The 57671-nt window shown below is 68.6% G+C and carries 37 protein-coding genes and 1 pseudogene (2 of these 38 only partly in view); 13 read left to right on the forward strand and 25 right to left on the reverse strand.

Going from position 1 to position 57671, the window contains the following annotated elements; translation table 11 throughout:
• Window positions 1–2255, reverse strand: partial view of a family 43 glycosylhydrolase gene (locus AB0J95_RS15515; RefSeq protein ID WP_364757500.1) — the 5' portion only. Its footprint begins 2062 nt before the window's first position; only the first 2255 of its 4317 coding nucleotides appear in the window; the start codon lies at window positions 2253–2255; its stop codon lies off the left edge, out of view.
• 289 nt (window positions 2256–2544) lie between these two features.
• Window positions 2545–3369, reverse strand: coding sequence for an SAM-dependent methyltransferase (locus AB0J95_RS15520; RefSeq protein WP_364757502.1), 825 nt, complete (start codon window positions 3367–3369; stop codon window positions 2545–2547).
• A 166-nt stretch (window positions 3370–3535) separates the two neighbouring features.
• Between AB0J95_RS15520 and AB0J95_RS15525 the strand changes: the two genes are divergently transcribed.
• Both AB0J95_RS15525 and AB0J95_RS15530 read left to right on the forward strand, forming a co-directional pair.
• Window positions 3536–4714, forward strand: a complete 1179-nt coding sequence (locus tag AB0J95_RS15525) for a TerC family protein (RefSeq protein ID WP_364757503.1) — start codon at window positions 3536–3538, stop codon at window positions 4712–4714.
• A gap of 187 nt (window positions 4715–4901) precedes the next feature.
• Window positions 4902–8942 carry a beta-galactosidase gene (locus AB0J95_RS15530; protein WP_364757505.1) on the forward strand — a complete coding sequence of 1347 codons (4041 nt, stop codon included), beginning with the start codon at window positions 4902–4904 and terminating at the stop codon, window positions 8940–8942.
• A 101-nt stretch (window positions 8943–9043) separates the two neighbouring features.
• On the opposite strand, the gene AB0J95_RS15535 is transcribed toward AB0J95_RS15530, so the two are convergent.
• From AB0J95_RS15535 to AB0J95_RS15585, 11 genes are all read right to left on the reverse strand, one after another.
• On the reverse strand, window positions 9044–10399 hold the full coding sequence (locus AB0J95_RS15535; protein WP_364757507.1) for an RICIN domain-containing protein: 1356 nt from the start codon (window positions 10397–10399) through the stop codon (window positions 9044–9046).
• A 12-nt stretch (window positions 10400–10411) separates the two neighbouring features.
• A complete protein-coding gene (locus AB0J95_RS15540; protein ID WP_364757509.1) occupies window positions 10412–11857 on the reverse strand; it encodes an endo-1,4-beta-xylanase in 1446 nt (481 codons plus the stop codon).
• A gap of 85 nt (window positions 11858–11942) precedes the next feature.
• Window positions 11943–14798: a PQQ-dependent sugar dehydrogenase gene (locus AB0J95_RS15545; RefSeq protein WP_364757511.1), complete on the reverse strand. Its 2856-nt coding sequence runs from the start codon at window positions 14796–14798 to the stop codon at window positions 11943–11945.
• Window positions 14799–14921: 123 nt separating this feature from the next.
• Window positions 14922–16100, reverse strand: coding sequence for a ThuA domain-containing protein (locus tag AB0J95_RS15550; RefSeq protein ID WP_364757512.1), 1179 nt, complete (start codon window positions 16098–16100; stop codon window positions 14922–14924).
• Between the two features lie 333 nt (window positions 16101–16433).
• Window positions 16434–17231 (reverse strand): FadR/GntR family transcriptional regulator, encoded by a 798-nt coding sequence (locus AB0J95_RS15555; protein WP_364757513.1) that lies wholly within the window; start codon window positions 17229–17231, stop codon window positions 16434–16436.
• A gap of 114 nt (window positions 17232–17345) precedes the next feature.
• Entirely contained in the window at window positions 17346–17909 is a 564-nt protein-coding gene (locus AB0J95_RS15560; RefSeq protein WP_364757514.1) for a DJ-1/PfpI family protein, read from the reverse strand.
• 15 nt (window positions 17910–17924) lie between these two features.
• Window positions 17925–19019 (reverse strand): ricin-type beta-trefoil lectin domain protein, encoded by a 1095-nt coding sequence (locus AB0J95_RS15565; RefSeq protein WP_364757516.1) that lies wholly within the window; start codon window positions 19017–19019, stop codon window positions 17925–17927.
• A gap of 68 nt (window positions 19020–19087) precedes the next feature.
• On the reverse strand, window positions 19088–20413 hold the full coding sequence (locus AB0J95_RS15570) for a GH1 family beta-glucosidase (protein WP_364757518.1): 1326 nt from the start codon (window positions 20411–20413) through the stop codon (window positions 19088–19090).
• Window positions 20410–21225 (reverse strand): carbohydrate ABC transporter permease, encoded by an 816-nt coding sequence (locus tag AB0J95_RS15575; protein WP_364757520.1) that lies wholly within the window; start codon window positions 21223–21225, stop codon window positions 20410–20412. The genes AB0J95_RS15570 and AB0J95_RS15575 overlap by 4 nt, the downstream gene beginning before the upstream one ends.
• The gene (locus tag AB0J95_RS15580) at window positions 21222–22190 is read right to left on the reverse strand and encodes a sugar ABC transporter permease (protein ID WP_364757979.1); all 969 of its coding nucleotides are present in this window, start codon (window positions 22188–22190) and stop codon (window positions 21222–21224) included. Before AB0J95_RS15580 ends, AB0J95_RS15575 begins: the two co-directional genes overlap by 4 nt.
• A 2-nt stretch (window positions 22191–22192) precedes the next feature.
• Window positions 22193–23488, reverse strand: coding sequence for an extracellular solute-binding protein (locus AB0J95_RS15585; protein WP_364757522.1), 1296 nt, complete (start codon window positions 23486–23488; stop codon window positions 22193–22195).
• 145 nt (window positions 23489–23633) lie between these two features.
• On the opposite strand from AB0J95_RS15585, the gene AB0J95_RS15590 reads away from it, so the two are divergent.
• Window positions 23634–24662, forward strand: a complete 1029-nt coding sequence (locus AB0J95_RS15590; protein WP_364757524.1) for a LacI family DNA-binding transcriptional regulator — start codon at window positions 23634–23636, stop codon at window positions 24660–24662.
• 78 nt (window positions 24663–24740) lie between these two features.
• Here AB0J95_RS15590 and AB0J95_RS15595 read toward each other — a convergent pair whose 3' ends face one another.
• The 4 genes from AB0J95_RS15595 to AB0J95_RS15610 all read right to left on the reverse strand — a co-directional run bounded on the left by AB0J95_RS15595 (window position 24741) and on the right by AB0J95_RS15610 (window position 30215).
• Window positions 24741–25421, reverse strand: coding sequence for a hypothetical protein (locus AB0J95_RS15595; RefSeq protein ID WP_364757525.1), 681 nt, complete (start codon window positions 25419–25421; stop codon window positions 24741–24743).
• A gap of 50 nt (window positions 25422–25471) precedes the next feature.
• A complete protein-coding gene (locus AB0J95_RS15600) occupies window positions 25472–26845 on the reverse strand; it encodes an ATP-binding cassette domain-containing protein (RefSeq protein ID WP_364757527.1) in 1374 nt (457 codons plus the stop codon).
• Window positions 26846–27147: 302 nt separating this feature from the next.
• Window positions 27148–28854, reverse strand: a complete 1707-nt coding sequence (locus tag AB0J95_RS15605) for a cellulase family glycosylhydrolase (protein WP_364757529.1) — start codon at window positions 28852–28854, stop codon at window positions 27148–27150.
• Window positions 28855–28859: 5 nt separating this feature from the next.
• Window positions 28860–30215 (reverse strand): endo-1,4-beta-xylanase, encoded by a 1356-nt coding sequence (locus tag AB0J95_RS15610; protein WP_364757531.1) that lies wholly within the window; start codon window positions 30213–30215, stop codon window positions 28860–28862.
• A gap of 519 nt (window positions 30216–30734) precedes the next feature.
• Between AB0J95_RS15610 and AB0J95_RS15615 the strand changes: the two genes are divergently transcribed.
• Complete coding sequence (locus AB0J95_RS15615; RefSeq protein ID WP_364757532.1) at window positions 30735–32210, forward strand: arabinofuranosidase catalytic domain-containing protein; 1476 nt, start codon at window positions 30735–30737, stop codon at window positions 32208–32210.
• Window positions 32211–32345: 135 nt separating this feature from the next.
• Window positions 32346–33308 (forward strand): pyridoxal-phosphate dependent enzyme, encoded by a 963-nt coding sequence (locus AB0J95_RS15620; RefSeq protein WP_364757533.1) that lies wholly within the window; start codon window positions 32346–32348, stop codon window positions 33306–33308.
• A gap of 11 nt (window positions 33309–33319) precedes the next feature.
• Here the strand turns inward: AB0J95_RS15620 and AB0J95_RS15625 are convergent, their stop codons facing one another.
• The gene (locus tag AB0J95_RS15625; protein WP_364757535.1) at window positions 33320–34927 is read right to left on the reverse strand and encodes a ricin-type beta-trefoil lectin domain protein; all 1608 of its coding nucleotides are present in this window, start codon (window positions 34925–34927) and stop codon (window positions 33320–33322) included.
• A 40-nt stretch (window positions 34928–34967) separates the two neighbouring features.
• The gene (locus AB0J95_RS15630; RefSeq protein WP_364757537.1) at window positions 34968–36464 is read right to left on the reverse strand and encodes an arabinofuranosidase catalytic domain-containing protein; all 1497 of its coding nucleotides are present in this window, start codon (window positions 36462–36464) and stop codon (window positions 34968–34970) included.
• A 508-nt stretch (window positions 36465–36972) separates the two neighbouring features.
• Between AB0J95_RS15630 and AB0J95_RS15635 the strand changes: the two genes are divergently transcribed.
• From AB0J95_RS15635 to AB0J95_RS15660, 6 genes are all read left to right on the forward strand, one after another.
• The gene (locus AB0J95_RS15635) at window positions 36973–38331 is read left to right on the forward strand and encodes an extracellular solute-binding protein (protein ID WP_364757539.1); all 1359 of its coding nucleotides are present in this window, start codon (window positions 36973–36975) and stop codon (window positions 38329–38331) included.
• Entirely contained in the window at window positions 38328–39236 is a 909-nt protein-coding gene (locus AB0J95_RS15640; protein ID WP_364757541.1) for a sugar ABC transporter permease, read from the forward strand. Before AB0J95_RS15635 ends, AB0J95_RS15640 begins: the two co-directional genes overlap by 4 nt.
• The gene (locus tag AB0J95_RS15645; RefSeq protein ID WP_364757542.1) at window positions 39226–40170 is read left to right on the forward strand and encodes a carbohydrate ABC transporter permease; all 945 of its coding nucleotides are present in this window, start codon (window positions 39226–39228) and stop codon (window positions 40168–40170) included. Before AB0J95_RS15640 ends, AB0J95_RS15645 begins: the two co-directional genes overlap by 11 nt.
• Before the next feature lie 39 nt (window positions 40171–40209).
• Window positions 40210–42123: a hypothetical protein gene (locus AB0J95_RS15650; protein ID WP_364757544.1), complete on the forward strand. Its 1914-nt coding sequence runs from the start codon at window positions 40210–40212 to the stop codon at window positions 42121–42123.
• A gap of 28 nt (window positions 42124–42151) precedes the next feature.
• Window positions 42152–44536 (forward strand): ricin-type beta-trefoil lectin domain protein, encoded by a 2385-nt coding sequence (locus AB0J95_RS15655; protein ID WP_364757546.1) that lies wholly within the window; start codon window positions 42152–42154, stop codon window positions 44534–44536.
• Window positions 44537–44630: 94 nt separating this feature from the next.
• A complete protein-coding gene (locus AB0J95_RS15660; RefSeq protein WP_364757548.1) occupies window positions 44631–47033 on the forward strand; it encodes a ricin-type beta-trefoil lectin domain protein in 2403 nt (800 codons plus the stop codon).
• A 107-nt stretch (window positions 47034–47140) separates the two neighbouring features.
• On the opposite strand, the gene AB0J95_RS15665 is transcribed toward AB0J95_RS15660, so the two are convergent.
• The 3 genes from AB0J95_RS15665 to AB0J95_RS15675 form a co-directional block, all read right to left on the reverse strand.
• The gene (locus AB0J95_RS15665) at window positions 47141–48163 is read right to left on the reverse strand and encodes a LacI family DNA-binding transcriptional regulator (RefSeq protein ID WP_364757981.1); all 1023 of its coding nucleotides are present in this window, start codon (window positions 48161–48163) and stop codon (window positions 47141–47143) included.
• A 182-nt stretch (window positions 48164–48345) separates the two neighbouring features.
• Window positions 48346–50466, reverse strand: a complete 2121-nt coding sequence (locus tag AB0J95_RS15670; protein WP_364757550.1) for a cellulose binding domain-containing protein — start codon at window positions 50464–50466, stop codon at window positions 48346–48348.
• Window positions 50466–51989 (reverse strand): cellulase family glycosylhydrolase, encoded by a 1524-nt coding sequence (locus AB0J95_RS15675; RefSeq protein WP_364757552.1) that lies wholly within the window; start codon window positions 51987–51989, stop codon window positions 50466–50468. Before AB0J95_RS15675 ends, AB0J95_RS15670 begins: the two co-directional genes overlap by 1 nt.
• A 136-nt stretch (window positions 51990–52125) precedes the next feature.
• On the opposite strand from AB0J95_RS15675, the gene AB0J95_RS15680 reads away from it, so the two are divergent.
• Window positions 52126–53847 (forward strand): glycoside hydrolase family 6 protein, encoded by a 1722-nt coding sequence (locus AB0J95_RS15680; protein ID WP_364757553.1) that lies wholly within the window; start codon window positions 52126–52128, stop codon window positions 53845–53847.
• A gap of 61 nt (window positions 53848–53908) precedes the next feature.
• On the opposite strand, the gene AB0J95_RS15685 is transcribed toward AB0J95_RS15680, so the two are convergent.
• Window positions 53909–54448 (reverse strand): TetR/AcrR family transcriptional regulator, encoded by a 540-nt coding sequence (locus AB0J95_RS15685; RefSeq protein ID WP_364757555.1) that lies wholly within the window; start codon window positions 54446–54448, stop codon window positions 53909–53911.
• A 73-nt stretch (window positions 54449–54521) separates the two neighbouring features.
• On the opposite strand from AB0J95_RS15685, the gene AB0J95_RS15690 reads away from it, so the two are divergent.
• Window positions 54522–55571: an aldo/keto reductase gene (locus tag AB0J95_RS15690; RefSeq protein WP_364757557.1), complete on the forward strand. Its 1050-nt coding sequence runs from the start codon at window positions 54522–54524 to the stop codon at window positions 55569–55571.
• A 58-nt stretch (window positions 55572–55629) separates the two neighbouring features.
• On the opposite strand, the pseudogene AB0J95_RS15695 reads toward AB0J95_RS15690, so the two are convergent.
• A pseudogene (locus tag AB0J95_RS15695) lies at window positions 55630–55837 on the reverse strand (crosslink repair DNA glycosylase YcaQ family protein); the annotation flags it as partial.
• A 98-nt stretch (window positions 55838–55935) separates the two neighbouring features.
• A protein-coding gene (locus AB0J95_RS15700; RefSeq protein WP_364757559.1) for a glycoside hydrolase family 48 protein crosses the window boundary here: on the reverse strand, window positions 55936–57671 show its 3' portion. 1165 nt of this gene lie beyond the right edge of the window; the window shows 1736 of its 2901 coding nt (coding positions 1166–2901); its start codon lies beyond the right edge, outside the window; its stop codon occupies window positions 55936–55938.

The following is a 57671-nucleotide window of genomic DNA, read 5'->3' on the forward strand; positions in this document are numbered from 1 at the left end:
CCTTGGCGCAGCGCGGCCAGTTCGCGCGCACTGACCGGCATCACCGTGCCGTGCCGAGGGCTCTTGGGCAGGCTGTAGTTCGCGGGCACGCGCCACGACGGCGTTGCCAGGCTCTGGCTGCCCAGCGGGATGTAGCCGCGGCCGCCGTACTCGTCCACGAACAGGTAGTACTTCGACCCGGAGGTGTCACCGGGGTTGGCGGCGAACACCGTCGGCCCTTCCACCGCCGACGTTCCCGCGGCCCGGCCGATACACGACGCGGTGATCTGCCATGCCGGGTTCTTCGGGTCCCAGCCGGGCTTGTTGACGTCGTCGGTCTCGGTCAGGTCGTCGTTGCGTTCCTGGATGATGTCCGAGCACCCGGTCACGCCGCCTTCGTCCTTGGTGAACCGGTAGAAGGTGCCGCTGTCGGCGATCACCGTCGAGTCGATCCGGGACGCACCGAAGTCCTGCCACACCTTGGGTTCGCTGAACGTCCGGAAGTCGCGGGTGGTGGCGTAGAGCATCCGGTTGTAGGTGTTGCCGTTGTGCTGCGGGTCGTTCGCCGCGTAAAGCTTCGACGCCCAGAACACCACGTACGCGCCCAGTTTCGGCGACCAGTACGCCTCCGGCGCCCACGTGTTGCCCGCGGTCTCCGGTGACACCAGCACATGCCGTTGATCCGACCAGGTCACCAGGTCGGTGGACTCCCACACCTCGATCGAGCGGCTGCCGTGCCGCTGCGAGTAGTCCCACGAGGTACCACCGCCGATGGACAGGTCAGTGGCGATCAGGAAGAACTTGTCCCCCTCGGGCGAGCGGATCAGGAACGGGTCGCGCAGCCCCTTCTCCCCCATCGACGAGGTGAGCACCGGCCGGCCGCCGTTGAGCTCGTCCCACTGCAGGGCGTTGTTGCCTTGGCTGGCGGCGAAGTAGACGTTCTCGCCCGCCTTGGTGTTGCCGGTGAAGTAGGCGAAGGTGTAGCCCGCCATGGGTTCCGGCTTCGGCATCGGGCGGACCGTCAGGTCGAACGACCGGGTCCGCTCCTGGGAACCCAGCTTCACCGTCGCGGTCAGGCGCACCTTCGCGGGTGCGGCCCCGGTCGCCGGGCGCTTCACCTCGCCGGTGGCCGTCACCACGGCCGGGTTGCTCGAGCGCCAGGTCACGGTCGTCGCGTTCAGGCCGGTGGTGGGCAACGTCAGGTTGCCGCGCACATCGCCCGCATCGGCCACGGTCAGTGCGGCCGCCGCCTCCGCGACGAGTTCCCTCGCCGGGCGTTGTGCCTTCACCACGATGGTGAACTCCTTGGTACCGCTAGCGGCGCCGGACTTCACCGTCGCGGTCAGTTTCACTGTCGCGTCGCGGGATCCGGGTGCCGGGCGGGTCACCGTGCCATCGGCCGCGACCACGTTCGGCGCGCTGGAGGACCAGGTGATGGCCGAACCGTTCGGGCCCGTGGTCGGCAGCTTGAGCGACTCCGTCACCGCTGACGTGTCGCCGAGCGACAGCGCCGCAACGTCCCGCGCCACGCGCGTCTCGTCGGAAACCTTGCCCAGATCGGACACTTCAGCGGCCGACAGCGCACGGCTGTAGATCCGGAAGTCCCGCACGCTGCCTTGGAGGTAGCGGTCCGCGTTGTAGACCGAGCGGCCCAGGTAGTTCGCGGTCGTCGTGCCGTTGCCGATCTGCCCGGGCGTGATGGTGATCCCGTCCTTGCGGGCCACTTCGGCGCCGTCCTGGTAGAGCACAGCGGTCCCGCCACCGAGGGTGTAGGTCGCCGTGACCCAACGGTCGCGGGGCAGCGGCGTGGTCGTCGACGCGGTCTGTTCGCCCGACCAGTTGCCGGTGGTGATCGACGCGCGGTAGGTGTCGCCAGTGCTGAACAGGTAGCCGTTGCCCGCCCCGTCCGCACCGGTGTTTCCCAGTCCCCACAGGAAGTACGGCGTGGCCTGCGCCGAGTCCAGGCGGACCTGGACGGACACCGTGATGGCGGACAGGCCGCGCATCAGGTTGTCCGGTAAGTCGAGGTACCCGCCCGTGCCGTCGAGCTTCAACCCCTCGGTGCCGTTCCAGGCCGCACCGCCCACCACCTGGGCGGTGCGGCCATTGCCGGAACTGTCCGGGGCCGTCGTGCCTGAGGTCTGGTCGAGCACGTAGTGCGCTACGAGGTCACCGGCCCCGGCGGCGGAGGGGCCGACGACCATCACCGTGCTCAACACAACGGCCAAGGCCACACCCACCCGCGCGAGCATGGTCCTCTTCGGAGTCCACGACATCGGGGCCCCACTTCCGGACTGCGTACCGGGGCACCGCACCCCAGTTGTGAGCGCTAACACTCAGACATCGATCTCCCGATGTCAATGCCAGTACCGATTCAGACAACGTTGGCCACATGTGGCGAGACCAGATCGTTAGCGCTAACAGCCCGCTAGCAGCAGACGGCACCAGGCCGGCGTCTGCCGGGACCACGACGGCGCCGCCGCCATTGTCGAGCCGGAAGACATTCGTGCGCCCGGGCCTGACGTCGAGCCGAAGTACCGCACTACCGCGTGGGCTGCTCGGGACTCAGGGTTTGCGGGCGACCGCACCGGCGATCAGCCGCTGCACCGGGGCCAGGGGCTTCATCGGCGGACCGTCCGGCCACCAGTCGACAACCGGGACGAGTCCCGGCTCGATCGGCTCCAGGCCGTCCAGAAAGGACAGGATCCGCTCGTGCGTGCGGCACTCGCCGGACCCGACCGACCGCCGCAGGTTCTCCTCCAGCCGACGGGCGAGCGAGCGGTACTCGCTGCCCTCGCCGGGATCGAGGAAATGGCTGAGCGCGACGTACGAACCCGAGGGCAGGGCATCGATGTAGGCCCGCATCAGCTCGGCCGGTCCCTCCTCGTCGAGCACGTGGTGGATCGTCGCGCACTGCATCAGCGCCAGCGGCCGGTCGAAGTCGAGGACCTTGGTGACCACCGGGTGCTGCAGGATCTCCGCCGGCCGGCGCAGATCGGCGAACAGGAAGTGCGTCGACTGGTTCTCGGCCAGCAGCGCACGGCCATGCGCAGCGACGACCGGATCGTTGTCGACGTACACGACCGTCACGTCCGGGTTGGTCCGCTGCGCGACCTGGTGCACGTTCTGCGCGGTCGGCAGCCCGGACCCGCAGTCGAGGAACTGGTCGATGCCGGCCGTCCCGGCCAGGAACCGCACCACCCGGACCAGCCAGTCCCGCAGGTCGCGCGCGGCCAGCGGCGCGTCCGGGTCGATCGCCAGCGCCTGCCGATAGACCTCCCGGTCGACCTCGTAGTTGTCCTTGCCGCCCAGGAAGGCGTCGTAGACCCGGGCGATGCTGGGCCGGGTGGGATCCACCTCCGGCAGCTCGGGTTCATCCGCTGACAGCATTCGACGCACACCCGCTCGGATCGCCGGACTGATGGGTCGCAAACTCTATCGTCCTGCCCGATCCGGGCGGCATCGTGCCGGATCGGCCCGGCGAACGGACAATCCGTGCATCCGCAGGTTCGGCTCGGGCAGGATGCAACGGGTCCGGTCCTGCAGGAGGTAGCGCGTGGGTGTGCCAGTCGTGGCCTGGTGGCTGACGATCGCCGGGATCATCGGGTTGATCCTGTTCGACTTCTTCGTCCACGTGCGCAAGGCCCACGTGCCCACGATCGGCGAGGCCGCCGTGTGGTCGACGATCTACGTCGGGATCGCGGTGCTGTTCGGCGTGGGACTGTGGCTGTTCGGTGACTCGGCGATGGCGTCGGAGTACTTCGCCGGCTACGTCACAGAGAAGGCGCTGTCGGTCGACAACCTGTTCGTGTTCCTGGTGATCATGGCGAGCTTCAAGGTGCCACGGGCCGACCAGCAGAAGGTGCTGTTGTTCGGGATCGCGTTCTCGCTGGTCGCGCGGACCGGGTTCATCGCGCTGGGCGCGGCGCTGATCGACCTGTTCTCATGGGTGTTCTACATGTTCGGGCTGATCCTGCTGGTCACAGCGGGCAACCTGGTCAAGCCGAGCGGCAGCGAGGACCGTTCGGCGGACAACTTCATGATCCGGGTGGCCCGCAAGCTGGTGCGCACCTCGGACCGCTACGACGGCGACAAGCTGTTCACCGTGCAGGACGGCAAACGGGTGATGACCCCGATGCTGCTGGTCATGGTGGCGATCGGCGGCACGGACCTGCTGTTCGCGCTGGACTCCATCCCGGCCATCTTCGGCCTCACCCAGAACGTCTTCCTGGTGTTCACGGCGACCGCGTTCTCGCTGCTCGGCCTGCGCCAGCTGTACTTCCTGATCGACGGGCTGCTCGACCGGCTGGTCTACCTGACCTACGGCCTGGCGCTGATCCTGGGCTTCATCGGCGTGAAGCTCGTGCTGCACGCCCTGCACGAGAACAACGTGCCGTTCATCAACGGCGGCGAGCCGGTCAAGGTCGCGGAGATCAGCACGGGGCTGTCGTTGCTGGTGATCTTCGGGGTCCTGCTCGTCACCGTGATCGCCTCGCTGACCAGCCGCTGGGGCCGGGCACAGAACGTGATCGCCCAGGCGCGGCGGCACGCGCGGCAGTACTGCGAGGTGGAGAACGACCCGGAGCTGCGCGCGAGGATCTTCGCCCAGCTGGTCGCCGAGGAGCAGCAGCTGCACAGGCTGCCGGAGAAGTACAAGGCGCGGATCCGCGAGGAGGAGCAGCTGATGTCGTTGCTCAAGTGGGCCCACGCGCAGCACGCCGCAGCCAGCCGATAACGGTGCATCTCGTTCGATACTGTTGATTCTCGGTGTCTTGACCCTACGCATGCGGATGATTACTGTCTCATCTTGGTGACAGGACCTGCGGAAATGGGTCAAACAAACGCAATCGAACACGGAGGGCGCAATGGCGGCGTCTCGACTGTTAGCGTTAACACCACTACTCCGGCGGAGACTCCGAACCGTGGGTGTGGTGCTGGCCCTGGTTCTCGGGATGCTCATACCCACCGCGAGCGCCCAGGCGGCTCCCGCCAAGGCGACGCACACGGTCACCTATGACGGCTACTCGTTCATGATCGACGGCCAGCGCACCTATCTCTGGTCCGGCGAGTTCCACTACTGGCGGTTACCGAGCCCGGACCTGTGGCGGGATGTGCTGGAGAAGATGAAGGCCGCCGGCTTCAACGCCACCTCGATCTACTTCGACTGGGGCTTCCACTCCCCCAAGCGCGGCGTCTACGACTTCACCGGCATCCGCGACGTGGACAAGCTGCTCGACATCGCCCAGCAGGTGGGCATCTATGTGATCGCCCGGCCCGGTCCGTACATCAACGCGGAGACCGACTCGGGCGGGTTCCCCGGCTGGCTGACCACGCAGCCCGGCCGCGCCCGCAGCACCGCCGCGGACTACCTCGCCGCGAGCGACGAGTGGCTGTCCCAGATCGACCCGATCCTCAAGCGCCACCAGCTCACCAACGGCACCGGCACGGTCATCCTCTACCAGGTGGAGAACGAGTTCTACGACTCGTCCGCCGCCGCGCGCGACTACATGACCCACCTGGAGCAGAAGGCCAAGGCCGACGGCATCACGGTTCCGTTGACCGGCAACCACAACGGCACGTTCAAGTCCGGCGCGGGCGCGGTCGACGTGGACGGCCCGGACGCCTACCCGCAGGGCTTCAACTGCTCCAACCCCACCGCGTGGCGCGGGCTCAGTGACATCACCTACGCGCGCATCGCCGGGAAACCGTTGTACTCACCGGAGTTTCAGGGCGGTTCCTTCGACCCGTGGGGCGGACCGGGCTACGACAAGTGCCGCCAGCTGACCGGCCCGGACTTCGTGAATGTGTTCTACAAGAACAACATCGCGGTGGGCGCGACCGCGCAGAGCTTCTACATGACCTACGGCGGCACGTCCTGGGGCTGGCTGGCCGACCCGAGCCAGGTGTACACGTCGTACGACTACGGCGCGGCGATCACGGAGGCGCGCCAGCTCGGCTCGAAGTACGACGCGAACAAGCGGATCGGGTACTTCACGCAGGCAGTGGCGCCGCTGACGAAGACCGACCAGCTGGCCGTGACGGCGCCGACCTCGGGGTCGGTGGTCGACGTCGCCCGGATCAACCCCGACGACCACACGCAGTTCCACACCCTGCGCCACAGCGACCCGACCTCCACCGCCACGGACGACACCCACATCGCGATCGACCTCGGCGCGCGGTCGACCTACACCTACGACGACGTGGCGCCGCAGCTGGCGTACAGCGGCGCGTGGAGCCATGTCGGGCCGGAGCAGAACTACACCAGCGGGGACTTCCAGCGCACCGAGTCCTTCAGCCAGGTCGCCGGTGACTCGATCACCGTGCCGTTCACCGGGACCGGTGTCCGGTGGGTGTCCTCAAAGGACCCGAGCCACGGCATCGCGGACGTGTACCTGGACGGCGCCAAGGTGGCCACTGTAGACGGTTACGCCCCCGGCAAGCTTTTCCAGCAGGTGCTCTACGCGGCCTCCGGTTTGGCGGACACCCAGCACACGTTGAAGATCGTGGTGACCGGTCAGCGCAACGCCAAGGCGACCTCCCCGTTCGTGGTCGTGGACGCGATCGACGTGCCGCCCACCGGATCGGTCTACTACCCTTCGGTGCCGCAGCAACCCGGCACCGCGATCACGCTGGCGGGCCGTGATTCCAAGATCCTGGTCGCCGGTTACCAGCTCGGCGCCCAGCAACTGCGGTACTCGACCTCGGAAATCCTGACGCACGCCCAGATCGGCAACCGGGACGTGGCGTTGCTCTACGGCCGCGACGGTCAGGCCGGGGAAACGGTGCTGCACTACGACTCCGCGCCCAACGTCACGGTGCTGGACGGCAACGTTCAGTCCACTTGGGACGCGCAGCGCGGCGACCTGCGGCTGAACTACACGCACAGCGGGCTGGCGCGCGTGCTGGTGAACGGTGGATCTCGGCCGTTGCTGCTCCTGCTCGGGACCGACCAGACCGCGAGCACCTTCTGGCGTCAGGACACCGCTTCCGGGCCGGTGCTGGTGCGCGGCCCGTACCTGGTCCGCGGCGCCACCGCCGACAGCCGACGGCTCGCGCTCACCGGCGACACGACCACGGCCGGTGACCTCGAAGTGTTCGCCGCCCAAGGCGGTGACCTGCGCTGGAACGGCGCAGCGGTGACCACCCGCCAGACCACGAGCGGCAGCAGGCTCGGCACGCTCGGCGGAGCCGCCGCGGTGTCCCTGCCCGCACTCAACACCTGGAAGTACTCGGCGGAGTCCCCGGAGGCGCGGGCTTCGTTCGACGACTCCACATGGCAGGTCGCCACGAAGACCAGCTCGGTCAGCACGACCGCGCCGGGCACCCTGCCGGTGTTGTTCGCCGACGACTACGGCTTCCACTATGGCGATGTCTGGTACCGCGGCCGGTTCCGGGGCACTGGCAAGGAAACCGGGATCACGTTGTCGGCGAACACCGGCCGGGCCGGGGTGTGGTCGGCGTGGCTGAACGGCACGTTCCTCGGCAGTTCGAACACCAGCCGCAAGACCTTCGAGTTCCCGGCCTCCGCCGTGCGCAAGGACGCTGACAACGTCGTGTCCGTGCTCGTGGAGAACATGGGGCACAACGAGGACTACAACTCCAACGACACCCACAAGGAGGCCCGCGGGCTCACCGGCGCTGTGCTGACCGGTGCTCCGCTGACCGCGCTGACCTGGCGGATCCAGGGCGCGCGCGGCGGCGAGGACCTGCAGGATCCGGTGCGGGGGCCGATGAACAACGGCGGCCTGTCCGGCGAGCGCAACGGCTGGTCGCTGCCCGGGTTCCCGGATTCCGCGTGGCGCGACGTGAGTCTGCCCAACGCCGACAAGGCACCCGGTGTGGCCTGGTATCGCACCACGGTCGACCTGAACCTGCCGAAGGGCCAGGACACCTCGGTGGGGATCAGGATCGACGACGACCCGGCCCGGCACTACCGCGCCCAGATCTTCGTCAACGGCTGGCAGCTCGGCCGGTATGTCAACGACGTCGGCCCGCAGCACAGCTTCCCCATCCCGAACGGCATCCTGAAACCCAACGGCGCCAACACCATCGCCATCGCCGTGTGGAACACCGACGCCACCACGGGCGGGCTGGGCAAGGTCAGCCTGGAGTCCTACGGCACGCACACCAGTGCGCTGACCGTGGCCCCTGTGGACAGTCCGCGGTACAACCTGCTGCGGTACCTGAATGCCCCGTCGAGCCCGCTCCGGGCATCGCTCACCACGCCGGACATCGTGCAGCCCGGCCAGACCGTCGACGTGTCCGTGGACGTGACCGCGCGGTGCTTCCTGCCGCTGTTCAACGTGACCGCGCAGCTGTCCCTGCCGGAGGGCTGGACCGCGTCCCCGGCCACACCCGAGCGACTGTGGTGGTTGTTGCCGGGCCAGACCGGCACGATCCGCTGGAAGGTGACGGCCCCGCAGTCGCTTTCCGCTCAGCCGCTGCCGATCGGCGTCACGGCCATGACCGGCATCCTGTCCACTTCGGACACGCGGGTGGTCCGCGGACTACCGGCTCCGCCGACCACGACGAGCGCGGTCAGCAGCCTGCCGTTCCTGACCGCCACCAACGGTTGGGGCCCGGTGGAACGCGACTCGAGCAACGGCGAGAACGCGAGCGGCGACGGCAAACCGATCAGCATCCGCGGCACCACCTATCCCTCGGGTGTGGGCGCGCACGCAGACAGCGACGTCGCACTCTACCTCGCGGGCCGGTGCACCAAACTCACCGCCACGGTCGGTGTGGATGACGAGACCGGTGGCGGCGGCAGCGTCACGTTCTCCGTCGTCGCCGACGGGACCACGGTGTACACCTCACCGACGCTCACCGGCACATCACCCGCCCAGCAGGTCGATGTCGGCCTCGCCGGTGCGCAGGTGGTGGATCTGGTGGTCGGTGACGGCGGTGACGGCAACGGCCTCGACCACGCCGACTGGGCCGCCGCCACCGTCACCTGCGGCTGATCCCAGACAGCACGTAGCCGCACCGGCGCAATGCCCTGTCACCGGTGCGGCTACGCTCGCTGGACACCCGGGCCAGCGACCCCCAGCCAGATGCGGAACAGCTAGATTCGTTGGAGCTGGAACCGCTGGTTGGCGTTGCCGTTGACCGCGTACTGGGAGATGCGCGTACCGTCAGCGGTCGACGCGCCCCACACATCCAACGCCAGCCCACTCAGCCGGTTGACCAGGCTCACCGACCCGCCCTGGTCCACCACCCGCCACTGTTCGTTGGCGGTGTTGGCATCCGGCTGCTGGGTGACATCGGCACCCGAACCAGAACCGGCCACCTGCAGCACCAAACCGCTGTGCCGCGCCCTGATCCGGTAGTAACCACCGCCGGAGTCGAGGAAGTCGAACTGCTGGTTCAACCCACCGGTGACCGACCACTGGATCAACGCCGCACCAGCCGCCGTGGACCCGCCATTGATGTCCGCGGCCTTCCCGCTGTGCGACGCCACCAGCCGGTAGTTGACGCCGATCTGGACCGGCGGCGGCGGCGGATCGCTGGGCGAGCCGAACTGGCTGAAGAACTTCCAGATCTCCGCCTTGTCCCAGCTCCTGGCGCCGCTTTCGCAGCCGGTGCAGCCGTCCACCGGGCCCTGCTGGTGACCGCCGTCGAACGCGGCCCACACCACCGGATAGCCGGTCCGGCAGCCCGAGTAGACGGTGATGATGTGGGTCCGGCTGCCCGCGGCCGGCTCGGGCGCGTTCTGTGGTGTGCAGCCGTTGTTCCGCACGAATGTGTCACGCAGCGCCCGTCCGTTCTGGATGCTGTCGGACACACCGTGGATACCCATGTACGCGATGGGCTGTGTGCCACCGCTGCAGCCGCTGATCGCCCCCGGGGCGGCGATCGCCACGACCGCGCGGAAGACGTTCGCCCGGGAGCACGCCAGCGAGTAGCTCATCGCGCCGCCGTAGCTGAACCCAATGGAGAACAACTGTCCCGTGTCGACACACAGGTCGGCTTCGATCAGGCGGACCATGTCGTCGGTGAACGTCACGTCCTCACCGCCGGAGTTGCCCCAGCCGTTGCCGATGCCCTGGGGTGCAACGAAGATCGTGGAGTTGCCCGCCTGCGACTGCATGCCGTAGTAGGCCCACGCATACCCGTCGCTTCCGCCCGACGCGACCTGTTCGGCGGTGCCGCCCAGCCAGTGGTAGCCGAAGGCCAGGCGGTGCGGGTAGGTGTTGTCGTAACTGTCCGGGATCTTCAGGATGAAGCTGCGGTTCTTGCCGTTGCTCTGGATCGTGCGCGTGCCGCTGGTCAGCGTTGGGGTCTTGCCGCATCCGGCGCTCGCCGCCGCGACTCCGACGCCGCCAACGGGCGGTGCCGACGCGTCGGCGGCGCTTTGCACCGTGCCGCTCGCGGCGACGGCCAGCAGTGCCGCCGCCACAGCGGATCGAAACCTCACCATTCGCGCGCCTTCCTAAACCCGTTGGAGCTGGAAGCGTTGGTTGGCGTTGCCGGTCAGCGTCCACTGCGAGATACGCGCACCGTCCGCCGTGGACACCTGCCACACATCCATCGCCAGCCCGCTCAACCGGTCGACCAGGCTCACGACACCGCCGCCCTGGTCGATCACCTGCCACTGCTGAGCCGTGCTGTTGGCGTCGGGCTGCTGCGTGATGTCCGCACCCGAGCTCGCGTTGGCCACCTGGAGGACCAGTCCGCTGTGCCGTGCCCTGATCCGGTAGTAGCCGCCACCCGAGTCGAGGAAGTCGAACTGCTGGTTGAGGCCGCTGGTCACGGACGACTGAACCAACGTGGCACCGGCCGAGGTGGAGCCGCCGGAGATGGTGGCGGCCTTACCGCTGTGACTGGCCACCAGCCGGTAGTTCACCCCGATCTGAACCGGTGAGCCACCGCCGCCACCGACACTGTTCAACGCGGTCAGCACCGAGTCGTAGGCCGCTTTCTTGTTGCCGTTGCGGTCGAACAACAGCGGGTTCTCCCCGGACCGCCACGAGTCACTGTCCCGCACGCCCCAGGTGGTCATCCCGGCGCACTTCGGCACGTTCAGGCACGCACGAGCAGTGTTGCTGTAGGCCGAGGCGGACGCCTGCGCGATGTCCAGCTCGGTCAGCTGCACCTCGACACCCAGCGCGGCGAAGTTCGACAGCGTCGTCTGGAAGTTCCCGGGCGGGCCGCCGTTGCCGAAGTGCGACTGGAAGCCCACACAGTCGATCGGCACACCCCGGGACCGGAAGTCCTGCACCATCCGGTACACGCCCTGGGTCTTGGCCGAGTTCCAGTCCTCGATGGAATAGTCGTTGTAGCACAACTTCGCGGCCGGGTCCGCCGCGCGGGCCGTCCGGAACGCCTCCTCGATGAACCCGTTGCCCAGCACATCGTGGAACACGCTGCTGCGCTGCTGACCGCTCCCACCGTCGGCGAACGCCTCGTTCACCACATCCCAGGCGTAGATCTGGCCGCGGTAGTGGCTCATGAGACCGTTGATGTGGTTGTTCATCACACTGCGCAACGTGTTCGCGTCACGGATACCGCCGACCCACCCGGGCAACTGCGAATGCCACACCAGTGTGTGGCCGCGCATCCGCTGGTTGTGGCTACGCGCGTGGTTGACGATCTGGTCGGCCGAGCCGAAGGTGAAGTTGTTGCGGGACGGCTCGGTGGCATCCCACTTCATCTCGTTCTCGGGAGTGATCATGGTGAACTCGCGGTCGAGAATCGAACTGTACTGCTGATCACCCAACTTGAACGCGGCCACGGCGGTACCGAAGTACCGGCCGGACTGGGCCGCCGCCGCACCCAATGTGGCAGCCGCGGCATCGGCGGCGGCCGGGAACAGGGTCATGGTGCCGGCCGCGGCCAGGGCCGCGAGCGCGGCCCCGGCGAACCTCTTGCAGGGCATGGTTTTTCTCTCCTTTCGTGCCGGGGCAGGGGTCCCGGCACCCCGGACCACCGCTACACCGGGATCAGCGGGCAGCGGCGGTCGCTCAACGCAGAGTCCATTGCTGGTTGGCCTGGCCGTTGCACGACCACAGCACGAGCTTCGTGCCGTTGGCCGTGCCCTGACCCGAGGCGTCGATGCACAAACTGGACTGCACACCCGTGATCGTGCCGTTGGAGTTGACGTTCCACTGCTGGTTCGGCTGACCATTGCAGTCCCAGATGATCACCTGGGTCCCGTTGGTCGTCCCCCGGCCGCTCGCGTCCAGGCACTTGTTGCCATAGACCATCAGCTGCCTGCTGGACGTCGGCGTCCACGTCTGGCTGGCGTCGCCGGTAGCGCAGTCCGCCAGCTGGGCCTGGGAACCGTTGCTGTTCGCCACGGACACGCACCGGCCCGACTGGGTACCGACGATCTGCCGGTTCGACGGCGGCGGGGTGCCGGGCTGACCGACGCCCGCCCCGGTGAACATGACCCAGTTGACGTTAAGCAGGCCGCTGTTGTTGGTGCTGCCGGACGGTTTGCGGACCACGAAGTACAGCGGCCCGCTGGTCGCCGGCGGATTGGTCAGGCTCACTGTGACGTCGGTCCACGTCTGCCAGCCGCCGGTGCCCGGCACCGCGACGGAGGCGACCACCGTTGCGGTGGGCGATCCGGTGCGGACCTGGATCGTGCCACCGGCCGCCGCCGAGGCAACCCGGAACTGCATCCCGGTGATGCCGGTCAGGCTGGCCGGGTCGAACGACCACCAGTCACCGTCCTCAATGGACCCGATGTCACTGCCACCGCCCTGCGGGTCGGACGCGGTCTCGACGGTGACGCCCGGGCTGCCGGTGCCGGTGCCGTCGGCCACCCGGCCGGTCGCGCTGTAGAACTCGGCCTGCTTGTGCTTGGGCTGCAGGATCACCTGGGAGCGGCCGGTGAGCGGGCTGGACCCGCCCGCGCCACCCTTGTCGGTGTAGGACGCCTCGATGACGTAGAAGATGTTGTCGTTCTCGCTGTGCCCGGACGACAGCGTGGTCTGCACCTTCGCGGTGCACCCGTGGTACTGGTCGAGCGGGTGGCCGTGCTGGTCGTGGCCGAGGATGGCCTGGATGGTCACCGAGTTGCAGTCGACCGTGCCGTCCTCCGGATCGGTGACCGAGACCGCGAAGTCCACGCTGTCGCCGAAGTCGAACATCCCGCCGGACGGTGGTGCGCTGATCGTCAACGTGGGCATGGTGTTGCCGGACGTGACGGCCAGGCTCGCGGTGCCGGTGGCACCGGCGGAGTTGCGGACCGTGAGCGACGCGGTGTAGTTGCCCGCGGCGTAGGTGTGGCTCGGGTTGGCCGCGGTCGACGTCGTGCCGTCACCGAAGTTCCAGGAGTACGTCAGCGCCGAGCCGCCCGGATCGGTCGATCCGGCGCTGGAGAAGTTCACCGTCAGCGGCGCGGGTCCGTTGGTGCGGTCGGCACCGGCCTTGGCGATCGGGTTCGCCTGGCTGTTGCCCAGGTAGTCGACCCGCACGATGGACGCGTCGCTGTTGCCGCCGCCGTACCCCGTGCCCCACTCCACGACGTAGAGCGCGCCGTCCGGGCCGAACTTGAAGTCCATCGGCCGGTTGAACTTCATCGACGACAGCAGTGCGTCGATCGACGTGACCGTCGTGCCCGCCGAGTCGAGCTGGAACACGTACATCTTGCTGGTGTTCCACTCCGCGAAGACCGCGCGGCCGTCGAAGTCGATGGGCCACTTGCGGCTGGACGCCAGGTTCGGGTCGAAGCGGTACACCGGCCCCGCCATCGGGGCGCCACCGGACAGCTGCGGGAAGTGCGCCGGGTCGGCGTTGTAGTGGTAGTAGACCTGCGCCGGAATGGCCGGTGGCAGCTTGGTCTGGCCGGTGTTGTTCGGCGAGTTGTTGGTGGGGCCACCATTGCAGTCGAACTGCGGGCCGGATGTGTTGGTGGCGAAGTTGTAGTCGTTGTACGCCTGGTTCGGGCCGATGCAGTACGGCCAGCCGGCGTTGCCCGGGCGGGTGAGCACGTCCCACTCCACGGTGTTCTGCGGGCCGCGGTTCGGGTTGGCCGACCCGGCGTCCGGGCCGTAGTTGGCCACCAGCGGGAAGCCGGTCTTCGGGTCGATGTTCATCCGGAACGGGTTGCGTTCGCCCATCATGTAGATCTCGGGGCGGGTGTTGGCCGTGCCAGGCGCGAACAGGTTGCCGGACGGGATCGTGTACGTGCCGTTGGACTCGGGGTGGATGCGCAACACCTTGCCGGACAGGCTGTTGGTGTTGCCCGCGGTCCGCTGCGAGTCCCAGTACGCGCGGCCGGACCGCTCGTCCAGCGGCGAGTACCCGTCCGAGGCGAACGGGTTCGTGTTGTCCCCCAGGGAGAGCCAGAGGTTGCCGGTCTTCTTGTCGAACACCATGCCGGCGCCGTGGTGGCAGCATTCCTGGCGCTGCACCGGCACGTCCAGCACGACCTTCTCGCTGGACAGGTCGATCGTGTTGCCGTTGACGGTGAACCGGCTCAGCCGGTCGACATTCGCGGAGTTCGGCGAGTAGTACGCGTACAGCCACTGGTTGGTGGCGAAGCCGGGGTCCAGCGCGATGTTCAGCCCGCCGGACTCGTTGGCGGTGAACACGTTCAGGTGCGCGCCGGTGCTGGTGGCGCCGTTGGGCTGGACGACCTTGATGTCGCCGAGCCGGTCGATGTAGAACACCCGCCCGTCCGGCGCGATGTCCATGGCCATCGGGTTGCCGGTCTCGGTGTGCAGGGTGACCTTCTGGAACTTCGAGTCCGGCGGCAACGGCCCCGCGTCGGCGGGTGACGAGCCGAGGAAGAACACCGGGGCGGTGGCAGCGGCCAGTGCCGCGGCCACGAGCAGCACGCCACGGCGCAGCGCGGCAGATCTGGGCATCACGAACTTTCTCCTCGCGGCTAAGGACTGCGGGTGTGCTGAGGTCCAGCCGGCCCGGCGGGCGCGCGACCGGGCCGGCTGGAGACTTGTTTCAGCGGGTGCGGCGGACCTGTTCGAAGGTGCTCAACGCAGAGTCCACTGCTGGTTGGCCTGGCCGCTGCAGGACCACAGCACGAGCTTCGTGCCGTTGGCCGTTCCCTGACCGGACGCGTCGACGCACAAGCCGGACTGCACACCCGTGATCGTGCCGTTGGAGTTGACGTTCCACTGCTGGTTCGGCTGACCGTTGCAGTCCCAGATGATCACCTGGGTCCCGTTGGACGTGCCGCGGCCGCTCGCGTCCAGGCACTTGGTGCCGTAGACCGTCAACTGCTTGGTGGCGGTGGGCGTCCACGTCTGACTGGCTTGGCCCGCAACACAATCCGCCAGCTGGGCCTGGGAACCGTTGCTGTTCGCCACGGACACGCACCGGCCCGACTGGGTACCGACGATCTGGCGGGTCGTCGGCGGTGGCGGGGTGGTCACCGCGCAGTTCGCGGGCACGGCACCGGCCGCGGTCTGGATCCCGCCGAGCAGCAGGTGCAGGAAGTTCGCCTCGCTGAAGCTTTCGATGGTGTGGCCCATCCCGGTGTACCAGGACCGGCCGCCGTCGATGTTCTGGCACCACGTGTTCGGGTGGTCCGCGCCCATCGTCCCGCCCGAGTAGCTGGTCTCGTCCAATGTGGTCAGAACGTGCACGGTCGCCCGTGGGTTGGTGCGGAAGTCGTACCACTCGTCGAACCGGGTGATCTGCGCCGGAAGGCCTTGGGTGGACGGGTGGTTCGGGTCCTCGACCTTCACCCGCGCGTTCTGCTGGGCCGGGTGCTGCTTGAAGTAGGCGCCGACCAGCCGGCCGTACCAGGGCCAGTTGTAGCCGCTGTCGGCGGCGGCGTGGATGCCGACGAAGCCGCCACCGCGCTGGATGTACCGCTGGAGGGCGTCCTTCCCGGCCTGGGTGGTGACGGGATCACCGGTGGTGGACAAGAAGATCACCGCGGCGTACTGGGCCAGGTTGGCGTCGGTGAACTTGGTGTCGTCCTCGGACGCGTCCACCGTGAAGCCGTTCTGCTGGCCCAGTTGCCGGATCGCGGCGATCCCGGCCGGGATGGAGTCGTGCCGGAAGCCGGTCGTCTTCGAGAACACCCACACGCGGAACGGTGCCGCGGCATGGGCTTTGCTCGCCGGGACAATGGCGAGCACCAGCGCGAACGCCGCCGCGACAAGCACAGCGGTCGTGCGCAGAGTACGGGACAGCGTCGTCACGGGTACTCCTCGGATCAGAACGCAGGGTATTAATTTGTTGCCTCAACGAACTAATGAGGCGCAGAACCGGGCACCGGAGACAGCGCGTACGACATCTGCGATCCTCCGGCGGCCGAACCGCCGGCCGCCGCAGCGGGATGCCCACTCCCCATTCAGTGCGACACAATCACGTGCAGCACCTCGGGTGTTGTAGCACACATTTGTCAGACAGGTCCAGAACGCCTGTCTCCCCGGCAAAACACGGCCGGCGCGACCGTCGGGCCCCACGTGGTGGACCTGCCACCGAGGACGGACGAGGGCCTCGCTCCCCCGGTGAAAGTTACAAGCGGCGGGTCAGCCGAACAGCCGGCGCTGGATCTCCCGGCGGTAGTCCTGAAGGGTCTTGTCCAGGTGCACAGCGGCGGCCTCCGCCGCGGCGTCCGGGTCGCCGTCCTGAATCGCCTGGTAGATCGCGGCGTGCTCGTCGACCGCCTCGGCCGCGTGCCCGCCGACCGAGCCGTGCAGCCCGATGATGCTGGACTGGCGCTGCAGACGGCGGGCCTCGTGCACGGCCGCGACGAGGAACTGGTTGTGCGAGGCGGCCGCGATGCCGAGGTGGAACTCGTCGTCGCCGCGGTTGAACAGCTCGTCCTGCCCGGTCTCGTGACCCTGCCGGCAGGTGTCGGCGGCCGCCTTGATCGCGCGCAGCTCGACCGGGGTGGCGCGGGTGGCGGCCAGCCTGCTGGCCGCGGTCTCCTGGACCCGGCGGAACTCGAAGAGCATGTAGACGTGGTCGAGGTCGGTGGGCAGGAAGAAACCGCCCCACCGCGAGGAGCCCAGCATCCCCTCGTCGTCCGCGACGTACAGCCCCCGGCCCTTGTGCGCCCGCACCCGCCCGATCGCCGAAAGGATCTTGACGGCCTCGCGCACCACCGTCCGGCTGGTGCCCATCCGCGCAGCCAGGTCGTTCTCGGTCGGCATCCGGTCGCCCGGCCGCAGCCGCAGTTCGGCGATGAGCTGCAGGATCTGCTCGGCCACCAGCTCGTAGCCGGGCCGGTACGAGCCGGGCTGCCCAGCGCCATGCTGGTCCCGGAGGGCCACGTCGGTCACCGCGGCGCCGTCGGCCGATGCGGCTGCTTCGTCACGCGTCACCCTCAAGAGTATGACGACGTTGTCGGCAACAGGCGACCACCACCCGGAAAATAAGCATGCTTATCGCCGGGTCGTCGCGAGACGCGGCGGCCCGGCGACCTTATCGGCGTCCCGTCACCCCGCGGCGCCGGACTTCTCCAGCACCTGCATGAACGCGCGAGACCACTCGGGCAGGTCGGGCCAGCCGCGGCAGGACACCATCGCGCCGTCCACCACGTCCGGCCCGTCCACGAACGTGGCACCGGCCTGCTCCATGTCCACCCGCAACGGCGGGTACGCGGCCGTCACCCGGTCCCGCAACAGGCCGAGCGCGGCCGGCACCTGCGGGCCGTGGCAGATCGTGCCCACCGGCAGCCCGTTGTCGAAGAAGTACCGGACGATCCGGGCCACGTCCGGGTCCATCCGGATGTACTCCGGCGCCCGGCCGCCCGGGATCACCAGAGCGTCGTAGTCCGCCGGGTTCACCTCGGCGAACGCGACATCCACCGGCAACTGGTGGCCGGGCCGTTCGGTGTAGGCGTCCCAGCCGGGCTCGAAGTCGTGCACCACGAGCTTGACGGCACGGGTCGTCGGAGCGGCCACGACCGCCTCGTGACCGCCTTCGCGCAGCCGGAACACCGGATACATCGAGTCCAGTTCCTCCGCGGCGTCACCCGCCAGGACCAGCACTCGCGCCATGCTCGCTCCCCTTCCTCAGCGCACTGCCCACTGTTGGTTGGCTTGACCGTTGCACGCCCACAGCACGAGCTTGGTGTCGTTGGCAGTCGCCTGACCGGACGCGTCGAGGCACAGGTTCGACTGCACGCCGGTGATCGTGCCGTTGGCGTTGACGTTCCACTGCTGGTTCGGCTGGCCGTTGCAGTCCCAGAGGACCACCTGGGTGCCGTTGGCGGTGCCCTGACCGGACGCGTCCAGGCACTTGGTGCCGTAGGCGATGAACTGCCGGTCCGCGGTGCGGGTCCAGGACTGGGCGGCCTGGGTTCCGCAGTCCCACAGCCGGGCCTGGGTCCCGTTGGTGTTCGGCACATCCACGCACCGGCCGGACTGGGTGCCCACGATGTGCTGGGCGGCGGGCGGCTGGCCGGGGTCGCCGATGCTGCCGGGAACCGACCGCAGCGCGCTGTACCAGGTCGCCGCCATCTTGTCGTAGCCGTTCGCGGTCGGGTGAACGCCGTCGATCAGGTCGGCGGCGGTCAGCGCCGCGTGCATGTCCACCAGGTGAACGTGCTTGCCGGCGTTGACCTTGCTCTGCACCATGCCGGGGATCGTGGCGTTGAAGGTCCGGACCTGTGCTTCCTGGCCGGAGTTGGCCAGCGGGATGATCGTCGCGACGAACACCTCCGCGGCGGGCACGGTCGCGGTGATGTGGTCCACCAGGGCCGACAGGCGGGCCGGCGCGGTGCCGACGTTGAAGTTCTGCAGAATGTCGTTGGTGCCGATGTGCAACAGCACCGTGTGCGGCGTGGTGTTGCGCAGCCAGGTGACGATGCTGGCGTCGATCTGGTCGATCCGCCAGCCCGGGTGCCCTTCGTGGTCGTGGTCGCCGAGCCCCGCCGGGCCGTTGAACTGCGATCCGACGAAGTCCACCCGGTAGCCGCCGCTCACCACCCGCTGCCACAACCCGATCCGGTACCCGCCCGGAACCTGTGTGCCCTCGGTGATGGAGTCACCGAGGGGCATCACGCGGACCCCGCCGTTGGACTCGGCGGAGGCGGGAACCACGAACAACGACACACCGGCGACCGCCGCCAAGGCGGTCGCCACCAGCCGGCGAAGGCGTGTGCGCATGATCTCTCCTCCTCTGCGGGGAATCACCGCTCCAGGCGGGTGCGCGCGTCAGTCGAACCGATTCGACACTACTCGCCGAACCCGTTGTCCGCGATCACCCGCGCATACCAGTGCGCGGACCGCTTGAGGGTCCGTTGCTGGGTGGCGAAGTCGACGTGCACCAGGCCGAACCTCTTCGCGTACCCCTCGGCCCACTCGAAGTTGTCCAGCAGCGACCAGCAGAAGTACCCGCGCACGTCGACGCCCCGGTCGATGGCCGCCCCGATGGCCCGGATGTGGCCGTCGAGGAACGTCACCCGGTCGTCGTCCTCGATACCCGGGTAGGCGGCCCCGTTCTCGGTGACGTACAAGGGAACCCCTCGGTCGGCGAGGTCGACCAGCAGGGTCGTCAGCCCGTCGGAGTTGACCTCCCAGCCGCTGTCGGTCAGCGGCAGGTCGCGGGGCGGGAAGGTGACGTGCTCGGCGCCCACCCACTCCGAGGGCAGCCGCGGCTCGCCGTGACCGGAGACGACGTAGTCGCGGTAGTAGTTCACCCCGAGGAAGTCCACGGGTGCGCTGATCAGCTCCATGTCCCCGGGCTGGACGAGCTCGGCCAGGCCCGGCAGGACATCCGCCGGGTAGCTGCCGTCGAACACCGGGTCGAGGAAGACCCTGTTCTGCAACCCGTCGATGGCCCGTGCCGCGTCCACATCGGACTCGTCGGCGGGGTCGACCGGGGCCACCGGGAACAGGTTCAGCGTGACCCCGGCGACCGCCCGCGGCACGTTCTCGCGGATCGCCCGCATGCCCAGCCCGTGCGCGAGCATCAGGTGGTGGACCGCGGCCGTGGCCGCCTCCGGGTCGGTGCGGCCCGGCGCGTGGATGCCGCCCGCGTAGCCGAGGAAGGCACTGCACCACGGTTCGTTCAGGGTCGTCCAGTGCACCACCCGGTCGGCGAGGCACTCGGTGACCGTGTTGGTGTACTCGGCGAACCGGTAGGCGGTGTCCCGGTTCGCCCAGCCGCCCATGTCCTCCAGCTTCTGCGGCAGGTCCCAGTGGTACAGCGTCAGCCAGGGGGTGATCCCCTTGTCCAGCAACGTGTCCACCAGCCGGTCGTAGAACGACAGGCCCAGCGGGTTGACCGCGCCGCCGTCCGGCCGCACGCGGGGCCAGGCGACCGAGAACCGGTAGGCCTGCAGGCCCATCGATTTCATCAGCGCCACGTCGTCGGCCATCAGGTTGTAGTGGTCGGCACCGGGATCCCCGGTGTCGCCGTTGCGGACCGCGCCGTCGACCCTGCAGAAGGCGTCCCAGATCGAGTCGGACCGGCCATCCACTGTGGTCGATCCCTCGATCTGGAACGCGGCGGTCGCGGCGCCCCACACGAAGCCGGCCGGAAAAGTCACTCTGCTCATCCTTTCACCGCGCCCTGCATGATCCCGGCGACGATCTGCCTGCCGAGAAGGACGAAAACGATCAAAATCGGTACCGTCGCCAGCGTGGTCCCGGCGAGCACCAGCGAGTAGTCGATGTAGTAGCCGCTCTGCAGCTTCTCCAGGGCCACCTGCACCGTCGGGTTGCCCGCGTCCAGCACCACCAGCGGCCACAGGAAGTCGTTCCAGGAGGTCATGAACGTGAACATGCCCAGGAACGCGGCGGCCGGGCGGACCGCGGGCAGGCAGACGTGCCAGTACACCTTGATCATGCTGCAGCCGTCCATCCTGGCCGCCTCGACCAGTTCGTACGGCACAGCCTCCACTGTGTACTGACGCATCCAGAAGACACCCAGCGCGGTGACCAGGTTGGGCACCATCACGGCCCACAGCCCGCCGACCCAGCCGAAGTCGGCCATGGCCATGTACAGCGGGATGATGCCGAGCTGGGTCGGCACCGCGAGGGTCGCCACGATGAACACGAACAGCGGATCCCGCCCGCGGAACCGGAGCTTGGCGAACGCGAAGCCCGCGAGCGTCGAGAAGAACACCGTGGTCAGGGTGACCGTCCCGGCCACGATCAGGCTGTTGACCAACGCCTTGACGAACTCGACCGAGTCGAACACCCTGGCCGCGTTGGCCCAGAAGTTGCCGCCCGGGATCAGCGGCGGCACCTTGTCGGTGAGCATCCCGCTGTCCTTGCTGGCCACCAGGAACGACCAGTAGAACGGGAACGCCGAACCCAGCACGAACGCCGTCAGCAACCCGTAGATCCAGAACCCGGCCCGCTTCACGACGGGCCCCCGGTCGACGCGATCCGCCTGGTGAGCAGGAAGTTCACCGAGGCGATGAGGAGGATCACCAGGAACAGCACCCAGGCGATGGCCGAGGCGTAGCCGAAGTGCTGGCTCTCGAACGCGGTCTGGTACATGTACAGCGTCACGGTCTGGAACTGGTTGGTCGAACCGCCGTTGTTCGACCCGGGCAGGGCGTCGAACAGCTTGGGCTCGGTGAAGATCTGCAGCCCGCCGATGGTCGAGGTGATGATCACGAAGATCAGCGTGGGCCGCAGCAGCGGCAGCGTGAGACTGAAGAACTGGCGGACCCCGGAGGCACCGTCGACCCTGGCGGCCTCGTAGAGCTCCTTCGGGATCGCCTTCATCGCGGCCAGGATGATCAGCGTGTTGTACCCGGTCCACCGCCAGTTCACCATGATCGCGATGGCGATGTGGCTGGCGAACCGGTTGGCCTGCCAGTCGACCCGGTCCAGCCCGAGCGCCTCGAACACCGAGTTCACCAGGCCGTAGTTGGGGCCGAACAGGTTGGCGAAGATGATCCCGATCGCCACCAGGCTGGCCGCGTACGGCAGCAGCACGCCGACGCGCCACGCGGTGGGCATCCGCAGCCGCGCGTTGAGCAGTGCCGCCAGCAGGACCGCGATGACGATCTGCGGGCCGCTGGAGAGCAGGAAGATGCTGAAGGTGTTGGTCAGCGCCTTGTAGAACTGGTCGTCGGCGAACAGCTCCGCGTAGTTGTGCAGCCCGACGAACTTAGGGTTGTCGCTGCCCAGCTCCCAGCGGAAAAGCGAGACGTAACCCGTGTACAGCAACGGGAACAGCCCGACGACGGCGAACACGACGAAGAACGGGGCGATGTACAGGTACGGCGACGCCTTCACGTCCAGCCGCGCCAGCCGGTCCCGCGGCGTCTTGCGCTGCCGCGGGACCGGCCGGATGTCCGTCCGGACGTGTTCCTTCAGGGTCAACGGACGAGCTTCTTCGCGCCGTCGACGGCCTGCTGCCAGCCGTCCGCCGGGCTCTTGCCCTGCTCGACCGCGGCCAGCGCCGGGCTGGTCACGTTCTCCTGGATCTGGCCGTCCTTCGGGCCCTTGTACTGGGCCTTGGTCACCTTCTTGGCCTGGTTGGCGAAGATCTCACCGGTCTTGGCGCCACCGAAGTACGCGTCGGTCGTCGCCAGCAGCTCGGGTGCCTCGATCGCCTTGACCTGGCTCGGGAACGGCCCGGCGGCCTTGAACGCGGCCAGCTGCTGCTCCGGCGCGGTCAGCCAGGCGGCCAGCTCGGCGGCCTCCTTGGGGTGCTTGCTCTGCTTGGGCACGGTCAGGTACGACCCGCCCCAGTTGCCGCCGCCCTCGGGGAAGGCGTCGGTGACCGCCCACTTGCCCGCGTTGTCCGGGCCGGCCTGTTCCTTGATCACACCGATCATCCAGGACGGGCAGATCTTCGTGGCGAACGCGCCCTGCTTGAAGCCGCTGTTCCACTCGTTGCTGAACGCGGTCAGCTTGGCGCTCTGGTTGCGGGTGACCGCCCCGGTGACCTTGTCCCAGGCCTGCTTGATCTTCGGGTTGGACTCGATCGCCAGCGAGTCGTCGCTCTTGTTGATGTAGCCCGTGTCGAGCTGGTTGACCATGGAGTTGAAGATCTGCGAGGCCGAGTCGAACCAGGCCTTGCCGCCGCCCTTCTGCACGAACGTGTCACCGGCCGCGAAGTAGCTGTCCCAGGTGGCGAACAGGTCCTTGACCTTGTCCGGCTCGCTGGGCAGGCCGGCCGCGGCGAACATGTCCTTGCGGTAGCACATGGCCAGCGGGCCCACGTCGGTGCCGTAGCCGATCAGCTTGCCGCCCTTGCTCTTGCCCGCCTCGAACTTCCAGGGCAGCCACCGGGACGCGTCGGCGTCCTTGGGACCGATCTCGGCGAGGTCGTTGAACTTGTCGGCCTTGTCCAGGAAGTCCGACAGGTGTCCCTCCTCCAGCGCCTGGACGTCGGCCAGCCCGGAGCCGGCGGCCAGCTTGGTCAGGAACTCCTGGTGGAACGGGCCGCCCTGACCGGTCACCCGCGCCGTGATCTTCACATTGGGATGGGCCTGCTCGTACTGCTTGAGCAGGTCCTCGTAGCCGAACTTGCCGAAGGTCGCGATGGTCAGCTCGACCGGGCCGTTCGCCGTGCTCGACGGGGTGTCCGACGGCGTCGACGAGCTGGCGCAGCCGGCCGCGGCGGTGAGCGCTAACACGGACGCGCAGGTGAGCAGTGATCTGAGCATAAGTGTGCCCCTCATTGGACCGATCTGGGAGCGCTCCCAGAAAGTGATGCCCGAGTTTTACGCGCCTAGCTGGTACTGTCAAGGCCTCGTTACGGGAGCGCTCCCAAAATGAAGTCCGAACATGCTCTTGACGAAGGGGTGACGGATGGCGTCGAGTGTGAGCGGCGACCGGCCGACGTTGGAGGACGTCGCCGCGTACGCGGGGGTGTCCCGGTCGACGGCATCCCGTGCGCTCAACGAGGGCTCCTACGTCAGCCGCCGGGCGCGGGAAGCCGTCCTCGCCGCCGCCCGCGACCTCGGCTACTCCCCCAACCAGGCGGCCCGGTCCCTGGTGACCCGGCGGACCGGAGCGATCGCGCTGATCCTGTCCGAGCCCGAGACCAAGGTGCTGACCGACCCGTACTTCCTGACCCTGATGCGCGAGGCCTTCCGGATCCTGGCCACCGGGGGCAGCCAGATGCTGGTGATGTTCGTCGGCACGCGGGACGACATCCAGCGCACGACGAAGTTCCTCGAGGGCGGCCACGTCGACGGGGCGCTCGTCGTCGCGCCGCACGCGGGCGACCCGCTGCCCACCGCGCTGCGGTTGATGCGCGTCCCGGTGGTGTTCGGCGGCCGCCCGGGAAACGCGGGCAAGGGTATGTACACAGTGGACTACGACAACGTCGCCGGCGGTCGGCTGGCCGCGACTCACCTGCTCGAACGCGGCCGCCGCGGGATCGTCACGGTCTGTGGCTCGCAGGACCACCCGGCCGCCCAGGACCGGCTGCTGGGGTGGCAGAAGGCGTTGGCCGAGCACGGGATCTCGCCCGAGGGCCGGGCGGAGAGCGGTGACTTCACCCAGGCGGGCGGCGAAGCGGCGATGACCCGTTTGCTGGCCCGCCACCCCGATCTGGACGCCGTCTTCGCCGCGAGTGACCCGATGGCCGCCGGTGTATTGCAGGCGCTACGGTTCCACGGCCGTCGCGTGCCGGAGGACGTGGCGGTGGTCGGTTTCGACGACCACCCCTCGATGACGCCCACCCTCACGCCCCCGCTCACCTCGGTCCACCAGGAACCCGGCGAACAGGTCCGGCACATGATCATGATCCTGCAGGACCTCCTCGCCGGGCACACCCCACCGCTCAGACGCCAGCTCCTCCCGGTCTCCCTCACCATCCGCGCGTCCACGTAAACCGGCTGACATGCCTGCTCACGCGCGGCACCATGGCTTCCGGGAGGGGCGGCGGATCATCGAGGCCTTGCAACGCGGTCAACGGAACCACTCATGCGCGGCCGCCAGCGCCGTCCCGGCCGCGACCGCGCCCAGGACCGTCGCCGCGACCGTGCCCCGGCCGCCCTTCAGCGTGGTCCCACCGAGCAGGACCGCGCCGATCGCCGCCACCTGCAAGGAAAGTCCGTTCCCCGGGGGCGCCGTGGTGACCCCGGCCACCGACGCCAGCCCACCCGACACGACATAGGTCCACAGCCTCAACCTCGCCACGTCGACGCCCGCGTGCCCGGCGGCGTCCTCATTGGATCCCACGAACGACACGTGAAAGCCCCACACGGTGTGGGCGAGAACGACATGCGCACCGACCGCGATCCCTGCCGCGACAGCACATGTGACGATCGGGGCGACCGCAACGGCCGAGTTCTCCGGCAACCACGCCGTGATGGCCTGCGCGGCGGCCAGCATGCCGAACGTCACCAGGAACGGCGGCCAGCGGTGAGCCAGCAGGCCGTTGATCAGTCCACATGCGACACCGAGCCCGATCGGCACCGTCACCGCGAGGATGACGGGCATGCACGTCGCGAGTCGCGCGGACACCGCGCCGCACAGGACCGCCACGGCGCCGATCGACAGGTCGAACCCGCCCGCCGCGGTGACGATCATCAGCCCGGTCGCGGCGATCACCGCGCCCGCGACGGCCTGCGCCGGAAAGCCGGTCATCGCCAGAAGCCCGCACGCCACAACGGCAAGGACCAGGGGACGCGTGCCGGTTACGACGCGCACGGGATTCCCGCGGACCACCGGATCACGTCTTGGGTGGACAGGCCGGGCACCTCGGCCTCGCCGACGCTCCGCCCGTTGCGCAACAGCACGACCCGGTCGGCCACCGCCAGCGCGTCGGTGACCACCCCGAACGCCACCACGATCGCCGTACCCGCGTCCGCCAGTTCCCGGATGGCCTTGTGGGCGCCATGATCGGTGGCGACGGGCTCGGCGAGCAGGAGAATCTCGTACTCGGCCATCAGCATCCGGGCCAGCGCGACCCGGTGGCGTTCCGCGGCCGGGAGGGTGGCCACCATCCGGTCGGCGGCCGGCAGACCGGTCCTGAGCAGCTTCGCGGCCATGGACACCACCCGCCGCGAGCGCGAGCGCCCGAGCCAGCCGAGGTGTGGCTGCGCGACGGCGATGTTGCCGCCGACCGAGCCGGTGGCGAGCAGGTCCGCCGACCCGGCCAGGTAGCCGATCCCGGCCCGGGCGGCGTCGCTGGGCCGCCGCGGCCGGAGGGGTTCGCCGTGCACGAGGATGCGCCCGGACCGCACGACCGCGCTGCCCGCCAGGCTCGCCACGACCTCGTCCGCCCCGGGCCCGACCAGCGCGACGATCTCACCGGACCGGACGCCGAACGAGACGTCCTCCACCAGCCGCCCGGCCCGCAGGCCCCGTACGTCGAGCACGACGCCGTCCAGCGGACGCCCTTCGGCCGTCGACGGCGTGCTTTCCCGGGCGAACGCCGACGCGGCCAGGTCCAGGGCATCATCCGCCGGATACGGCCCGAAACCACGCCCGGACCGCAGGACGGTGGCGCGGTCGGCCACCTGGGCGAGTTCGCAGGAACGCGGCGTGGCATAGACGACCGTCACGCCGGTGGCCGCCAGCCGCCGGACCGCCGCGAGCAGCTCGCCGATCCGCGCCGACGGGACGGCCGCCGCCGGGTCGTCGAGCACGACCAGCTCGGCACCGACCGCCAGGGCGCGCGCCATCTCGACGATCCGCTGCTGCTCGAGCGGCAACCCGCCGGCCGGTGCCCCCGGGTCGAGCCGGCTGCCCAGCCGGGCCAGCACGATCCGGGCCCGCCGGGTCATCTCGGCCCGGTCGACCAGCCCGAACGCCCTTCTCGGCTCGGCGCCGAGCCACAGGTTCTCGGCCACGGTCGCCTCGGCGGCCAGCGCCGGTTCGCCCTGGATCAGCACCGACGGCCCGGTCACGCGGACCTCGCCCTCGTCCGGCCGGACCCGGCCGGTGAGCACCGCGCACAGGGTGGACTTCCCGGCGCCACCCGCGCCGATGACTCCCGTCACCTCCCCCGGCCGCGCCTCGAAGTCGACCCTGTCCAGTGCCGGCACCCCGCCGAATCGCTTGGTCAAGGACGCACCCAAGACCAACGCCACGTTCATCACCCGCCCCCTGGATCGTGAATTTCACTCACATCGCCGCACGATAGGGAGAGAATGATAGCCGCGCAAGGATTTTCACTACCCGAACGATCCAGATTGGACGTTTTTACCGTCCATAGTGGACAGATCGAGCGCAGAAACCCCACGGGTCATGTTATCGTTAACACGATCTCCGTCAAGACCCATTCGCGATGATTTCCGATCAGGCGATCGGCCCAGCCGCCGGGACCGGTTCCGGTTCCCCGCCGGTGCGTCGGCGGGGAACCGGAGTCCTAACTGGACACCGCGGACAAGTGGTCCTTGAACCCCTGGCCGAAGGCGGTCGGTGTCCCGGCGTAGTCGGTGATCAGCGCCGGGCCGCTGGTGCACGGCCACGCGTTCCAGGTCCACCCGAGGTACCCGACGCCGTGCGCGTCCGCCCAGGCCATCACCTGGTCGATGAACCCATGCGCACAGTCGTTCTCGCCGATCTCACTGATGGTCAACGGCACCTGCGCGGCCACGGGCGCCCATTGGCTGTCCCAGCAGCTCGTGCTGACACAGGCGTTGAAGTTGTACACATGGGCGAAGGCCATCAGGTTGTTCAACGGGTCCACCGGCTTGTACTGCGGCCATTGCGCGATGTTGTTCGACCATGTCAGGCCGCCGACCATGAGCACGTTGGTCGCGCCGGTCGACCGGACGGCGGTCACCAGGCTCTGGAACCCCGCCACCTGGTAGCCGATGCCCGGGCAGGTGCCGCCGTCGCGGAAGCACCGCCAGCCCGCCGTCACGTCATTGGCCGGAATGTCCGGGAACGGCTCGTTGAACAGGTCGAACACCACCGCGTCGTTGCCCTTGAACGCGTTCGCCACCCCCGTCCAGAACGCGGCGGCGTACTGGGCGTCCGGCATCGGTTTCTGGCAGAGGGCCTTCGTGTCCGTGCAGTTGGCTCCCGCACCGCCGTACTGCCCATAGCTCCAATGCATTTCCACGATCGGCGTGATACCGGCGGCGATCAGCAGGTTCATGTAGGACCGGACATTCTGCTGGTACGCGCTCCCGCTGGCGCCACCCGCGGGGACGTCGGCGGTGCCGAGCCAGCACTCCTCGTTCAACGGCACCCGCACGGTCCGGACCTTCCACGACCGCATGGCGGTGATCGAGGCCTGGTCCATCGGCCCATCCCACATGCCGTTGCCCTGGATGCAGGCGAACTCGCCGCCGGACCGGTTCACGCCGAGCAGCCGGTAGGTGGCGCCGGACGCGGTCAGCAGCTTGTTGCCGGACACGTGCAATGCCGGTGCGGCGCTCGCGGAACCGGTCACGGTGACACTGACCGGTTCGGACACCCCGACCCCGCCCTTGTCGTCGGTCGCCCGGGCGGTGAGCTGATAGGCGCCCGCGGGCACGTTGGCGAACGTCACCTGGTAGGGCGCGGTCGTCGAGCTCGCCTGGAAGGAACCGAGCGAGAAGTCGACCCGGGCCACGCTGCCGTCGGTGTCACTGGCGGTCGCGGTGGCCGTGATCGCGGCCGGGGCGGCGAACGTGGCTCCGGAGGCGGGACTGGTGATGGCCACCTTCGGTTGTGCGTTCGACCCGTTGCACATGACGCCGTTGACGGAGAACGCGGTCGGCTTCGGGTTGCTGCCGGTCCACGTCCCGTTGAACCCGATCGAGGCCGACCCGCCGGTCGCGAGGGTGCCGTTCCACGGCATGTTCGTGGCCGTCACCGCCGCACCCGACTGCGACCACGTCGCGCCCCAACCGGTTCCGGACAGCTGCTGACCGCTCGGGAAGGCGAACCGCAGGGTCCACGCCGTGACCGGGTCGCCGAGGTTCTTCACCATCACCGCGGCGCCGAACCCGCCCTGGCCGGGGCCGGTGTTCCAGTCGTTGGTGGTGTACGTGACCTCACAGCCGGTGGCCGCGTTCGCCGGGACGACCGGCACGGTCAGCAGCGCGAGCGCGGCGCAGGCGGTCAGGATCCGTCGCAGCACTCCGCTCACCGTCCGGTACAAACAGGACTCGGCGCGCTGTTGGTTCCGTTCCACGTTCCCAGGAACCCGAATGTCGTGCTCCCACCGGCGCCCACAGGGCCGTTGTAGCCGACGTTGTTCGCTGTGATCGCGGACCCGCTGGCCGTGATCGCCGCGCTCCACGAGGAAGTGATCGTCTGTCCATTCGCGAACGTCCAGGTGACGGTCCAGCCGCTGATCGCCGCGCTGCCCGCGGTGACACGGACTTCGCCCTGGAACCCGCCCGCCCATTGACCGACGATCGCGTAGGTCGCGGCGCAGGTCTTGTCACCAGGTGGTGGCGGCGGCGGTGGCGGTGGGTTTCCAGTGCCGCCATAGGCTACGTACAGCGAGTTGTACGCGGGCTTCGGCTGGAAACTCTCGTCGAACGGCAGCGCGGCGCCCTCGCCGGGGAACGTCGACGGGATCCAGGAGTACCTGTCCGACAGGCCCCAGGTGGTGATGCCGACGCAACCCCGCACGGCGAGGCACGCGTTGGCCACCTTGGTGTAGTCCGACGCCTGCGTGGCCAGCTTGTCCGAAGTGGACGGTGTGGTCATCCGCACGTCCAGCTCGGTGATCGCCACCTCGACGCCCAGGTCGGCGAACCGCTGGATGTTCTGCTGCATCGAGCTCGGCACCTGGCCGAGGATCAGGTGCGCCTGCAGGCCGACGCCGTCGATCGGCACGCCCTGCTGCTTGAACGCCTTGACCATGGCGTACACGGCATCGCTCTTCGCGCCGATGCCGTCGGTGTTGTAGTCGTTGTAGTACAGCTTCGCGGCCGGATCGACCGCACGAGCCGCGCGGAAGGCGTCGGCGATGTAGCCGTCACCGAGTTTCTGCTGCCAGAACGACTGGCGGCGGGTGCCGTCCTCGTTGAACGCCTCGTTCACGACGTCCCACGAGTACAGCTTTCCCTTGTAGTGCCCGACTTCGGCGTTGATGTGGTCGAGCATCGCCTGGTGCAGCGCGGTGGCGCCGAGATTCTGCACCCAGCTGGGCGTCTGGCTGTGCCAGACCAGGGTGTGGCCACGCACCCGCTGGTTCGCCGCGACCGCCGCGGACACCAGGGAGTCCGCCGGGGCGAAGTTGAACCGGCCCTGGCTGGGTTCCGTGGTGTCCCACTTCATCTCGTTGCCCGGGGTCAGCATGTTCGCCTCCCGGGCACCCAGGGCCTTGTACGTGGCGTCGTTCCACTCGCTGACGGTGGCCGCCGTACCGAAGTAGACACCTTTCGCCGCGGCCAGATCCCGCAGCCCGCTCGCCGCACCGGCCTGGCCGGCGGGCAGAACGACAGCGGCGGCGATCGCGGCGGCGACCACGACAGGACTGTGTCTCATGGGCTCACCTCGTTGTGACATATCCACAGTGGACATCCGCCGACCGTGGACAGGCAGGGACACAATTCTGGGAGCGCTCCCAGAACGGACTGTATCGACTCCATCCGGCGAAGGCACTCCGCCAACCGGGGTCATCCAGTGGTCACCCTCCGCCACCGGCCGCACGGTCGAACCGGTTCGACTGGATGGACGCGCGTCCCGCAGCCCGGTGTCGCCGCACCGCAGGGTCGCCGGGCGTGCGCACTGTCCTCATGCGACACTCGCTGTCCGGATCCCCACCGGTGCCGAAATGCGCCGGATGTCCGCCTTGCCGCCGAAGCGCGTGCCGCACCCGGAACCGTCCTTGACGCGCGCCGCGCCTCGGCGTGATAGTGATGGGCGTCGCTCGCTCAGGCACCCGAAACCCGATCTTGGAGGCCCGGACCCCTCGCCCCAAAAATGTTAGCGCTAACACAGACAGGCGGACCGCCGGCAGGCCGGCCTGCCGCTCTCTGCGACCATTGAACAAAGGAGTTCACTATGGTCTTTCGACCATGGACGCCGCGTACCAAGAGGACACTCCTGGCGGCCGGCGCGGCGACAGCGCTCGCGATCGGCGTCACCGTCGGGACGGCGGCCCAGTCCCAGGCGGCCACGCAGGGACCATGTGACATCTACGCCGCCGGCGGCACGCCCTGCGTGGCCGCCCACAGCACCACCCGGGCGCTGTACGGCACGTACAACGGCCCGCTCTACCAGGTCAGGCGCTCGTCGGACAACACCACGAGGGACATCGCGCCGGTCGCCGCAGGGGGCGTGGCCAACGCCGCCACGCAGGACTCGTTCTGCGCCGGCACAACCTGCCTGATCACGATCATCTACGACCAGTCCGGCCGCAACAACCGCCTCACCCAGGCGCCACCCGGCGGGTTCCCCGGCCCGGCACCCGGCGGGTACGACAACCTCGCGAACGCCAACGCGGCACCGATCACCATCGGCGGGCAGAAGGCCTATGGCGTGTTCGTGGCTCCAGGCACCGGATACCGCAACAACAACACCAACGGTGTCGCGACCGGTGACCAGCCGGAGGGAATGTACGCGATCTTCGACGGCACGCACTACAACGGCGGCTGCTGCTTCGACTACGGCAACGCCGAACGCAACAGCCGGGACAACGGCAACGGCACGATGGAGGCCATCTACTTCGGCAACATCAAGGTCTGGGGCTACGGCACCGGTCCCGGCCCATGGGTGATGGCCGATCTGGAGAACGGCCTGTTCTCCGGGGTGAACGCGGGCTTCAACTCCAACGACCCCACCGTCAACTACCGCTACCTCACCGCGATCATCAAGGGCGAGCCCAACCACTGGGCCATCCGGGCCGGCAACGCGCAGTCCGGCGGTCTGTCCACTTTCTACAACGGAGCACGGCCGAACGTGGCCGGTTACAACCCGATGCGCAAGGAAGGCGCCATCATCCTCGGCACCGGTGGCGACAACAGCATCGGCTCCGCGGGCACCTTCTACGAAGGCGTGATGACCTCCGGCTATCCGTCCGACGCCACCGAGAACGCGGTACAGGCCAACATCACCGCGGCCGGCTACGGCACGGGTGGCGGCGGAACGACCACCGGGCCGCTGCACGCGGTGGGCGCGGGCAAGTGCCTCAACGCACCGAACACCACGCTGGGCACGCAACTGCAGATCAACGCCTGCAACAACCAGCCGAACCAGACCTGGACGCGGTCCTCGTCCAACCAGCTGACGGTCACCGTCGGCGGCACGACGCTGTGCCTGGACGCCTACGGCCAGGGCACCAGCGCGGGCACGAAGGTCGTTACGTGGTCCTGCAACGGCCAGGCCAACCAGCAGTGGACGGTCAACTCCAACGGCACGGTCACCGGTGTCCAATCAGGACTGTGTCTGGACGTCACCGGTGCGTCCACCGCCGAGGGCGCCCCGGTCGAACTGTGGACCTGCAACGGCGGCAGCAACCAGCAGTGGACCCTCGGATAACCAGTCCCACGCCGGGGTGGCGCCCTTCCCGCCACCCCGGCACCCCGAAGCCGGATTCTGGGAACCTCCCCGGAGTCCGGCCGCTTCGTGCGGGCGGCCACCCGGCCGGAGCGGTATCGGCTACGCTCGTGTGTCATGGGGGAAACACGGCTGGACCTGAGCCGGATCCAGGCGGCTCGGCAGGTGATCGACCCGGTCTTCCTCGACACCCCGCTGTACCGCTGTGAAGCGCTCGAGCCCGGCCTTGGCTGCTCGGTGAGCATCAAGCTCGAGACGGCGAACCCGGTGCGCAGCTTCAAGGGCCGCGGCACTGAGGTGGTCGCAAGCGTGCTCGCTGACAACGGCGTGCGAGCCGCGGTGTGCGCCAGCGCGGGCAACCTGGGCCAAGCCCTCGCGTGGTCCGGTCGCGGCCGGCGGCTGGACGTCACCGTCGTGGCTTCTCGCCATGCGACGGTGGCCAAACTCGATCGCATCCGTGCGCTGGGCGCCCGGTTGGAGCTGGTGGACGGCGACCACGAGCAGGCCCGCGAGCGGGCGGCGGAGATCGCGCGGCACGAGGGCATCCGCCTGGTCGAGGACAGCCTTGACATCGAGACCTGTACGGGTGCGGCGACCATCGGCCTGGAACTGGTGCGCACCCCGCCGTCCTTCGACGCCGTGCTCATCGCACTGGGCGGCGGGGCGATGGCAACCGGGGTGGGGCATGTGGTGAAGGAACTGGCGCCCGGCGTCGAGGTGATCTGTGTCCAGCCGTTGGGTGCACCGGCGATGACACGTTCCTGGCACGAACGGCGCGTCGTCACCACCGGCCCGACGAACACCATCGCCGACGGCGTCGCCGGACGGCGGCCCATTCCCGAGGTCCTCGGCGACCTCCTCCTGGTCGCCGACGACGCCGTGCTGGTCCGGGAGGAGTCGATCATCGCCGGGATGCGGATGCTGCTCGAGCACGCCGGCCTGGTGGTCGAACCGTCGGCCGCGCTGGGCATCGCGGCGGTCCTGGAAGACCGGGACCGCTTCGCCGGACGGCACGTGGTCACCATCATCTGCGGCGGCAACGTGGACCCAGCCGCCTACCACGGCTGGGTCCACGCGTAACCGGCAGACGCTCAGGCGGACGCCAACCGCCACTGCTGGTTACTGCCCCCATTGCAGGTCCACAGTTCCACGAGGGCGCCGTTCGCCGTGGACGCCCCGGTGACGTCGAGGCACAGTCCTGATTGGACACCGGTGACGGTGCCGTCCGCGTTGAACAGCCATTGTTGGTTGGCCTGGCTGTTGCAGGACCAGATCACGACTTTCGTACCGGGGCTCGTCTGGTTGTTGTAGGCATCGAGGCACATGGCCGAAGTTCCACTGTAGACGCTCAGCTGGTTGCCGTTGGTGCGCGTCCAGGTCTGGTTCGGCTGGGTAACGCAGTCCCTGATGGCCACCTGCACCCCCGGCGTGGCCGACGAGTTCGGGACCTCCAGACACTTTCCGGCGCCGACCGCGTGCACCGCGCCGGTACTCGACCCTCCCCCGCCGGTTGCGCCGGCCACCCGGTACATCACGACACCGTGAGCGGGCACCGAGGCACTGATAGAGCCGGACGTGCTGGACGCGGCGCCGCTCCACAGGTCGGTCAGCGTGTAGCTACTGGCGCCGGTCTTGCCGATCGCCGCGGCGGTGGTGGAGATCGTGGCGGCGGAGCCGGTCTCGTTGAACAGAACCACCGACACGTCACCGTTGGCCAGCGGCTTGGCCAGCACATCCCGGCCACCGGACGAGGACACCATGGTGCCCTGCTTGCCGAGCGGGTCCTGGTCGACCGCGATCACCCTGGAATTGTTGAGAATGCCCAGAGTGGTCGCGCTGGCCGCGGGAATGTTGGTGCCCGCGATCAGCGGCGCGGCCATCTCGGCCCAGAGGCTGAAATGAGCGCGGTCCTCGGTGGCCGACATGCCGTTGCCGACCTCGAGCATGTCCGGGTCGTTCCAGCCACCCGGCCCCGCGTACCGTGCCAGGCCGACGTTGCTGCGGAAGATCGAGAGCATGCTGTTGTAGTTCGGCTGGATGTCACCCGTGGTCCGCCAGCTGTTGCCGACGCCCGCGCCCCAGGTCCAGACGCTGTCCTGGCCCCAGCTGCACAGGCTGAACAGGATCGGCCGCCCGGTCGACGCCAGCGCGTCCCGCATCGCGGTGTAGCGCTGCTGCGCGTTGACGCCCTGGTTGTTGCAGTTGTCGTACTTCAGGTAGTCCACGCCCCACGCGGCGAAGCTGGTGGCGTCCTGGCGTTCGTGGCCGAGACTGCCCGGATAGCCGGCGCAGGTCGCGGTTCCGGCGTCCGAGTAGATGCCGAGCTTCAGCCCGAGCGAGTGGACATACGCGGCGGTTCCGGCGATACCGTCCGGGAACTTCGCCGGGTCCGGCACCAGGTTGCCGTTGCCGTCCCGGTTTTTGGCCGACCAGCAGTCGTCGATGTTGACGTACTGGTATCCCGCGGCCTGCATGCCGTTGTTGTGCATGGCCAGCGCGGTCGACTTGATCAACGACTCGGACACGTTGCAGCCGTAGGCGTTCCAGTCGTTGAATCCCATCTGCGGGACCCGCGCGAGGCCGTTGTCCAGCGCCTGTGCGGGTATCGGCGTCAGCACCGCGACCGCCGGCGCCATCGCCAACGCGAGCAACCCGGCCGCCGCCAGCCGTGCCAGTCGTGATCTGCTCAGGAGTCTCATCACCGGTCCTCCCCGCTCGGACTCCACAGTGGACTCGAATTCAGCTGAGGTTCCATTGCTGGTTGCTGCCGCCGTTGCAGGTCCACAGCTCGACCAAGGCCCCGTTGGCGGTGGACGCGCCGGTGACGTCCAGGCACAGGCCGGACTGCGTGCCGGTGATCGTGCCGTTGGCGTTGACCGTCCACTGCTGGTTGGCCTGACCGTTGCACGACCAGATGACGACCTTGGTTCCCGGGCTGGTGCCCTGCCCGTTGGCGTCCAGGCACATCGATCCGCCCGCAACGGTGAGCTGACCGGAACTCGTGCGGCCCCAGCTCTGGTTGCTGCCGCCGCCACAGTCCCAGATCCGCGACTGGGTACCGGCGGACGTGTTCGCCACGTCCAGGCACTTGCCCGCGCCGACCGCCCGGATCTGGCCGCTGGGGCCGGTTCCACCGGTGCTGTACCCGGCGGCGACGATGTTCGCCTGCACCGCGTTCTCGGTCGCGTCGGACGGGTAACCCGCGACCATGGCTCCTTCGTAGAACGTGCCCGCGCTCAGGTTGGCGCCACCACCGGGTTTGCAGCAGTCACCGCCGCTGCCAAGCACGATCGCCCCCTGCTTCTTCATCGGGTTGTAGCCGGGCGGCAGGGAACCGTCCCACATCGTGGCCAGGCTGCCGGCCTGCGCGTTGCTGCCCTTGATGGCGAACCGCGAGGTCCCGTTGTTCTTCAGCATCGCCGTGACGTACTTGTTGGGCAACGCCCGCTGGTTGGGGTTCCAGGACTGGCTGCCGCCCGGGTAGAGGCCCCACTCGAGGTCGGCCTGCACCCATGGACCGGTTCCGGAGCAACCCCCGAACCAGCACTGGGTGCTGAAGTTGATCGAGTCCATCGCCCCGGCGGCGTCGGCCTTCCGGGTCGTCTCGCTGTTGCCGTAGTCGAAACAGCAGCCGCCGTTGACATGCGTGCCACTGGTCACCATGTACATGCCTTCGGGCGCGGTGCCGGTAGGGACACCGGTCAGGTGGCCGTCGCGCCAGTAGCTGTTGCCAGGGTTGATGTACAGCGAATATGCCTTGCTGCCACCGACTGTCAGCGACTCGGTGCCCGCCCTCGCCGGACTGCTCTGGCTCGACCCCGGAACCACACTGGATCCCTGGTACCACAGGTCGTTGCCGTGCCCGGACTGGTCGTACACCACCGTGATGACGCAGGAAGTGCCCGCGCAGAAGGAGTCCTGCGTCGCCGCGTTGGCGGTGCCACCCGGCGCCAGCACGGCGATGTCCTTGCTCGAGTTGTCCGAGGAACGTCTGACCTGGTACAGGTTGCCGTTGTAGGAGCCATAGAGCGCTCGCACCGTACTGTGCGCCGCTACGCAGGGAGTGCCGCCCGAAGCGTAGATGTCGCAGGGGCCCGTACCGGCCGCGGCCGCGGGCCGCGCGAAGGTCATCGCCGCCGACGCCGTGGCGAGCACCGTCGCCGCGAGCGCCACGGCCGTCCGGAAGGACCGCCGGCGCACCACGGGACCGGAGCGGGACGCGAAGGGAGGCTTCATTGCTTCTCTCCTTGGGACGGTTGGCCCGCCGCCCAGGACGCGACGGGCAGCCAGCTGCCACGCATGAGTCCACAACAGACATTCGCGGACACCGGCAGGCCCGACAGGATGTTAGCGCTAACACCCTGTCAGGCGATTTGCCCCTGCCGGCCGCACGCCGACCACGATCCTCCCTCAGGCCCGCCAGGGTCAAGCCCCGTTCGACCCGGCCGGAAATGTATACGACTTATCTGGCATGTTCACGCTCACATGGTCGGACAAACGAGCATAAACCGGATCAAACGACGCCGATCTGGCAAAAGATCTTGGAAATAGGCATGCCCATGACCTTGACGCGAGGCGGCACGGCCCGCTGTCATGGGGAACCAGTCGATCCCCTGCCGCCATCAAGTGATCGCCACACAGTCGCCGGGCGCACACCCGGCGGCACCGCGATGAGCCAGACACATCCCGTACCGACACCTGCCCGGCCTGGCTGGCGGGCGCCACAACGTAGTGGAGCAGCTCAATGACAGCCACGATCCGCGCGGTCGGCGCGCGCACATCCCGCACCAGCCGAGCCGCACTCCTGACAGTGGCCGCCGCGCTCACGCTGTCGGCCTGCGGTGGTGGCGATGGCGGCCCAGCCACGGGCGCACAGAACGGTTTCACGCCCGTGCCGCAGAACGGCGGCACGCTCACGGTGTGGGTGGACTCGACCCGGATGGCCGCCGCCCAGCAGTACCAGAAGCAGCATCCCGACGTGAAGATGGACATCGTCAGCTACGACGGGGACGCCAACGGCTCGAACTACCTGCAGACCAAGGTGAGCCTGTTCAACCGGACTCGTGACGGCTGGCCCGACGTGGTCTTCAGCTCGCAGAACAACGAGGTCACCTGGGCCAAGGACGCGGGCTTCACCGCCCCGCTGAACAAAGGGCTGATCCAGCAGTCCCTTTTGGACAGCTGGGCGCCCGGCGCCAACGACCCGTGCACGGTGGACGGCACACTTTACTGCCTGCGCAACGACTTGTCCCAGACTGTGCTGTGGTACAACGCGACGCTGCTCAAGCAGTGGGGCTACACCGTGCCGGCCACCTGGCCGGACTACCAGGCACTGGGCCAGAAGGTCGCCGCCGAACACCCCGGCTACCTGGTCGGCACGGCGGGCGACACGTTCACCCCGGAGATCTACCTGTGGGCGGGCAAGTGCGGCGCCAACCAGATCACCGGCCCCAAAGCGGTGACAGTCAACACCTCCAGCCCGGAGTGCACCCGGATGGCCACGCTGCTGGACACCCTGATCAAAGCCGGGAGCATCGCCACCACCAGCGTGTTCAGCTCCGACTTCGACAAGAACTCGGCGGACAAGATCCTGATGCTGCCCGGCCCGTCGTGGTACGGCGGCTCGCTGTTCCAGGGCTCGTTCAAGACCCCGGCCGGCCAGATAGCGGTCGCGCCGATGCCGCAGTGGCCCGGCGACGACAAGCCCTCGGTCGGCAACGTCGGCGGCGGCACCTGGCTGCTGTCCGCGCACAGCGCCAACCTCAAGGCCGCCACCGACTTCCTGACCTGGGTGACCACATCGGACGACTACCAGGGCAAGCAGGCGCCCGGCTATCCGGCCTACGCGCCCGCCGCCAAGACCTGGCTGGCCAACCAGGCCTCGTCGGGCTACTACGCCGGCGACATCGCCCGCCCGTTGCAGGAGGCGGCGGGCCAGGTCTGGCCGGGGTGGGGCTACGGGCAGTTCAGCCAGGAGGCGATCTGGGCGGCCACCGTCACACCGGGCCTGACCGCGGGCAAGACCATCGTGTCGATGCTGCCGGACTGGCAGACCTCCATCGTGAACTACGCGCAGACCAACGGCTACCAGGTGACCAAGTGAGTTCGCTGTCCACTCCGGACGGACGAGCCGCGGCGCGCCGGGTGCGGTGGCCCGGCCGGGCCGGTCACGGGTTCGTCGCCGCCTATGCGACGCTGCTGGTCGCCTTCGGGGTGGTGCCGACCGCGTATGCGATCTACTTCGCCTTCACCGACGCGGGCGCGAACTTCGCCGGGCTGCGGAACTTCGTGACCGCGGCGAGCGACTTCCGGTTCGCCGCCGCGGTCGGGCACGTCGCGCTGTACCTGCTGTTCTGGCTGGCCGCACTGGTGGTGTTCGTCGTCGCTCTGGCACTGTTGCTGCACCGGCTGGCCGCACGCGGGCTGAGCCGGGCATTGCGGTTGCTGTACTACCTTCCCGGCGCGCTCGCCGGGGCGGCGAGCGTGCTGGTGTGGTTGTTCATGCTCGACCCGGCGGTCAGCCCGGTGAGCTTCCTGTTGCGTGCGTTCGGGTTCGGCACCTTCGGCGAGGTGATCGCGATCGACCACCTGCCGGTGCTGTTCACCCTGATCGCGTTCTGGACCGGCGCGGGCGGCTGGATCGTGGTGATGTACGGGGCGTTGAACACCATCTCCCCGGAAGTGCTCGAAGCGGCCCGGATCGACGGCGCCGGCGGGTGGAGCACCGCGTGGCGCATCCAGATCCCGTTGCTGCGCAAGTGGATCGTCTACATGGTGATCCTGGCGTTCGCCGGCGGCGCGCAGCTGTTCGTCGAGCCGCAACTGCTCTCGCAGGCCAGTGTCGGCGTGGCCGGCCGGGACTACTCGCTCAACCAGTTGTCCTACGACTTCGCCTTCCAGAACAACAACGTCGGCACCGCCGCCGCGGTTTCGGTCGAGCTGCTGGTGGTCGGGCTCGTTGTGGCGGGCGTTTTCGTCACCAGGTCGAGGTTCTTCGATGCCGACTGATCTGCGGCGGCCCGCCGCGCCCGCCTTCTCCCCCGCCACGCCGGGATCCACGGCGCGGCGGTCCGGGCCTTCGCGCCGCCGGTCGCGCAATCCCCTGCCCGCCCTGGTCCTGGTGCTGTTCCTGGTCTTCTTCGTGGTTCCGGTGCTCTGGCTCGTACTGGCCGCCACCAAGACCGACGAGCAGCTCGTGCACGACAACCCGCTGTCCCCCGGCTCGTGGACTGCCCTGAAGGCCAACTGGGAGGCGCTGACGGCCTACCAGGGCAACGTGATCCTGGTGTGGTTGCGCAACTCCGCGCTCTACTCGTTCCTCGCGCTGGTGATCACCCTGTGCGTGGCGATCCCCGCCGGGTACGCGCTCGCGATGACCGAGTTCCGTGGCCGGCGCGCACTGCTGATCGCCACCCTCGTCGTCATGCTGATGCCCAACGCCACCCTCGTGGTGCCGCTGTTCCTGGAACTCAACGCGGTGCGCCTGATCGGGTCGATGTGGTCGGTCATCCTGCCGTACTCCTTCTACCCGTTCGGCGTGTACCTGGCCTACATCTACTTCACCACCGCGCTGCCGCGGGAGCTGCTGGACGCGGCCCGGCTGGACGGCTGCTCGGAGCTGGGCGTGTTCCGCCGGGTCGCGCTGCCGCTGGCCACCCCGGTCGTCGCGCTGGTCGGGTTCTTCAGCTTCGTGGCGAACTGGACCAACTACTTCCTGCCCTACGTGCTGCTGCCGGAGAGCGACCAGTTCCCGGTCCAGGTCGGCCTTGGCACGCTGCTCAACGACGTCCCGCAGTTCAACCCGACCATCGGCACGCTGGCCGTCCAGCGCCCGGTCCTCGCGCTGGCCACCCTGCTGGCGATCACGCCCGTCCTCGTCGTCTTCCTGTTCTCCCAACGCTTCCTCGTCGCCGGGATGCTCGCCGGCGCCACCAAGAACTGACCCCACAAGCACTGACCACACCGAACGGAGACCCCCGGGATGTACCCCGCCATCACCGCCTCGGTGCCGCTGCTCGAGCCACCGGGCTGGGCGATCGCCCAGCGCGAGCTGTTCGACCTGCTCGACTACGCCTGGCGCCGGTTCGAGCACGACTTCACCAGCCTCGACGGGCGGCTGACCTACCACGAGCGGCTCACCTCCCGGGACGGCGCGGACGACTTCTACGAGACCTTCTTCAACTGGCCGCAGCTCTACCTGCTCGGCGGCGCCGACGACCTGCTGGCCGCCGCCGAGCACCACTGGGAGGGCGTCACCCGCCAGCTCACCGAGCTCGGCATGCTGCGCGACGAGTACGAACGCGGCTACGACTGGTTCCACCAGGGTGAAAGCCTGCAGCTGTTCTACTTCCTGTGCATGGCCGCGCCACAGCGCTGGGCGGAGCGGGCGCTGCGGTTCGCCGACCTGTACGTCGATCCCGCGCACGGCAACTACGACCCTCGCCACCGCATCATCCGCCGGCCGCACAACGGCAGCGACCCACGGCGGCACGGCCTGTTCGACGGCGAGAGCTACCCCTGGCTGCCCGAGGAAGCACGGATGTACGGCTTCCCACTGGACTGGCTGCCGCCGGACGACCCGGCCGGCCGCGGCCCCGATCCCCGGCTGGGCGACCAGATGCGCCGCCGGATGGGCGTCGGCGACACCGCGGTCAACCTGGCCGCGTCCGGGCTGGTGCTCAACGCCCTGATCCTGTCCGGCGAACAACGGTACCGGGACTGGATCGCCGACTACGTGGGCGCGTGGCTGAAGCGGGCCGCTGCCAACGGCGGGATCATTCCCGACAACGTCGCCCCCGATGGCACGGTGGGCGGCCTGCTCGAGGGCCGTTGGTACGGCGGGCACTACGGGTGGTCCTGGCCGCATGGGTGGTACAGCGTCGGGCACGCCGCGGCGATAGCGGCGTTGGCGGCGGTCGCCGCGACCGGCGACGAGTCCTTTCTGGACCTCGTGCGGCCCACGCTGGAGGAGCTGGTCAGCCAGGGCAAGGTGATGGCCTTCACCGACGCCGACTCCAGCCTGCGGTCGCGGTGGGTCGCGCAGCTGGGTGCGGACGTGGACACGCCCACGCTGCACATACCGTTCCGGTACGCCGACAAAGGCTGGTTCGACTACAACCCGATGCTGATGGCAGTGCCCACGGCGTTGTGGCACCACTCGGCCGCTCCCGCGGACTGGCAGCTCATCGACCGCCTGCGCACCGGCAGCGGCTACGACTGGCGCACCGTGCGGGCGTTCCGCAACAAGGAGGAGGCCGGGCACGAGGAACCCTGGCTGGCCTTCCTCGCCGGCGACAACCCCGGTTATCCGGAGGAGATCCTGGCCGCGGCTCAGGCGCAGGTCCGCCACCGGCTGGCCCGGATGGAACGCTACCGCGACAAGGAGATCCCCGAGGCCGACATCCACCTCTGGCAGCAGTCCAACCCCGTGGTGACCGAGGCCCTGGTACAGCTCACGTGGGGCGGCCCGCAGGTCATCTACAACGGCGGCCTGCAACAGGCCCGGGTCCGCTACTACGACGTTCACGGCGAACGCCCCGGCCTGCCGCGGTCGGTGGCGGCCCTGGTGTCCCGCATCGATCCACAAGCGACAGTCGTGGACCTGGTGAACCTGGACCCGCTCGCCGACGAGGAAGTGATCGTGCAGGCCGGTCCGTTCGCCGAGCACACCATCCGGTCCGCTCAGCACACCCTCTGCGCCGACGCGTCCTGGATCGGCGGTCTCTACGACTACGGACATGGCCTGCCCACTGTCACATCAGCCGTCACGCCCGTCGACGGGCCGTGGCTGCTCGTGCGACTCCCCCGCTCCACCACCGTGCGTCTGACCCTGCAGCTCGACCTGCGCACCCAACCACCGTCCTATCGCACACCGTTCGACGCGACCCCTACGTGACCCAACCCTGCACTCACGGAGGACAACGATGTCTCCCCACACCAGAACGGTGATCGCGGCGCTCGCCGCCGCGATCACCGTCTTGCCCTGCACAGCACTCATCCCGGCGGTCGCTGAGGCCGCCACTTCGACGATCTACCTGGCACCCAACGGAAACGACGACAACCCCGGCACCGCCGACCAGCCGGTCGCCACCCCGGCCAAAGCACAGCAACTGGCCCGTGCCCAGTCGGCGGCAGGCAACGACGTGGTCGTTCAACTGGCGGGCGGCACCTACCGGCTGTCCGCACCGCTGGTGTTCACCAGCGCGGACTCCGGCCGCAACGGCCATACCGTCACCTGGCAGGCCGCGTCCGGCCAGACGCCGGTGTTGTCCGGCGGGCAGCAGGTCACCGGCTGGACCGTGCAGGACTCCGGCCAGAACATCTGGGTCGCGAACGTCCCCAGGGGTGCCGACTCGCGTCAGCTCTACGTAGACGGTGCCCTCGCCCCGCGTGCCTCGATCACCATCTCCCGCAACGACGTCAGGGTCACCACGACCGGGCTGACCATCGTCAACTCCGCGCTGAACTACCTGGCCACGCTGCCCCAGCAGAGCCGGATCGAGGTGGAGAGCCAGAACTCGTTCACCGACCGGTACGCGCCGGTGCAGAGCATCAGCGGCACCACCATCACCATGCAACAACCCGCGTGGAACAACAACAACTGGGGCTACGACACGTTGGCCAAACCGTTCGCGGGCGGCCAGCTGCTGTTGGCGAACTCCTACTCGTTCCTCAAGAACGCCGGGCAGTGGTACCTCGACCCGGATGCCGGGAAGCTCTACTACCGGACGGCGGCCGGTCAGACGCCGTCGAACCGGGACATCGTGCTCCCCCGCCTCACCTCGCTGCTCACCATGAGCGGCAGCTACACCGACCCGATCCGGGACATCACCGTCCAGGGCATCGGCTTCCAGCACACCACCTGGCTCACGCCGGGGACGTCGGTCGGGTACGCCAACCAGCAGAGCGGCACGTTCCTGCCGGCCGCGTTCCAGCAGCCTGGTGACTTCCTGACCTCGTGCCAGTCCGGCTGCCAGCTGTTCGAGGCCGCGCGCAACAGCTGGGCCCAGGTGCCCGCGGCGGTGCAGGTCTCGGCCGCGACCGGGATCACCCTGGCTGACAACACGTTCGCGCACCTCGGCCAGGTCGCCCTGGGAATCGGCAACGACGCCAACGCGCACGCCTCCGGGATCGGCCTGGGCGCGTCCGGCATCACCGTGCGGCACAACACGTTCACCGACGACTCCGGCGCGGGCATCGTGATCGGTGGTGTGCGGCCTGACGCGCACCACCCGTCCAATGCCGCGATGACCAACCGGGACATCACCGTCACCGAGAACACGGTGACCGACGTCGCCAAGGACTACAAGGACATGGCCGGCATCCTGTCGACCTACGTCACGCATGCGGTGATCACCCACAACGAGGTGGCCAACCTGGCCTACGACGGAATCGACGTCGGCTGGGGCTGGGGCGCCAACGACCCCGGCGGCAGCCAGGACTACCGCAACCGCGGGCTGTACAACTACCAACCGGTCTACACCACGGCGACCACGTTGCGGGACACCGTCGTCAGCTACAACCGGGTGCACGGCACCAAGAAGGTCTTCCACGACGGCGGCAGCATCTACAACCTCTCCGCCAACCCGGGCAGCACCATCGACCACAACTACATCTACGACAACCGCAACACTGTCGGCCTGTATCTCGACGAAGGCTCGCGCTACGTGACGTTGTCGGCCAACGTGGTGCAGGACAGCGGCGTGTGGGCGTTCACCAACGCCAGCGGCACCAACAACACCAACGACAGCACGTTCTCCGGCAACTGGTACAACTCGGGTGCGACCAACGTGGCGACCGGATCACCGCACAACAACGTGCTGCGGAACAACGTCCAGGTGAGCGGCGGCAACTGGCCGCAGGAGGCGCGTCAGGTCATGGCGCAGGCGGGCGTCGGCGGCGGCAGCGGACCGGTGCCGGGCCCGATCCGCGCGGTGGGCGCGGGCAAGTGCCTGGACGTCAACGGCAGCACGACCACGCCCGGTACGCAGCTGCAGATCTGGGACTGCAACGGCGGAACGAACCAGACCTGGACCCGCACCGCCACCGGCGAGCTGACCGTCTACAGCGGGGACAGCACCCGGTGTGTGGACGCCAACGGCCAGGGCGGCACCCCGGGGACCAAGGTCATCATCTGGAACTGCAACGGGCAGGCCAACCAGCGGTGGCAGGTCAACTCCAACGGCACGATCACGGGTGTCCAGTCCGGACTGTGCCTGGACGTCACCGGCAGTGCGACCGCCAACGGCACGCTGATCCAGCTGGCCACCTGCACCGGCGCGAACAACCAGAAGTGGACCGTCGGATAACCGGACCCGGCCCTCATCCCGGCCACGCTGACATCCTTTGTGGACGTCCTGATGGGCGGCGTACCGGAATGTGGTCCCGAAAGGAGAAGCTCAGATGTCCAGCGTCACTCGCCTGCTCCGCCGCCTGCGCGTCTCCGCGCTCGCCGGCGCGGTACTGGCCGCAGCCGGTGTTGCCGGTGTCGTCGCGCCACCCGCGTTCGCCGACGCGTCGATCACCGTCAACGGCGGCTCGCCGGGACGTGTGTTCGACGGTGTCGGTGCGATCAGCGGCGGCGGCGGCAACAGCCGGCTGCTGATCGACTATCCCGAACCGCAGCGCTCGCAGATCCTCGACTACCTGTTCAAACCCGGCTACGGCGCGGCCATGCAGATCCTCAAGGTCGAGATCGGCGGCGACACCAACTCCACCAGCGGCGCCGAACCCAGCCATCAGCACACCCGCACCGACCTCAACTGCAACCGCGGCTACGAGTGGTGGCTGGCCGAACAGGCCAAGGCGCGCAACCCCGGTATCAAGCTGTACGGGCTGGCGTGGGGCGCGCCCGGGTGGATCGGCAACGGCAACTACTGGAGCACCGACTCGATCAACTACCTCATCTCGTGGCTGGACTGCGCCAAGTCGCACAACCTGACCATCGACTACCTGGGCGGCCGCAACGAGCGGGGCCGCGATCTGGGGTGGTACAAGAACCTGCGGCCCGCGCTGAACTCGCACGGCTACAGCGCGGTCAAGGTGGTCGCCTCGGATGATGCCAGCGGCTGGGGTGTCGCCGACGACGCGGTCCGGGACTCGGCGTTCGCCAGCTCGGTGAACATCCTTGGCACGCACTACGTCTGCGGTTACCGCGGCCCACAGACCAACTGCCCCAGCTCGAGCAACGCGCTCGCGACCGGCAAGACATTGTGGGCCAGCGAGAACGGCTCTGACGACTACAACGCCGGGTCACCGGCGCTGGCCCGTGGCATCAACCGCGACTACATCGACGGCAAGATGACCGCCTACATCAACTGGCCCGTCATCGCCGCCATCACACCGAACATCCCGTACCCCACCATGGGTGTCGCGTACGCACCGCAACCCTGGTCGGGCTACTACTCGATCGGCAAGAACACCTGGGTGATGGCGCACACCACGCAGTTCACCTCACCCGGCTGGCAGTACCTGGACAACTCCAGCGGCTACCTGAACGGCAACCGCGGCAACGGCAGCTACGTCTCCCTCAAGTCCACCAACAACCGCGACTACTCCACCATCATCGAGACGACGGAAGCAGCTGCGGCGCAGGCACTGCACTTCACCGTCGCCGGTGGGCTCTCGACCGGCCAGGTGCACGTGTGGGCCACCAACCTGCGCTCGAACAGCTCCACCGACTTCTTCGTGCACACCTCCGACATCACGCCGAGTGGTGGAACCTATTCGCTGACCGTGCAACCCGGGTACGTCTACTCGATCACAACGACCTCCGGGGCGGGCAAGGGCACCGCGTCCAGCCCGGCCTCGGCTGTGATGAGCCTGCCGTACAGCGATTCCTTCGACAGCAACGCCACCAGCTCCGAGGCGAAGTACCTGATGGACATGCAGGGCGCCTTCGAGGTCGTCGGCTGCGGCGGCGGGCGCACCGGCCAGTGCGTGCGCCAGATGAGCCAGCAGGCCGCGATCTGGTGGAACGGCCTGTCCGATCCGTATGCGCTGCTGGGTGATCTGGGCTGGCGCAACTACACCGTGTCCACCGATGTGCTGCTGGAGCAGAGCGGTACCGCGGATCTCATCGGCCGGGCCACCACGCAGGGCTGCTGCGGCGGACCGGCCGGGCTGAACGCCTACCGGCTGCGGGTGGCGGACTCCGGGGCGTGGTCGGTCCTGCGGCAGAACGGCACCACAACCTCCACAGTGGCCAGTGGACGCGTCGCCGCCTTGGGCACCGGGCGCTGGCACAGCCTCACCCTCACGTTCTCGGGCAGCACCATCACGGCCGGCATCGACGGCGCCACCGTCGGCACCGCGAGTGACGGCACGTGGGGCAACGGCCAGGTCGGTTACGGCACCAGCCAGGGTGAGACCGCGCAGTTCGACAACCTGTCCATCACCCCGGGCAGCGGCGGCAACGTCGTCGTCGGCCCGATCGTCGGGGCGGGCTCGGGCCGGTGCGTCGACGTGCCCGGCGCGACGCAGACCAACGGCACCCAGGTCGCCCTCTGGGACTGCAACGGCGGCTCGAACCAGCTGTGGACGTCCAACTCCGACAACGAGATCCGGGTCTACGACGCATCCTGCCTGGACGCGTACGGCCAGGGCACCAGCCCCGGCACCCGCGTGGTGATCTGGACCTGCAACGGCGGGGCCAACCAGAAGTGGACGTTCACCGCCAACGGGACCATCGTGGGTGTCCAGTCCGGACTGTGCCTGGACGCCACCGGCGGCGGCACCGGCAACGGCACGCTCATCCAGCTGGCCACCTGCACCGGTGCCAACAACCAGAAGTGGGCCAGGAGCTGACCTCCAAGCCACAAGGGACGGCGCTGACCGGCTCCGTCCCTTGTGGACTGTTCAGCACTGCTTCCCCATAGCCCATCCCCTTGTGCCGCAAGCGTATTTCGCCCGAGCTAAGCCGACTCTCGCACGACCAGCTCGGTGTCCAGCACCACGCGGCACGGTGTCGCCGAGCCGTTGATCATCGCGAGCAGCTCGCGGGTCATCCGGGCGGCCATCTCCTCGATGGGCTGGCGCACGGTGGTGAGCGGCGGTTCGGTGCGGCGGCTGAGCGGCAGGTCGTCGAACCCGATGACGGCCACATCGTCGGGAACCCGCCGTCCCGCCCGGTGCAACGCCCGCAGCACCCCGACCGCCATCAGGTCCGAGGCGGCGAAGATGGCGTCGACATCCGGCCTGCGCTCCAGCAACCGGGCCGTGGCATGCTCGCCGGAGGCCTGCCCGAAGTCGCCGAACACCACCAGGCCGCGGTCCGAGCGGCCGGCATCCGCGACCGCCTGCCAGTAACCCAGCAACCGGTCGGTGCCGACGGTCATGTCCTGCGGCCCGGCGACCGTGGCGACACTGGTCCGCCCGGCCGTGATGAGGTACCGGGTGGCCCGGTCCGCGCCGCCCCGGTTGTCGGCGTCCACATAGGAATGCCGCTCGGGCGCCCCGCAGTGCGCGGGCCGTCCGCCGAACACCAGCGGAATGTCCAGCCAGTCCAGGTCGAGCGGGCGGCGGCCGTGCATGCTGATCACGAGCGCGCCGTCCACGTGCCTGCCCTTGAGGTACTGCACGACGGACGTCGGGTGGGGCTCGGCCGGCGAGACGGCGAGCAGCACCAGCTGCGTGCCGGACGGGGGCAACTCCTTGCGCACCCCGGAAACGGCCTGCATGAAGTACGGATCGGCGAACAGCCGCAACACATCCTCGCACACGACGAGGGCGATGGAACCGGTGCGCGGCGAGGCGGCCATCCGCGCCGCGCGCTGACGGGCATAGCCGAGTGCCACCATGGTGGACTCGACCTGTGTCCGGGTTTCCGGGCGGACCCCGGCAAAACCGTTGAGCACTCTGGACGCCGTCGCAACCGAGACCCCGGCGGCACGCGCGACATCGGCCAGGGTCGGGCGGAGTGCAGGCTCCTCGACCATGGACACGTTCGACCTCCAAGACATCGTCGTCCAGTGAAAGTCACCGTCCCTTCAGCATAATCCGTTGGCGGGTAAAAGAAAGGGTGCCCGCCGGAGCGATCTCGACGGCGGGCACCCTGGCCTGCGCGCATGCCGCGGCGCGACACCAGGAAGTCGCGGCCGGGTCAGGACGAACCGGGCATTCACCCTGCCGCGCAGACCTTGTCGTTGAGGTGGAAGACCGTGGGCGGCGGCGCCTGCCCCGTACTGGTGCCGTTGAGCCCCAAGGACACCGAGCCGCCGTTGGCCGCGATCGAACCGTTCCAGCTCGCGTTGGCCACGGTCACGTTCGACCCGGTCTGGCTCCAGGTCCCGTTCCAGCCACTTTGGACCGACTCACCCGCGTCCGGCCAGCTGAAGGTGAGCGTCCAGCCGTTGATCGCGGTCGCCGACCGGTTGGTGACCGTGACGTTCGCGCCGAACCCGCCCGGCCAGCTGTTGGTGAGCTCGTAGCGCACGGCGCAGCTCGCGTCCGACGGTGGTGGCACGGTGAACGTGACCGGTGACGACGGCAGCGACGGATTGCCTTGCGTGTCCAAGGTCACCACGTTGTAGGTGTACGTGGCGCCAATAGTCAACCCGGTCAACCCCACGGAAGTGGCTGTCGTGGTTGCCACCAGCGAGCTTCCGCCACTGGTCAACAGGTAGACCTGGTACTTGCCCACCGGGTTGCTGCCTGGAGTGCCGGCCGGCCAGGTCAGGGTGGCGGAACCGGAGGTGTTCGACGAAGTGTCGGACTTCAGGTTCGACACGGTCGGCGTGCCCGGCGCACCGGGCGCGGTCCCGCCCGGACCGCCGGCACCGGGCACCTGCACCACGGTGAGCGAGTACGGCGAGACCGTGACCGAGTTGGCCGACGCCTGCGTGGCACTCGTGATCGAGGTGGCATTGTTGGCCAGGGTGAACACCGTCGGTGACCCGGATGGCGTGAAGTTGTTGTACGTCAGGTTGACCGTGTAGGTGGTGTTCGGGTCTTCGTTGTCCACCAACACGTTGACCCCGCCGTTCGCGCGACGCACGGCATGCACGCGCAGCAAGGGATTGGTCGACGAGGAGGCGACCATCTGATCACCGGGCGCGGCGAGCCGGGACAGCATCTGGATGCCGTAGTACGGCGAGAAGGGTGTGTTCACCGGCGGTTCGGTGACACCGCTCGAGTTGCCGCCGCTGGAGAAGATGCCTTGGTCGCCGTAGTCCTGCATGCCGTTGACGATGCTGGGCGTGCCGGGGCCGTTGTGCTCGTTCCACCAGTCCACGTTGGTGGTTCCGTTCTCCAGCCAGGTCATGTACATGTCGGCGGCGAACAACGCGGCCGGATGGGTGTCCATCGCGATGGTCGAGTTGGCCTCGGTCACCACGATCTTCACGTTCGCCGGGTTCACGTGGGCGTACTGTTCGATCTGCGAGCGCAGGGTGGACGTGATGGCCGGTATGCCCGCCGGGGTGGTCAGCATCTGCGCCACATTGGCGCCGCCTGGGTAGTAGTGCACGATGACGCAGTCGGTCTTGGCGCCGAGGATGGACAACACGGTCTGGTTCCAGGGCTGCGGACTCGTCTGCGGGTTGGTCACGTTGTCCGGCCAGTAGCCTGGCGTGGTCAGCACCGCGCAGACGTGGATGCTGGGGGCGGCCGACTTCATCGCCGTGATGTAGGACAGGACGTTGTTGGCGTATGTGCTGGGACCGCAGTTGTAGGTCTGCGACGGTGCGCTGCCCACGGTGACGGGTTTGCCCGACGCGTCGGTGCAGTGCGCGTCCGCTTCCCAGTTGGCGCCATAGGTTCCGTTGCCGTAGGTCTCGTTGCCGACCTCCCAGTAGTTGATCCCGTAGTTGTTGCTCGCCGCGTTCTGCACCCACGCCTGCGCCAGCGCGGGGGTTCCGGTGCCGTAGTTGACGGCGATGACCGGGTTGGCTCCGGCGCTTTGCGCCGTGCGCATGAAGTCGGCGAAGCTGGTGTTGGGCGCGACATACCCGCCCGGCGCCGTGTTGGTCTGCCAGTTGTAGATGTCGGCGTAGGAGCCACCCGGATAGCGCAGTGCGGTGATGCCGGCGGCCTTGACCAGTCCAGGGATCACCGAGTCGTTCATGTGTCCGTCGTAGACCGCGGTGTTGAGGCCGATTCCGTTCGAGGGCACCGAACCGACCCCGGACCCGGCGTTGACCGTGACGGACGCGGCTGTGGCCGCGGCCGCGGGCACAGCCGCGGGAACCGTGACAGCGGCCGCCAGCAGCACCGACGACAGACCGACCGTCCACAGTGCCATCAGGTCACCGTGCAATCGGTGCTGCCCAGGCGGAAGGCCGAAGCGCCCGGCGATGAGGGGCCGTTGGCCACGAACCCGACGCTGACGCTCGCACCCGAGGCCAGGGTGGGCGACCACGACGGCGCCGCGGCCGTGATGGTCTGTCCCGTCTGGGAAACGGTCGCACCCCAGCCGTTCACCAGTTGCACGCCGCTGGGCACGGTCCACCGGGCCGCCCAGTTCGACACGGCGTCACCGCCGGTGTTGGTGATCTTCACCGTGGCCTGGAAGCCGCCGTTCCAGGAGTTGTCCAGGTGGTAGTTCGCCGTGCAGGCACCGGGCGGGGGTGGCGGGTCGCTCGGGCCGCCGCCGCCAACGGGCGGGATCAGGTACGGCGTGAGGTAGGCCTGTTTCGCGGTGTTCACGGTGGTCCAGTCGTCGTTCAGGATCCCACCCGTGTCACCGGAGTTGGGGTTCCACGACCAGTAGGTGAAGTCCATTCCGGACGTTCCCGTCCCGGCGTACTTCATCAGTTCCCGCAGCCACACGCCGTCCCGGCTGTCGGCCAGCGTGGTGCCGAACTCACCGAGCAGCACCGGCGCGGTGTTCTCCTTCTCCAGGTAGCCGAAGAAGTGGTCCCACAGCCCCGGCATGTTCGCCGGGTAGGTCGGGTCGCTGAACCACGGCTGGGCGAACACCGAGGTGGCGTACTCGTGCGCGGAGTACACCAGCTTCTCCGGTTTGCTCAGCCGGACCGGGAACTGCTTGGCACCGGCCAGGTTCCCGCCCCACCAGCCGCACTCGGGGGTTCCCGTGCCGGTGACGCAGTCCACGCCTTCGACGATGATCAGCCAGTCCGGGTTCACGCCGAGGATGGCGTTGCCGGCGCGTTCGGCCGCCAGCCGCCAGTCGCGGGCGTTGTCCCCGCAGCCCCAACAGGATCCGCTGCCGCCCTGGACGGAATGCGGCTCGTTGTGCAGGTCCGCGCCGATCACGGTCGGGTTTCCCTTGTACCGTGCGGCGAGCGCCTTCCAGTCGCTGATCCAGCGGCTCTCCGGGTAGGCGCTGGTGTACCACAGCGGCGACTGCGCGCCGGCGTCCGGGCGGTGCCGGTCGAGGATCACCCGCATGCCGCGCCGGCCGGCCTCGGCGACCACCTTGTCGATGATCTGGATGCCGGAAAGGCCTGCCAGGTCGGGGTTCTTGGCCAGGTCGATGCTGTTGGGGGTGGATCCGGCGTCCAGCATCTGGTTCGAGTACGGCACGCGGATGGTGTTGTAGCCCAGCTGGGCCATCTGACCGACCATGTCCCGGTAGTTGCGGGTCCACAGGCCGTGGAAGGTGAAGTTGGCGGTTTCCGAGCCGAACCAGTTGATCCCGGTCATCCGCACCGGCGCGCCGGTGGCGTCGACCAGTTGCGCACCGCGGGCCGACCAGTAGCCGGTTCCCGTTCCCGCCGCCGACGCGGCCGGGCTCGCCACCACCAGGGTGGCGAGCGCGACCGCTCCGGCGATCAGGCACGACATTGTGCGTGAACGCTTCATCAGAACGCCTTCAAGTCGGGGATCTGGGAGCGCTTCCAGCGTCTATGTTGCGCAGAGTGCTTGTCAAGACCTCCTTCTGTCGCTAGCGTTTGCTGGGAGCGCTCCCAGACGACCCCTGCTCGCAAGGAGGCGACGGATGAGACTGCGCGCGTTGCGAAAAGCCCGGGGCCCGGCCGCCGGTATCGCCGCGGCCATGGTGGTGGCGGGTGCCGTGGTCGGCGTGAACCCCGCTGGAGCGGCCCAAGGGTGCAAAGTCGACTACACCATCACGAACCAGTGGGACACCGGCTTCGGTGCGAACGTCACCGTCACCAACCTCGGTGACCCGATCACCAGCGGCTGGTCGCTGACCTGGGACTTCCCCGGCGGTCAGCAGGTGCAGCAGGGCTGGAACGGCGTGTTCGCCCAGCAGGCCAACCACGTGACCGTGAGCAACCCCCCGTGGGGCGGCTCGCTGGGCACCGGGGCGACCGTCACGCCCGGGTTCAACGGCAGCTATTCCGGCACCAACGCCAAACCCACGTCGTTCAAGCTCAACGGCACCACCTGCACCGGTACGGTCCCGACGGATCCGCCACCGACCGATCCGCCACCCGGCGGCGGCTCCCGTGTGGACAATCCCTATGCGGGCGCGGGTGTCTACGTGAACCCGGACTGGTCGGCCAACGCGGCGGCCGAGCCCGGCGGCAGTGCCGTGGCCAACCAGCCCACCGGTGTGTGGCTGGACCGGATCGCCGCGATCGCGGGCACGAGCACCGCCCGCGGCCTGCGGGCGCACCTCGATGGCGCGCTGCAGCAGGCGAACGGCAAGCCGCTGGTGGTCCAGCTGGTGGTCTACGACCTGCCCGGCCGTGACTGCGCGGCGCTGGCGTCCAACGGCGAGCTCGGCCCGAACGACCTGCCGCGGTACAAGAGCGAGTTCATCGACCCGATCGCCGCGATCCTGGCCGACAGCAAGTACGCGAGCCTGCGCATCGTCGCGGTCGTCGAGGTCGACTCGCTGCCCAACATGGTCACCAACGTGACGCCCAGCGCGACCGCCACACCGATGTGCGACACGATGAAGGCCAACGGGAACTACACCGCGGGCATCGGCTACGCGCTGGCCAAGCTCGGTGCGATCCCGAACGTCTACAACTACCTGGACGTCGGCCACCACGGCTGGCTCGGCTGGGACAACAACTTCCTGCCGTCGATCCAGATGATGGCCGACGCCGCCAAGGCATCCGGCAGCACCCTGGCGAACGTCCAGGGCTTCATCACCAACACCGCGAACTACGGCGCGCTGCGCGAGCCGTACTTCACCATCAACGACACCGTGAACGGAACGTCGGTGCGCCAGTCCAAGTGGGTCGACTGGAACCGGTACGTCGATGAACTGTCGTACGCGCAGGCGTTCCGCACCGCGGCCGTGCAGGCCGGGTTCGCCTCGAACATCGGCATGCTGATCGACACGTCCCGCAACGGCTGGGGCGGCTCCGCCCGTCCTGCCGGACCCGGCCCGATGACCAGTGTGGACGCCTACGTCAACGGCGGCCGGGTCGACCGCCGGCTGCACCTGGGCAACTGGTGCAACCAGTCCGGCGCCGGCCTGGGTGAACGGCCCACCGCGGCCCCGGCGACCGGTATCGACGCGTACGTGTGGATGAAGCCGCCCGGCGAGTCCGACGGCGCGTCCAAGGAGATCCCGAACAACGAGGGCAAGGGCTTCGACCGGATGTGCGACCCCACCTACGGCGGGAACGCGCAGAACGGCAACAGCCCGTCCGGCGCGCTGGCCGACTCGCCGCTGGCCGGACGCTGGTTCTCCGCCCAGTTCCAGCAGCTGCTGCGCAACGCCTATCCCCCGGTGCGCTAAGCGCTCCAACAGATTCGCGGCCGTGACCGGACTTCACCCCGGCCACGGCCGCGGCCTGTGTTCAGCGCCGGTGGGTGGCGAGTCCGTCGAGGATCAGTCCCAGCATGGGCCGCGACCGGTCCTCCGGGCCGGACGCGGCCCGCCAGAGCGCACCGGTGAGCTGGAGGAAGTCCCTGGCGTCCGCGTCGGCGCGGATGGTGCCGTCGGCTTTGCCCGCGTCGAGGAGCTGTGTGATGGCGGCGATCACCGGGCCGTAGGTGTTCTCGGTGATCGTCTGGTGCCCGCTCGGGCTGAGCGCGTCGCCGAGGCCGTGCTTCTTCCGCATGGCGCTCACCAGGTCGGTCGTCCAGTGGCGCAGTGCTTCCAGTGGCGTGAGCCCGGCGAGCAGGTCCGGCACCGTGCCGACGAGCCGGTCGACCTCGTCCTGGTAGATGGCCAGGACGAGCGCTTCGCGGGTCGGGAAGTTGCGGTACAGGGTGCCCGGTCCCACGCCCGCGAGCTGGGCGATCTGGTTCATCGAGATGTCGCCGCTCTCGGCGAAGGCCTGGCGGGCCGCGGCCAGGATGCGGGCTCGGTTCTCCCGCGCGTCGGAACGGACCACGCCTCCTCCTTGCTATCCGGAGAGTTCTCCACTACCGTAAATGGAGACCTCTCCGGAACTATAGAGGAGCACCATGCGCTACACCAAGCTCGGCAGCACCGGCCTCGACGTCTCGCCGATCGCCATCGGCGCGATGACCTACGGCGACCCCAGCCGCGGCCACCCGGTCTGGTCGCTGGCCGAGGACGCCAGCCGACCGCTGATCAGGCACGCGCTCGAGGCCGGCATCAACTTCTTCGACACCGCCAACCTGTACTCCTACGGCTCCAGCGAGGAGATCCTCGGCCGGGCGCTCAAGGACTTCGCCGACCGCGACGACGTCGTCATCGCCACCAAGCTGCGCCACCCGATGCGGCCGGGCCCCAACGGCAGGGGGTTGTCCCGCAAGGCGATCATGACCGAGGTCGAGCACAGCCTGCGGCGGCTGGGCACCGACTACATCGACCTGTACCAGATTCACCGCAACGACCACACGACCCCGCTGGAAGAGACCCTCGAGGCTCTGCACGACCTGGTCAAGGCGGGCAAGGTCCGCTACCTCGGCGCGTCGTCGATGCCCGCCTGGGAGTTCGCCAAGGCGCTGCACCTGCAGCGGCAGCACGGGTGGGCGCGGTTCGCCTCGATGCAGCACCACTACAACCTGCTGGCCCGGGAGGAGGAGCGCGAGATGATCCCGCTGTGCCTCGACGAGGGCGTGGGCACGATCATCTGGAGCCCGCTCGGCCGCGGCCGGCTGGCGCGAGCCTGGGACGACGCGAAGTCGACCGCGCGCTCCGACACCGACGGGGCCTTCGCCGACCTGCTCTACACCCCCACGGAGCAGACCGCCAACCGCGCGATCGTCGACGCCGTCGGCAAGATCGCGGCCGACCGTGGCGTCACCCGGGCTCAGGTCGCGCTGGCCTGGCTGCGCAGCAAGCCCGTCGTCACCGCACCCCTCGTCGGCGCCAACACCACCACCCAGATCGATGACGCCGTGGCGTCACTGGACATCGACCTCACCGGCGACGAACTCGCCGCCCTCGAACGCCCATACACCCCGCGCTACGACTTCCAGGGCATCTCCGACGAAGCCGAGGCGCAGAAGCTCCGCGACCGCATCCCCGGCTTCGCGAACGTCTAGCGAACCTGAACGCGACGACTCTCGTCGCCGGGGCGGGTATGTCCGCGGGTTGTGTCCGGCGCGGTGCTTCGGGGAGATCGAGCAGTTCGCGGCCTTGCTCGTCGCGAAAGGCCGACCAGCCTCTCGCGGATCGCCGCCACCGCGCCGGGCAGCCCGGCGCGACCGCTCCAGGCACGCCGATCGGCCACAGTGGCCGGTCCGTACGCAGGCAGATACCCCATCGCCAGCGCCTCACCGACCGGGTCGGCGCCGTCCAGGGCGAGCGGCACCATGCGCACCGCCGCCTTCGTGCGGCACAGTCGAAGCAAAAGCGGCTAGGCCACCGGCGGCAGGGATGCCGGTGGCCTAGCCATTTCCTCCCCGGTCAGCTACCGAACAGCTGAACGTGCAACGAGAACGCGGTGGCGATCTCCGCCTGCGCCCAGAACCTGTGGTACGTGAACGTCGGCGCCGCGCCACCGTTCAGGTAGGACTGGACCTTCGGCCACTGCGGGTCGTTCTTGTAGAAGGACCGGATCGACAGGAACGTGCTGCTGGAGTTGATCGGGTCCCCGTTGGGCATCTTGCCGTTGAACGTCGGCGGCACGTACACACCCTCACCGCTGGTGGAGTTGTAGGTGTCGTCGAACCGGTTGTAGTCCGTCCGGGTCTCGGGGATGGCGATGCCGATCGAGTCGGTGTGCTGCAGCAACGCGTTCAGCAGGCCCTCGCCGGTCGACTTCGCCGAGGTGTCACCGGACTTGGCAGCGTAGTTCAGCAGCGTCTTGGCCAGCGAGGCCGCCACGCCGACGTCCTGGCTGTAGTTGAGCACCGAGACGTGCAGGTTGGTGTTGGCCGCCGGGCTGGCCGGGTTCCACGTGACCGGGGCGCCGGTCCACTGCAGATCCGACGGGACCTTGAACGCGGAGCCGGTGGTGGTGTTGGCGATCGCCCACGGCACCCACTTGTCCAGGATCTTCTTGGCCCGGGCGTCGCCGGTCTGCTGGTAGAACGAGGCGACTCGTTCCATGTCCCAGACCTGGAAGCCGAACCAGCGGTTGCTCGGCGGGTCGTGCCAGACCGGCTGCGGGTCGTAGGCCATGCCGTAGAACGTTGGCGATCCCGACGGCGGGGCGGTGTACTGGCCGTCCCAGCTGTTCGTGGCACCACCGGCGATCCCGCCCTCGCTGGACTGCAGCCACTGCAGGAACTCCAGCTGACGGTTCAGGCTGGTGGCCCAGTCCGTGGCACCGGTGGCCGAGGTCGGCTTCAGGGCCGGGTCGTTGGCCAACGCGTACGCCGCCAACGGGTTCTGGTAACCCTGGTGGCTGGCACCGTCACCGATCCGCCACGCCCAGCCCGCGGACGTGTCGGTGGCGCCGCCCCACGCGTAGTACCAGGACAACAGGTAGTGCGCGCTGTCCTTACCGGTCCCCGCCGGGCAGCTGGGGCTCGTGCAGTTGCCGATCTTCTTGAAGTACTTGTCGAACATGGCGTACCGCAGGTAGTCGCCCATCTTCGACGCCTTCTTCACCGTGGCGCTGACGTCCCCGGCCTTGCCCTGCGCGGTCGCCCACTGGTTGGCCAGGTACGCGACCTGCACGGCCCGCGCGTCGGCGTCCGGCGCGTCGGTGTACCGCCACTGCTTGGCGTACGACGAGTCCTTGATGAACAGGTCGAGATAACCGTTGGGGCCACCGAACTTGAACGTCTCACACGACGGCTGCGGGATGGTCTCCCACACCGACTCCGACGACCCGCGCTGGTAGGTGTTGATGTACGCGGGCGCGGTCGTGCCGTCGCCGCAGTGCCCGAACCCGTAGGTGTTGTCGACGTCCACCAGCCAGTGCATGCCGTAGATGTCATCGGTGCCGTACGCGGACTTCAGCTCCGCCGCGATCGGGTCCTGGCCCGCGGTGACGCCGGTGTCCAGTGGCGAGGGGTACTTGTCCATCCGCGGGAACTCCGGCGCGTACGTGGCCGGCTTGCTCGCGTTGTAGCTGGAGTTCGTCGGCTGGTCGGCGTGCGCCGGGATGGCGTACTTCTCCAGCGACGCCCATGCGGCGTTGAACGGCGCCCAGTCACCCTGGATCTGGCCGTACGCGGCCTCCAGCCACAGGT

Source organism: Actinocrispum sp. NPDC049592 (assembly GCF_040675465.1).
In the GTDB taxonomy this organism is placed as follows: Bacteria; Actinomycetota; Actinomycetes; order Mycobacteriales; family Pseudonocardiaceae; genus Kibdelosporangium.

Excerpts from the sequence above, each read along its gene's own strand:
- AB0J95_RS15520 (WP_364757502.1), bottom strand. The coding sequence starts at position 3,369 with ATGCTGTCAGCGGATGAACCCGAGCTGCCGGAGGTGGATCCCACCCGG.
- AB0J95_RS15535 (WP_364757507.1), bottom strand. The coding sequence starts at position 10,399 with ATGGTGAGGTTTCGATCCGCTGTGGCGGCGGCACTGCTGGCCGTCGCC.
- AB0J95_RS15540 (WP_364757509.1), bottom strand. The coding sequence starts at position 11,857 with ATGCCCTGCAAGAGGTTCGCCGGGGCCGCGCTCGCGGCCCTGGCCGCG.
- AB0J95_RS15545 (WP_364757511.1), bottom strand. The coding sequence starts at position 14,798 with ATGCCCAGATCTGCCGCGCTGCGCCGTGGCGTGCTGCTCGTGGCCGCG.
- AB0J95_RS15560 (WP_364757514.1), bottom strand. The coding sequence starts at position 17,909 with ATGGCGCGAGTGCTGGTCCTGGCGGGTGACGCCGCGGAGGAACTGGAC.
- AB0J95_RS15565 (WP_364757516.1), bottom strand. The coding sequence starts at position 19,019 with ATGCGCACACGCCTTCGCCGGCTGGTGGCGACCGCCTTGGCGGCGGTC.
- AB0J95_RS15570 (WP_364757518.1), bottom strand. The coding sequence starts at position 20,413 with ATGAGCAGAGTGACTTTTCCGGCCGGCTTCGTGTGGGGCGCCGCGACC.
- AB0J95_RS15585 (WP_364757522.1), bottom strand. The coding sequence starts at position 23,488 with ATGCTCAGATCACTGCTCACCTGCGCGTCCGTGTTAGCGCTCACCGCC.
- AB0J95_RS15590 (WP_364757524.1), top strand. The coding sequence starts at position 23,634 with ATGGCGTCGAGTGTGAGCGGCGACCGGCCGACGTTGGAGGACGTCGCC.
- AB0J95_RS15595 (WP_364757525.1), bottom strand. The coding sequence starts at position 25,421 with ATGACCGGCTTTCCGGCGCAGGCCGTCGCGGGCGCGGTGATCGCCGCG.
- AB0J95_RS15610 (WP_364757531.1), bottom strand. The coding sequence starts at position 30,215 with ATGAGACACAGTCCTGTCGTGGTCGCCGCCGCGATCGCCGCCGCTGTC.
- AB0J95_RS15615 (WP_364757532.1), top strand. The coding sequence starts at position 30,735 with ATGGTCTTTCGACCATGGACGCCGCGTACCAAGAGGACACTCCTGGCG.
- AB0J95_RS15620 (WP_364757533.1), top strand. The coding sequence starts at position 32,346 with ATGGGGGAAACACGGCTGGACCTGAGCCGGATCCAGGCGGCTCGGCAG.
- AB0J95_RS15625 (WP_364757535.1), bottom strand. The coding sequence starts at position 34,927 with ATGAGACTCCTGAGCAGATCACGACTGGCACGGCTGGCGGCGGCCGGG.
- AB0J95_RS15630 (WP_364757537.1), bottom strand. The coding sequence starts at position 36,464 with ATGAAGCCTCCCTTCGCGTCCCGCTCCGGTCCCGTGGTGCGCCGGCGG.
- AB0J95_RS15635 (WP_364757539.1), top strand. The coding sequence starts at position 36,973 with ATGACAGCCACGATCCGCGCGGTCGGCGCGCGCACATCCCGCACCAGC.
- AB0J95_RS15645 (WP_364757542.1), top strand. The coding sequence starts at position 39,226 with ATGCCGACTGATCTGCGGCGGCCCGCCGCGCCCGCCTTCTCCCCCGCC.
- AB0J95_RS15650 (WP_364757544.1), top strand. The coding sequence starts at position 40,210 with ATGTACCCCGCCATCACCGCCTCGGTGCCGCTGCTCGAGCCACCGGGC.
- AB0J95_RS15655 (WP_364757546.1), top strand. The coding sequence starts at position 42,152 with ATGTCTCCCCACACCAGAACGGTGATCGCGGCGCTCGCCGCCGCGATC.
- AB0J95_RS15660 (WP_364757548.1), top strand. The coding sequence starts at position 44,631 with ATGTCCAGCGTCACTCGCCTGCTCCGCCGCCTGCGCGTCTCCGCGCTC.
- AB0J95_RS15665 (WP_364757981.1), bottom strand. The coding sequence starts at position 48,163 with ATGGTCGAGGAGCCTGCACTCCGCCCGACCCTGGCCGATGTCGCGCGT.
- AB0J95_RS15670 (WP_364757550.1), bottom strand. The coding sequence starts at position 50,466 with ATGGCACTGTGGACGGTCGGTCTGTCGTCGGTGCTGCTGGCGGCCGCT.
- AB0J95_RS15675 (WP_364757552.1), bottom strand. The coding sequence starts at position 51,989 with ATGAAGCGTTCACGCACAATGTCGTGCCTGATCGCCGGAGCGGTCGCG.
- AB0J95_RS15680 (WP_364757553.1), top strand. The coding sequence starts at position 52,126 with ATGAGACTGCGCGCGTTGCGAAAAGCCCGGGGCCCGGCCGCCGGTATC.
- AB0J95_RS15690 (WP_364757557.1), top strand. The coding sequence starts at position 54,522 with ATGCGCTACACCAAGCTCGGCAGCACCGGCCTCGACGTCTCGCCGATC.